Source organism: Flavobacterium flabelliforme, from assembly GCF_017948675.1.
GTDB classification, from domain to species: domain Bacteria; phylum Bacteroidota; class Bacteroidia; order Flavobacteriales; family Flavobacteriaceae; genus Flavobacterium; species Flavobacterium pygoscelis.
In genome coordinates this window covers 115,344-173,014 of the sequence record NZ_JAGFBU010000005.1, presented here as the reverse complement: position 1 = coordinate 173,014, position 57,671 = coordinate 115,344, and the positions used below count along the sequence as shown (strand labels likewise).

Genomic DNA, 57,671 nt, shown 5'->3' with positions numbered 1-57,671 from the left:
GAATAGAGTTTTACAAAGTTTATCCCAAATCGAGAAAGGGCATGCCCAAAATATGCTTGATAAAGTTTTGACCATTGATTCTAAGTATCAAATGCCAATGCCCTCTTCAAGAGCAAAACTACAATTGAAGCTAGGTAAAATTTTTGGCTATAGTTCGATAATTAGTAGTCTGTCTAGTGTTGAAAAGCAATTTGCAGTAAACGCAGTCAAAAATAAAATTGAAAATGGTGAAAAGCCAACGGGTTTTGAACACAATCACCTCAAAATCATAGAAGCTGTAAATAATAATGCCGCACTGAATGTTTCAGGAGGTTTTTTATCAAAATTTGAAAGTCGTCATAAATCAGTTGGAGGAAATGCACTTCGAGCAGCAGTTTTAGGTTCTAATGATGGTTTGGTTTCTAATATGAGTTTGGTAATGGGAGTTGCTGGTGCTGCAGTTTCTAATAATACCATTTTGTTAACGGGTATTGCTGGACTTTTGGCAGGAGCGATTTCGATGGCTTTGGGTGAATGGCTTTCTGTGCAAAGCTCAAGAGAATTAAACCAACGACAAATTGACTTAGAAACTGAAGAACTATTAGCGTCTCCAGAAGAAGAGAAAAAGGAATTGGTTTTACTGTACCAAGCCAAAGGAATGAATGTTATTGAGGCACAAAAATTAGCTGACAAAGCTTTTGAAAGTCATGAAACAGCTATTGATGCTATTATAACAGAAGAGTTAGGTATTGATAAAGAAGAATTAGGCGGTTCAGCATGGGAAGCTGCCATTGCTTCTTTTGTACTTTTTTCTATTGGCGCTATTATTCCTTTATATCCATTTATGATTTTAGAAGGTAAGAATGCTATTTTATTGAGTATTGGTAGTAGTGTTATTGGACTTTTTGGAATTGGAGCAGCCATCACTTTACTAACCGGAAAAAGCGTTATGTTCTCTGGATTGAGACAAGTAGGTTTTGGCTTAGCAGCTGCAGCAATAACTTACGGAATCGGTTCTTTGATAGGTGTTTCGTTGGCAGGATAAAAACGTTTATACAATAGAGTTTTCTAAAATAAAAATTAATTATAAACCTTAAATTACAATAATATGAATGATGCACATTGGCACTTAGTAGTAAATCATTTTCCAATCATTGGGACGATTTTAGCACTTGGAATTTTAATAGCTGGGCTATTTTTAAAAAATAATTCTGTAAAAAACACAGCTTATGCCTTATTTATTGTAGCTGCTATTTTTGCCGCATTTAGTATGGCGACAGGCGAAGGAGCCGAAGAAATGGTCGAAGATATGCCAACTATTGGAAAGCGTATTATTCACGAACATGAGGAAATAGCAGAAAAGTTAGCGATAGTATTGTATTTATTGGGAGGAATTTCAGTTTTAGGAATTATTTTAAATTTAAAAAATCATGCAAAAGCAAAGTTTATCTCTATAGTAGCCGTAATAGTTGGTATTGGAGCTGTTTATGTAGCACAATTAGTGGGCACTTCTGGTGGTGAAATTCGTCATACTGAAATCAGAGCTACAAATGAAAATAATGCTATAGTTCCTGAAAAATCAACACCTTTAAAGGATGAATAAAATAAATGAAATTATTTTATCAAATTTATTTGCTTTATAAATTTATTATCTTTTATATTTGCAAATCAATTCTAATTAAAGAATAAAAAAATGTTTACCAATCAATTGCATCATCATCATTTTCATTATTGCTCTCAAGCGATGTGTTAATGGTATGCATGTAAATCATCATATTTCAGAACCCGTTTGAGTACATCAAACGGGTTTTTTATTACTCTCTACTGTACTCAAACTATTAATTTAAAAATAATTAAAAAATGAGTACTTTAAAAATTGCAATTCAAAAATCAGGACGTTTAAACGAAGACAGCATTCAAATCCTTAAAGATGCTGGTATATCTATCGATAACGGAATAGACCAACTTAAGGCCGAAGCTTCTAACTTTCCTTTAGAAGTTTTATATTTAAGAAATTCAGATATTCCACAATACCTTATCGACGGCGTAGTAGATATAGCAATTGTTGGCGACAATTTATTAGTCGAAAAAGGCGGAGAAATAGAAGTGATTCAAAAATTAGGATTCTCAAAATGCAAAGTGTCAGTAGCAGTTCCTAAAACGTTTGATTATAATTCGGTTCAAGACTTAAACGGAATGCGTATTGCAACCTCATATCCTAAAACAGTTCTTGATTTTTTCAATTCGAAAGGCGTAACAGTAGATATTCACCAAATATCAGGTTCAGTAGAAATAGCGCCAAATATTGGTCTTGCTGATGCAATCGTTGATATTGTTTCTAGCGGAAGTACTTTATTTAAAAACAACCTCAAAGAGGTAGAAGTTATCTTTAAAAGTGAGGCAGTATTAGCGGTTTCTCCAAAAGTAACTCCAGAATCTCAAAAAATTATCGATACTTTAAAATTCAGAATAGAAGCTGTTTTGAGAGCTAGAAAATCAAAATATATTTTAATGAACGTTCCTAATGATAAAATCGAAGATATTGGTAAAATACTTCCTGTTTTAAGAAGTTTAACTGTTTTACCGTTAGCACAAGAAGGTTGGAGTAGTGTGCACTCTGTAATTGATAAAGATACTTTTTGGGATGTTATTGATCAATTAAAAGAAGCTGGAGCCGAAGGGATTTTAGTTTGTCCAATTGAGAAAATGGTTCTTTAGCATTATAAAATAGAAATTATGAGTTTCAATAACTCAGTTAATAAATACTTTAGCAAACTTTGCGAAAACCTATGCAAACTTTGCGGTTAAACCACAAAAAGATGAACAAAATATACAATCCAGAACCAGCATCTTGGTCTACTATTTTAGAAAGACCAACAAAAACGATAGATGATATTGAAGCTACTGTCAAAGAAATTTTTAGGGAAGTTCAGAAAAAAGGGGATACTGCCGTTGCAAAATACACTTCTCTTTTTGATGGTGTTGCAGTGGCAAATATTGAAGTTTATAAAGCAGAGATTGAAGAAGCAATCGCAACTATTTCCCCTGAATTAAAAGACGCAATTCAACTAGCAAAATCAAATATTGAAAAATTTCATGCTGCTCAAAAAACAAATATCGTAAGTGTAGAAACGGTAGAAGGAGTTAACTGTTGGCAAGAAAAACGACCTATTCAAAAAATAGGTTTGTATATTCCTGGCGGAACAGCACCCTTATTCTCAACGGTATTAATGCTTGCTGTTCCTGCTAAAATTGCCGGTTGTAATGAAGTAGTTTTATGTTCGCCACCAGATAAAAACGGAAAAATAAATCCTGCTATTTTGTATGCTGCTTGTTTATGCGGGGTAACTAAAATTCTAAAAGTGGGCGGAATACAAGCAATTGCTGGACTAACTTTTGGCACGGAAATCATTCCTAAAGTGTATAAAATCTTTGGCCCTGGAAATCAATTTGTAACGGTAGCCAAACAATTAGCAACACAATTTGGCGTAGCAATCGATATGCCGGCAGGTCCATCAGAATTATTAGTTGTTGCTGATGATACTGCTGTTCCTGCTTTTGTTGCCTCCGATTTATTATCCCAAGCAGAACACGGAACTGATAGTCAGGTGATTTTAGTTTCTACATCAAAAAAACTAATTGATGCGGTTGAAAAGCAAATCCAATTACAACTCGAGATACTTCCAAGAAAAAATATTGCCGAAAAAGCCATTGCAAATTCTAAATTGATATTTGTAGAAAATGATACAATTGCATTAGAATTAATTAATGAATATGGTCCGGAGCACTTTATCATCTGTTCTGAATTTGATGATTTTTATAGCAATGGTGTCCAGAATGCTGGTTCGGTATTTATTGGCAATTATACTCCAGAAAGTGCAGGAGATTATGCTTCTGGAACAAATCATACTTTACCAACAAATGGTTATGCTAAGAATTATAGCGGTGTAAATTTAGATAGTTTTACAAAAGCGATGACTTTCCAGAAAATATCAAAACAAGGAATTTTGAATATTGGAAAAGCAATAGAAATAATGGCAGAAGCCGAAGGATTGCAAGCGCATAAAAACGCAGTTACTTTACGATTAAAAGCGATTGAAAATGAAAAATAATTTTGACATAAATACTATTGTAAGAGCAAATGTAAAGGTATTAAAACCCTATTCTTCTGCTCGCGATGAATTTGAAGATTTTAACACTGCTGATATGACTTTCTTGGATGCCAATGAAAATCCATTTGAAAATGGAGTAAATCGATATCCTGATCCACAACAAAAGAGTGTGAAAGCAATTTTAGCAAAACAGAAAAATGTAAAATTGAACCAAATTTTATTGGGAAATGGAAGTGACGAAGTATTGGACTTGTTATTCCGAGCTTTCTGCGAACCTAATAAGGATAATGTAATCACATTACCGCCAACTTACGGCATGTATGGAGTTTTAGCCAACATTAATGCGGTAGAAAATAAGGAAGTGTTACTTTCAGAGGATTTTCAGCCTCAAATTGAAAAAATAATGGCTGCGGTTAACGAAAATACTAAAATTATCTTTTTGTGTTCGCCTAATAATCCAACAGGAAACTCTTTTTCTGATGAAAGTATTGCCTATCTTTTACAAAATTTTAAAGGATTAATCGTAATTGATGAAGCCTATATTGATTTTTCTCAAAAAGAAAGTTGGATCAATGAGTTGGATGAATATCCCAATTTAATAATTACGCAAACGCTATCAAAAGCGTATGGTTTAGCAGGAATCCGATTGGGTATTTGTTATGGTTCAACTGAAGTTATTTCAGTTTTGAACAAAATAAAACCTCCTTACAATGTTAATGAATTAAGCCAAAAAAGAGCTTTAGAAAGATTGGATTATTCTGAAAAAATAAAAAATGAAATTACTTCTATTGTAGAGCAAAGAGAAAATTTACTTAAAGTATTACTTAATATAAATTTTGTCGATAAAATCTATCCAACAGAGGCTAATTTTATTTTAATAAAAGTGGATGATGCCAATAAAAGATACAATGATTTAATTAATAAAGGGATCGTAATCCGGAACCGAACTACACAGCCTTTATGCGACAATTGTTTGCGTCTAACTGTTGGAACTGAAGTAGAAAACAACAAATTGATAGAGGCTTTAAAAGAAATTTAAATAGAGATTTGATGGATTCCTAGAATTATTAGGAATTCTTGGTTTTGAAATAATTTAAAATTCAAATTATTTTAAACTTTAGAATCTGACTTAAAAAATAAAATAATGAAAAAAATACTTTTTATAGATCGTGATGGAACAATGGTTTTAGAACCAAATGATTATCAGTTAGACAGTTTTGAAAAACTAGAGTTTTATCCGTATGCTTTTCAATATTTGGGAAAAATTGCCAAAGAATTGGATTTCGAATTGGTGATGGTTACCAATCAAGATGGTTTGGGAACTGATTCTCATCCTGAAGCCAACTTTTGGCCAGTTCATAATTTAGTAATGAAAGCTTTTGAAAATGAAGGAGTTGTTTTTAGTGAAGTGTTGATCGATAAAACATTTCCTCACGAAAATATTCCAACACGCAAACCAGGCATTGGAATGTTGACAAAATACATCAATAATCCAGATTATGATTTAGTTAATTCGTTCGTAATTGGTGATCGAATTACGGATGTGGAATTAGCAAAAAACTTAGGTTCAAAAGCCATTTTTATTAATACTGATGAAGCATTAGGAAGTGCTGAAATCGCTTCGAAAAGAGAAGAATTAGATTCGGTTATCGCTTTGCAAACTACGCAATGGAAAGCTATTTATGAATTTTTAAAATTAGAGGAACGTTCTGCTTTTATTGAAAGAAAAACCAATGAAACAGATATTTTTATCAAATTGAACTTAGACGGAACAGGAAAAAGCAAAATCGAAACTGGAATAGCTTTTTTTGATCATATGCTAGATCAAATTGCGCGACATGGTCAAATGGACTTAGAAATTCTTGTAAAAGGCGATTTAGAAGTCGATGAGCACCACACGATCGAAGACACTGCAATTGCGCTGGGAGAAGTTTTTGCAAAAGCTTTAGGAAATAAATTAGGCATTGAGCGTTACGGTTTTTGTTTGCCAATGGACGATTGTTTAGCGCAAGTAGCCATTGATTTTGGAGGTAGAAATTGGTTAGTTTGGGAAACAGAATTCAAACGAGAAATGGTGGGTAAAATGCCAACAGAAATGTTTTTACACTTTTTTAAATCCTTCTCAGATGGTGCTAAAGCAAACATCAACATCAAAGCGGAAGGAATTAATGAGCATCATAAAATTGAAGCCATTTTTAAAGCTTTCGCTAAAGCGATAAAAGTAGCTGTAAAACGTGATACCGAAAAAATGATTTTGCCAAGTACAAAAGGCATGTTGTAAATACTAGTCCTGCAAGGTTTTTTTAACCTTGTAGGTATTCATGAATAGATGTATAAGTTCTTGAAAAACTTTTTAGTATTCATAAATAGTCCTGCAAGGTTTTTTTAAACCTTGTAGGTATTCATAACTAAACCTACAAGGTTTTAAAAACCTTGTAGGAATAAAAGAAGAAGAAGAATGAAAATAGTTATCATAAATTACGGAGCAGGAAATATACAAAGCATTATGTTTGCTATCGAAAGATTAGGATATAAAGCTGTTTTGAGCAGTAATTCAGAAGAAATAAAAGCGGCAGATAAAGTAATTTTCCCGGGTGTTGGTGAAGCAAGTTCAGCCATGAAAAAGCTAATTGAAAGCGGATTGGATACTTTGATTCCAACCTTAAAACAACCTGTTTTAGGAATTTGTTTGGGAATGCAATTAATGTGCAAATCATCCGAAGAAGGAAATACAAAAGGTTTAAGCATTTTTGATGTTGATGTGGTGAAATTCACTAATAAAGTAAAAGTGCCACAGATGGGTTGGAACCAAATTTATCATTTGAAATCCCCATTATTTGACGGAATCAGCGAAAAGGAATACATGTACTTAGTTCATAGTTTTTATGCACCGCTTTGCAATGAAGCCATAGCGACTACTAATTATGAATTAGAATACGCTTCCGCTTTACAAAAAAATAATTTTTACGGAACACAATTTCACCCTGAGAAAAGCAGTGCAATAGGAGAACAAATTTTAGCTAATTTTTTGAAGTTGTAACTTTAAGAATTTAGACTTTCAAACTTTAAGACTAATTATAAATGAGAATAATACCCGCAATAGACATAATAGATGGTAAATGTGTTCGACTGTCCAAAGGAGATTACAATACTAAGATTATATACAATGAAAATCCACTTGAAGTAGCCAAAGAATTTGAGGCGCACGGCATAGAATATTTGCATTTAGTAGATCTTGATGGAGCAAAATCAAGCCAAATTGTAAACTATAAAATCTTAGAGCAAATTGCCACAAAAACAAAACTAAAAATTGATTTTGGTGGTGGATTAAAATCGGATTCCGACTTAAAAATCGCTTTTGAAAGTGGCGCAAACCAAATTACTGGTGGAAGTATCGCCGTAAAAAACAGAGCAATTTTCGAAAAATGGATTGCAGAATACGGAGTTGATAAAATCATTTTGGGAGCCGATGCAAATAACGAGAAAGTAGCTGTTTCTGGCTGGTTAGAAGATTCTAACGAAGATTTGATTCCGTTTATACAAGAGTATCAAAACAAAGGAATTCAGTATGTGATTTGTACTGACATTGCCAAAGACGGAATGCTCGAAGGTCCTAGTTTTGATTTATACGCTAAAATTTTGGATCAATGTAATGTCAAATCGAGCGGAGTCGAGATTAAATTAATCGCTTCTGGTGGAATTTCTACTTTTGACGAATTACCTAAGCTAGCCGAATTAGGTTGTGAAGGAACGATCATAGGAAAAGCGATTTACGAAGGTCGAATTTCTATGAAACAATTGGAGCAATACATACTAAGTAGATAAGCAAATTAGAAATGCAATAATGAGTTTATTATCGCACTTACTAATTTTCTAATTAACACATAAACAAATATGTTAACAAAAAGAATAATTCCTTGTCTAGATATTAAAAATGGACGAACGGTAAAAGGAGTAAATTTTGTAGATTTACGAGATGCAGGTGATCCTGTAGAATTAGCTAAAATCTATTCCGATGAAGGAGCAGATGAATTGGTTTTTTTAGATATTTCAGCAACGGAAGAAAGAAGAAAAACTTTAGTTGATTTGGTTCGGAAAGTTGCTTCCACAATCAATATCCCTTTTACTGTAGGTGGTGGAATTTCCTCTGTTGAAGATGTTGAAATTTTGCTTCAAAATGGAGCAGATAAAGTTTCTATCAATTCATCTGCGGTAAAAAACCCTCAATTGATTAACGATTTAGCACAAAAATTTGGGAGTCAATGTGTTGTTGTCGCCATTGATGCTAAACAAATTGATAGAGAATGGGTTGTGCATTTAGTTGGTGGAAAAGTACCTACAGAACGAAGTTTATTTGATTGGGCTAAAGAGGTCGAACAAAGAGGAGCGGGAGAAATTCTATTTACTTCAATGGATAATGATGGCACCAAGAATGGATTTGCTAATGAAGCTTTGGCCAAATTATCTAAATTAGTCAATATTCCTATAATTGCTTCTGGAGGTGCAGGAAATATACAACACTTCGTAGATGCTTTTCAAGAAGGAAAGGCAGATGCCGCTTTGGCAGCAAGCGTATTTCATTTCAAAGAAATTGAAATAAAAACGTTAAAAAAAGAACTTAAAAATAACAATATCGAGGTTAGAATATAGTCTTAAACAATAAGATTTTCTGCTTTACAACTTTATACATAAAACATGAATATAGATTTTTCAAAAAATACAGATGGTTTAATTCCAGCAATCATTCAAGATAGTGAAACAAAAACCGTTTTGATGCTGGGTTATATGAACGCTGAAGCCTATCAAAAAACAGTTGATACTAAAAAAGTAACTTTTTATAGTCGTAGCAAGCAAAGACTATGGACAAAAGGAGAGGAAAGTGGAAACTTTTTGAATCTTATTGATATCAAAAATGACTGTGATAATGATACGCTGTTAATTCAAGTAAAACCAGAAGGACCAACTTGTCACAAAGGAACTGATACCTGTTGGGATCAAAAAAATGAAATCGTTTATGGATTTATTTCTGATTTAGAAAATACCATTAATACGCGTAGACAAAATGCAGACTCTGAAAAAAGCTATGTAGCTTCGTTGTTTCAACTTGGAATCAATAAAATAGCTCAAAAAGTAGGAGAGGAAGCGATTGAAGTAGTTATTGAAGCCAAAGACGAAAACGATGATTTATTCCTTAGTGAAAGTGCCGATTTGCTTTTTCATTATCTTATTTTATTACAAGCCAAAGGATTTCAATTAAATGACGTGGTTGATGTTTTAAAAAGTCGTCAAAAGTAAAAAATTAGATTTTAAAGTATTTAATGTTGAATCAACCCCTTAAAAATCTTTTTTAAATAAGATCAAATCGGTTTCTTAATTCGATAAGAGTTTTAACGCTTTTAGAAAATTAATTGTAGGAGTTATTGTTCTTAAATTATAAAGTTTATTTTTGTTGAAAACCATTAAACATGAAAAAATACTTAAACATTCTTTTTTTTACATTACTCGTTTTTAATGTAAGTAAGGCACAAGGCCTTTTACAGAAGAAAGAAATTACATTTACAAGACAAGATTCATTAAGAGGAAGTATAACAAAAGAAAGAGTATGGTGGGATGTTTTAAACTACCATTTAGACATAAAAGTAAATCCTGTAGATAGCACAATTACAGGTTCTAATACTATTGGATATAAAGTTTTACAGGAATACAATGTAATGCAAATAGATTTGCAAAATCCAATGGAAATTTACAAAGTAATTCAGGATGGAAAAGAATTAAAATACAAAAGAGAAGGCAATGCTTTCTTTATAAATCTTTTGGCTAATCAAACAGTAGGAGCCAAAAAAGAACTGACCGTTTTTTATGGTGGTAGACCTAGAATAGCAGTCAATGCGCCTTGGGATGGAGGAATATCATGGAAAAAAGACAGAAATGGCAAGTGGTTTATTGGCTCTTCTTGTCAGGGATTAGGTGCTAGTGTTTGGTGGCCAAACAAGGATCATATGTATGATGAAGTCGAGAATATGTTAATTAGTATAAATGCTCCAAAAAACTTGATGGCTGTCTCAAATGGTCGTTTGCAGAATGTAAAAGAGTTAAAAGATGGAACCAAAACATTTAATTGGTATGTATCTAATCCGATTAATAATTATGGTGTAAACATAAATATTGGTGATTACGTTTCATTTTCAGAAAAATTTAAAGGCGAAAAAGGAGATTTAGATTGCACTTATTATGTATTAAAAGATAATTTGGCCAAAGCCAAAAAACAATTTAAAGATGCACCAAGAATGTTAAAAGCATTCGAACATTGGTTTGGACCTTATCCTTTTTATGAAGATAGTTATAAATTAGTAGAAGCTCCTTATTTAGGAATGGAACATCAAAGTTCTGTTACCTACGGAAACGGATTTGAAAATGGTTATTTAGGCAGAGATTTAAGTGGTACTGGTTGGGGACTTAAATTTGATTTTATAATTATTCATGAATCAGGACACGAATGGTTTGCTAATAATATTACCTACAAAGATATTGCTGACATGTGGATTCATGAAAGTTTTACCAATTACTCAGAAAGTTTATTTGTTGAATATTATTATGGAAAAGAAGCGGGTTATGAATATGTAAAAGGATTAAGAAAAAGTATTCAAAATGATAAACCCATAATAGGAAACTATGATGTAAATAATGAAGGTTCTGGCGATATGTATTATAAAGGAGCCAATATGCTTCATACGTTGCGCCAAAACGTGAATGATGACCAAAAATGGAGAACTATTTTAAGAGGTTTAAACAAAACATTTTATCATCAAACAGTAACTACTAAGCAAATTGAAGATTATTTAAGTACTGCAACCGGAATTAACTTAAATACCTTTTTCAATCAATATTTAAGAGATACTAGAATTCCAACATTAGAGTATTTTTTCAAAGACAATAAAGTAAGCTTTAGATGGGCCAATTGCGTTGCAGGATTTGATATGCCTATAAGAATAACATTAAACGGTGTAGAACAAGTCATAAAGCCTAAAACACAGTGGCAGAATACAAACACTAAAACGGATAAAACGGTATTAGAAATAAATTCTAACTATTATGTAGCTAGTTTCAATATTACGGATTAGTGCCTGAAAATTGAACTAAACGGATTGAAATTTTAAAAAAAAACTAATTTTTAGAATAAAGAAAACTGATGACTTGTAAAAATTGTAATACAGAAGTAAATTTAAAATTTTGTCCAGAATGCGGACAACCAGCAAATCTAAAAAGAATTGACGGTCATTATATTTTACATGAAATTGAACATGTTTTGCATTTTGAAAGAGGTATCTTTTACACTATTAGAGAGCTTCTAACAAAACCTGGACAAAACATTAGAAACTATCTTTCAGAGAACAGAAGTAGACTTATAAAACCAATCATTTTTATAATTTTAACCTCTCTAATTTATACATTAGTAAGTCATTTTTTCCATATAGAAGAGGAGTATGTAAAGCATAATGCTTTAGGAAATTCCTCTATTGGCACGATTTTAAATTGGATGCAGAATAATTATGGATACGCAAGTATTTTAATGGGAATATTTATTGCAATTTGGCTAAAAGTATTTTTCAAAAAATATGGATATAACTTTTATGAATTGCTCATAATGTTATGTTTTGTGCAAGGTATTTCGATGCTGATTTATGCTTTTTTTGGGAATTTTAGAAGTGATTTTTACCACAAAGTTATTAAATGTAACGATTATTCTAGGATTAGTTTATATGACTTGGGCGTGCGGTAATTTTTTTGAAAAAAGAAAAATAGGAAATTACTTGAAATCACTACTTTCTATACTTTTAGGGTTAATAATATTTAACTTGATTATAATTATAGTAGGTTTACTATTTGATAGGCTAACAAAATAGTAGAAATAAAAATAAAGATTTTTAAAATAAAGCTTTAGAATTCATTCAAAATTTTAAACACAAAAAAAGACCAATATCTCATTGGTCTTTTTTTGTGTTTTATTATAAAAAAAATTAAAAATCGAAGGCTTAAAATTACTTTTCAAAAAGCTGTATTTGACTTTTCAAGCGCTCAGTAAGCATAGTCATCATTCTTTTGTTTACATCAGAAGTATTTTTGGCATAAAAGTCATATTCAGCAGTGGTAAATAAACCAACTACAATTCCTCTCATTGTATTTCTAAATTTTACATCTTTTTGAATTCCGTTATCAATTACTGCTAATTTTGCTTCCAATGTTTTTGACGAAAAATTGACTTTGTTATTTTCAATATAATTGATGAAAGAAGCTACAAATAAATCATTTTGTAATTTTAAAATAGGCCGAAGCACTTCATTTTGAAAAGATTCTTCGGTTGTAGATTGAGCAGTTACAGAACCAATAGTTTGTCCTCTAAATTGACTTAAAAAAGTATCGCGTGTATTCATCTTTTTTTCTTTAAAATTAAAAAAAAATAAACCTAGAACAGTTTATTTTAACTCTTTATAAGGAAAAATAATCTAAAATATTTTAAAAAAAAACAAATTCCAGACAAATAAGTAACTTCTATAGCTTTCAAAATCAATTCATAAGCCTTTTATTTTAAGGTAAATGAGAGTCTTTTTCACTCGATAATTCAAAAATTTCTAAATCGAAATAACCAACTGAAGCAATAATGTGATCAAATATATCGGACATCAGGTATTCATAATTGGCAAAACTCTTGTCCTCAGAAAATGCATACACCTCTAGCGGAACTCCGTGTGAGGTAGATTGCAATTGCCTGCAAAGCATTAACATATTCTTATTTAATCCCGGATAATTATATAAATATTCGGTAATATATTTTCTGAATAAACCCAAATTTGTCAAATTTCTTCCATTAATCGGTAATGATTTATCAATTCTATTGGAAATATTATAAGTATCAATTTCTGTTTTTCTAGAATCTATATAATCTGAAATTAGGTGAATTTGCTTTAAATTATTCAATTCTTTTTCTTCTAAAAAGCGAATACTACTGGCTTTAATAAGAATGTGTCTCTTTATTCTCCTTCCGTCCGAGTTTAGCATTCCGCGCCAATTCTGGAACGAATCGGAACTCAAACTATACGTTGGAATTGTGGTCGTAGTATTGTCAAAATTTCGAACTTTTACCGTTGCTAGATTGATTTCGATCACATCTCCATCTGCTCCAAAACGATCCATTGTAATCCAGTCGCCAATACGCACCATGTCATTAATAGAGACTTGTACGCTAGATACAAACCCTAATATTGTATCTCTAAAAATCAAGATTATAACTGCCGAAACAGCTCCTAAAATAGTTAAAAGTTCTTTTTGATTAATATCAAATAATTTAGAAAAAATAACTGCGATACCTACAGCCCACAGGATAATCATAATTACCTGAATAAAACTATCAATTGGCTTGTCGCTGTAACGCGGTTTTAATTTTAAATAATCACGTAAAGCATTAAATACCGTTCTAATAATCCACAAAATTAAAAGTACGATGTAGATTCCGACGAATTTGCCAAAAACACCTTCCCAATATTCATAACGTTCTAATATAATGGGAACCGATTTGTAGATAAATAAAAATGGGATTAAATGCGCAATGTACTTGGCTGTTTTATTAGTAACCAATAAATCATCAAACTTGGTTTTTGTTTTTTGGGCAATTAGAACCATTACCGTAACAAGAATAAGTCTAAATATTACATAGATTGCATAAGCTAATACGCACAATAAAGCAATATTAAGGAACAAACTGAGATAGGAAGCAAAACCACTTCCTAACCCAATTTTCCTAAATATGGGATATAAAAAATTAAATAATTTCTCTAAAATGTTATGCATTTTTCAAATATTTTCTTTCGATATAAAAAGTTCCAAAAGGAGGTATCGACGCAATACAAATTATAAAGTATTTTTTTAAGTCCCATTTTTCACTAAACTTTAAAATTGTAGCTAAAACGATGTAAATAGTAAATAATACGCCGTGTGCCATACCGATATGTTTTACATAATAGGGATCATTAAAAAAATATTTCATTGGCATAGCATAAAAAAATAATAGTAAAGCGGATATTCCTTCTACAAGTGCTGTAACCTTAAAAATCTTAAGCATTTTATGTTTTTTATTGATGATCGACAAAAATAAGTATTAACATTGATTTTTAGGGTATTGATTGCTAAAGTAATTTACTTTTGTACTCTTAAACTTTGATAATGAGCAAGCGCGATTTAAAAAAATATCTATCAGAATTAAATAAAGAACAATTAGAGGAACAAATCATCGAATTGTATGAGAAATTCAGTCCTGTAAAAGTCTATTACAACTTTGTTTTCAATCCAAAAGAAGAAACACTTTTGCAAGAATGTAAACTTAAAATTGCCAATGAATATTTTCCTGTGAAAAAAGCGGGCAGAAGAAGCAAACCCAAAATGAGACGCTCTGTTGCTCAGAAATACATTAAGCATTTTATTGTTTTAGGAGTAGATCCGTTTGTCATTGCAGATGTAATGTTATACAATATTGAAATCGCACAAACTTTTTCCTCAGAAAACGCAATCAAACAAGAGCTTTTTTATAAAAGTATCTTCAATTCCTTTGAGCAAGCGGTTGTGTTTTTGATCGCAAACGGAATACTTACTGATTTTAAAAATAGAATAATTGCCATACACAATCAAACTATTAGTCAAAAATGGCACAACGAACCAGAATTCAATGCCATCATTGAACGTTTTGAATACTAAGAATTTTAGATCTTTATTACTTTTGTAATTAAATAATTAGCGCTAGTCTAAAATACTCTAAAAAAAAAATATTTCTATAATTTACAAGATCTACGGCTTTACTAAAATTAAAAATTTTGCACAAAAAGGTAATTAGTTTTCAGGCTCTAAATTCAAATTTATTTAAGCCTTACACTTTTTTTTTAATTAAAAATTACAATTAAACTGTTTTTTAGGCGTATTTTTGCAAAAATCCAATAAGAAGCAATGTCGGAAAATACTGTAGAAATTGAAATCGAAGACAAAAAAGAACTATATGCCTACCAGAAAGGAGATATAGATTCTATTTTTGAGCGTATCGATAATGGACCTCGTCAACATCATTTGTTATATCAGCTGCCTACAGGTGGAGGGAAAACAGTAGTTTTCTCCGAAATCGTACGCCGTTATTTATCCAAACACGATAAAAAAGTAGTTGTTTTAACACACAGAATCGAACTATGTAAACAAACTTCAAAAATGTTGAAGGGTTTTGATGTAAAAAACAAAATCATCAACAGTAAAGTTAAGGAACTTCCAGATCAGAACGATTATTCTTGTTTTGTGGCGATGGTCGAGACTTTAAAAAACCGAATTAATGATGAAAAATTACATTTAGACAACATTGGTCTAGTAATTATCGATGAGGCGCATTACAACTCTTTTAGAAAATTATTAAGCTCTTTCAAAAATGCCTTTATATTAGGAGTTACGGCAACACCGCTAAGTTCTAACGTAAAGTTGCCAATGCACGAAAGTTACGATGAATTAATTGTAGGTGATACCATTAGTTCGTTAATAGACAAAGGATTTTTGGCCAAAGCCGTTACCTATAGTTATGATGTGGGTTTGACTTCATTAAAAGTAGGGATCAACGGAGATTACACCGTAAAATCTTCAGATGATTTATACACCAATATGGCCATGCAAGAAAAATTATTGCATGCCTACACTGAGAAATCTATTGGCAAAAAAACCTTGATTTTCAATAACGGAATCAATACTTCGTTGTATGTTTATGAAACCTTTAGAGAAGCCGGTTATGAAATCCGTCATTTAGATAACACTAGCAGTACCGAGGAACGTAAAGAAATTTTACATTGGTTCAAGCATACTCCAGATGCCATTTTAACGTCAGTAGGAATTCTTACTACTGGTTTTGATGAGCCAACTGTTGAAACAATTATCCTAAATAGAGCCACAAAATCATTGACGTTGTATTACCAAATGATTGGTCGTGGTTCCCGTAAATTACCTAATAAAGACAGTTTTAGTGTGATCGATTTAGGAAACAACGCAGCACGATTCGGATTGTGGAGTGAGCCGGTAAACTGGCAACACATCTTTAAATCTCCTGAGTTTTACCTAGAAAATTTACGTGATGACACGGAAATCGAATTGTATTTTAAATACAGTATGCCTCCCGATTTACGTGCAAAATTTAGCAAAACTGAAGTCGTAACTTTTGATGTCGATGAAGAACACAAACTCATCATCAAACAAAATTTACGTTCAAAGGAAGTTTTAGATAAATCACTAGAGCAACATGCCGCCATGTGTGTCGATAATTCGGATACTTTACAGGAAGCCAAAGCTTTAGGTAAATTATTAGAAGACGATATCGATTGCCGTATCAAGCGCTATTCAAAATGTTTAAGTCAATGCAGTAAAAATTACCGCGAATGGCTTGTTGACGATTACAAATTAAAACTAGTATTGTTAACCGGAAAAAAATACCGTGAAAAAATTATGAACGAACCTGATGAAGATTAATTCTTTTCAGGAGCTGTTTCCCGCTTTCCATTGCAATCTTTTATTTCTCTAAAGAACGAGAAATAAAAGGATTTTCATTACAATCGGGGCTAGCGTTTACGATTACATACAACTATTTTTTATAAATTATAAAATCCAAAAAAATGTCAAAACAATTCGCTGATTTAGGAATTTCTAAACCAATATTGAATGCACTTTCTGATTTGAATATTGTTACTCCGACAGAAATTCAGCAAAAAACAATTCCATTACTTTTAGAAAACAAGACCGATTTAGTAGGACTTGCCAAAACAGGTACTGGAAAAACAGCTGCTTTTGGATTACCTATTTTACAATTAATAGATACTGATTCTCCACTCGTTCAAGCGGTAATATTAGCGCCAACAAGAGAATTAGGTCAACAAATATTCAAAAATCTAGAGTCGTTTGCGGCTTTCTTACCTCAGGTTTCTATCACAGCAACTTGCGGTGGAATTCCTATCAAACCTCAAATCGAACGTTTAGCATCGCCAACGCATATTGTGGTAGCAACGCCAGGACGTTTGATTGATTTAATTCAGCGTAAAGCGATAAATCTTAAAGAAACTAAATTTCTAGTGCTTGATGAAGCAGATGAAATGGTTTCTATCTTAAAAGAAAGCTTAGACGAAATCGTAGCCGAATTACCTAAAGAGCACAAAACCTTTTTGTTTTCAGCAACGATGCCGGGAACCATCAAACAATTGGTTCAGAACTACCTAAATAAAAACGTAGTTCAAGTAAGTGCCAACATGGAAACAGTAGGAAATCAAGGAATCGATCACGAATATATAGTGGTAGATCCCATTGAAAAACTAGATGTTTTGATGCATTTCTTGAATTCAAAAGAAGGCGAGCGCGGAATTATCTTTTGTAAAACAAAAGCTGCGGTGAATAAACTAGCTAAGAATTTAGCAATCAATCGTTTTTCATCAGGTGCTTTACACGGAAGTTTATCACAAGGAATTAGAGATCGTATCATGGAGCAATTCCGTGAAGGGCATATCAATATATTAGTGGCTACAGATCTTGCAGCAAGAGGAATTGACGTAAAGGAAATTTCGTATGTAGTTAATTACCATTTACCAGACGCTTACGAAGCTTACGTTCACCGTAGCGGAAGAACGGCAAGAGCAGGAGCAAAGGGACTTTCGTTAACGGTATTGCAACCGGAAGAAGTGGGCGAAATTGCCGACTTCGAAAAAGAATTGGGAATTAAATTCACCGAATTCAAAAAACCAAGTTCACTAAGCATAGAAGAAAACAACACCCTTTTATGGGCGAAACAAATATTCAAAACCAAACCCAACCATGAAGTGGATGCGGAATTGAAAACAAAAATAAAAACCGTTTTTCATCATTTAACTAAAGATGAACTAATCGAAAAATTATTGGCTAATTATTTGTTGCAAAATAAAAATGAACCAACCGAAAAACCGGTTAAAAGGCAAAAAATGAAATAGATTTTTTTCTATTTTAATAAATTAAGAAACCATTGTAAAGCTTGAAGAAAGTTTTGCAATGGTTTTTTTTTGTTGTTTTTAGTAATAATTGAAGGAAAAAGGTTAGTTATTTATGTTATTACAATGGAAATAAGTATAAATTTGGTGAAATATAAAATTTGGTATTAATTTTTCCAAAAAACAGAAAAGATGAGTGATATAACAGAAGAAGATTGCATTACACTCAGTAAAAAAATTAGAGAAAACATTTATCGGCCAGCAAATACATTTAAGACTACGATTTTTTTGTGTGGAGCGGACATATTACAAAAAAATAAAATAAGATATAAAATTGCAGAAGAATTAAAGGATAATTGGCCATCTTCTTTTTTCTATGACATAATTTATCCTGAAGATATATTTGATGAATTATTATTTAGCTCAAAAAAAAGTGATTTATTATCGTTAGAAGGTTTATTAGCAAATAGCGTTGATGCAATTGTTCTCATTCCAGAAAGTCCAGGTTCTTTTGCCGAATTAGGAGCATTTGCTAACGACGAAAAATTGAGGAAAAAATTAATTTGTTTAGTTGATGTAAAATATAAAAAAGATAAAAGTTTCATAAATCAAGGTCCTTTAAAATTAGTTAAAAAAGAAAATCCGCACGGACTTATTTTTATTGATCCAGATAATATAAAAGAAGAAATCAGCAAACTTAATTCCTCTTTGAGAAAGATGAAAAGTAAGAGTTCAAAAGAAAGTGATGTTATTTCTTTACTTCAAATAGATAATTTTTTGTTACCATCAATATATTTACTAGAACCAATTTCAAAAGATACTTTAATTAATCTAGTAAGAGTTGCGACAAAAGACGAAGAAAACTCATTTCAATTAACCACTACTGCATTAACAAGCTTAACAAAAAAAAGAAACATAGAACTTACAACAAACGGATATAAATTAACTACTTTAGGTGTTGAAAGTTTTTTAAGATTTACAGTTACTAGTAAAAGAAATAAAAGACAAATAGAGACAATAAAAATTGACGAATTAAGATTAGAAATATTAAATTTGAAGTATAGAAAAAAGAAATTAAAGGTATAGGGAAAAAATTTTAGACGTGTTTTCATTAATACGCGTGGTTGTTGTTCCGACAATCGAGTTTTAAACTCATTTTTATCATCACAAATTTTAAACAGAAAATCAAAATGATTTCCTATTTAAATTTCGCTCAAGAATTTTGATGTAAAATATTTTCCTATATCCTTTAATAACTGTAATAATTACGATGAGCAACAATGGAATTATAAAACTTAATATGCTGGGATTACCAGTGATCCAAACTTTAGATGATTTTTCATTGATCACACATGTTTCTAAGTATACAATTTATCAATTATCTGAGAAATCCGACTTCTACTATTCTATCTACAGCATTCCTAAAAAATCTGGAAAGCCTAGAATAATTTGCCAACCAAGTAAAAAACTTAAAGGCTTTCAGTCTTGGATTTTAGTTAACGTTTTAGATAAAATAAAAGTTTCAAGCTCATGTAAAGGGTTTGAAAAAAAAAGTTCTACTTTAGATAATGCCATACCCCATAAAGGAGCAAACACAATATTAACATTAGACCTCAAAGACTTTTTTCCTAATATTACGAGTAAACAAGTTTTTAATATTTTTAAAACTTTGGGTTACAATGATTTAATTTCAACTATTTTTACAAATGTTTGTACCTATAAAGAATTCTTACCTCAAGGTAGTCCTTGTTCACCAAAACTTGCAAATTTAACTGCTTGGAAATTAGATCTAAGAATACAAGGATATGTTGGTAAGCGTGGGATAAATTATACACGGTATGCTGATGATTTATCATTTTCAGGATTAAATCCAGCAAATGTTGTCCGTATACTTCCAATGATTTCAAACATCATTGAAAGTGAAAATTTCATTATTAATCACTCCAAAACTAGAATTGCAAGTTCAGCAAGAGCAAAAATTGTAACAGGACTGGTAATTTCTGATGACAATATTGGAATTGGGCAAAAAAAGTATAAAAACGTTAGAGCTAAAATTCATCATTTAACAAAGCCAATTGAGAAAGGAAATGTAAAGTTGTTAAATGAAGTTGCTGGTTGGCTTTCATATTTAAATAGTGTTGATAAAAATAGGTTAGCGAAAGCAAATAAATATATAAATGAATTATATAAAAAGCATACAAAATCAATGATCCAATACCTAATTAAACTAGATTAATTATTAATAATTAGATAATATTTTGTAAAAATACCTAACTACAAAAAATGCAAAGACATACTCAATATTTAATATAATTTGTAATTTTAATAATAATAGTTACTTTATGGACTTACAAACTAGAAAGAAAGAATTTATACAAGCTTTTCTTAAACTACAAAGTGAAGAAGTAATTTTTAATTTTAAAAAACTATTGTTGAAAGAGTCTAAAATTGATTCTGATGTAAGACCTATGACAATGAAAGAGCTTAATGATCAAATTCAAAAATCTACAACAGATTCTAGAAATATTAATTTAACTGAAAGCAGTAAACTAATCTCAGAAATTAAAAAATGGAGTTAGAAAGTTAAATAGATTTTTTTTATAAACCAGATCACTCGCATATACCTCCATAATTATAGCGCGGAATTGCATTACGATAGCGCATTCTATGATAACAAACAAGTTAAATTATAAAAATGTCAACAAAATATAAAGCGAAAACAACAGATGAAGCTTTCTTTATAACGATAAAAACTGTGGGTTGGGTAGATGTTTTTACTAGGTTAAATCAAAAATATGTTATCATAAATGCATTATAACATTGTCAAGCAAACAAAGGATTAGAAATTTATGGATATTGTATTATGAGTAGTCATATTCATTTGCTTTGTAAAGCAACAAATAGTTTTTTATTATCGGATATAATGCGTGATTTTAAAAAATTCACATCAAAAAAGATTATTCAGACAATTATTGATGAGCCAGAGAGTAGAAAAGAATGGATGCTTGATTATTTTGAAAAAGTATGTTCGCATCTCAAAAGGGAACAAAGTTATAAGGTTTGGCAAGATGGTTATCACGCATAAATAGTTCAAACAAATTGGTTTATAAAACAAAAGTTAAATTATATACATAACAACCCTGTAAAGGATAAAATTGTTTTGTTGCCTGAGGATTATTTTTTCAGTTCTGCAAGAAATTATGCAAGATTAGACAATGATTTAGATGTTGTTTTATTAGAAATATTTTAGTTTAAAATGTGAATTTGGATTGTTAATAAAGGGTATTGTAGAATATCGTTGCGGACACGGATTGCAAATCCGCGCGGTCGGGTCCAAATGAAAAACCTAAATATGCAAATGATTCGGGTTTTAGATCTTGGTTTTATCTACAACATAGTAGAAAACATCAATTAAGACCATTTATAACTATTATAAAGTTTAAGAAACAAATATCAGGAAGTTATAAAAAATAAATTTATGAAAAATAATAAAATAATAAAATCAATAATTTGTATGCTCATTATATTTTTTTTTTGTTCCTGCGAGGATAAGAAAACAGAAATTTTTAAAATGAATACAAATCCTAGACTCAGGGTTGGATTTGTTACAAATTTTTATATAGTGAGTAATCCTCCTGAAGATCTTTGCGATATTTTACTTTTTTACCAAAACGAAGTGAAAATGTTTTCAGATAGTAAAGGAGATAGATTTCTTTTAAATCAAAAATATTATTATCAATCCTATTATAAAGAAAGATATTTTTTTGATAGAAATTTTAAAGAGCCGATTCCAGATTATGGCAGGGTATTTAATGTTTTGGATGTTTTTAGAGATAAGTATACAGTTGAAACTTCTCATAGAGATGATTTATTTATTACAATTAATTTTAAAGATGATAACAATCGAGAAGATGCTCCAATATCACCTTATTTATATATTTCTGAAATGAACTTGTATTATTTCCCTAAAGGATTGAAAAACAACCCAAATATTCATTGGGAGAAAAGCAAGGAGTAAATAATAAAGGATTGTTTTCTATTTATCCCCACTCCCGCACGAATCCTTTCGTGTGGTATTCGTAAGGACAAGATTGTTGATAATAATAATTTTTTAGATAACAAGTAAAATTTAGGAATTAAAAAAGAAATTATCTAAGAATAATTTAAAAATAAAAGAAAACAAGTTCTTTGAAATATTGAAATAAATTCAGAGTAAAACTTTTAGGGTGGGCGATTTCCCAGTTACCGTTTTATAATTGGAAGGTAACAGTCTCCCAGCTCGCGCGAGCATCTTGCTCGTGCCTATAAATAAAGAAGGTAATTAGTGTTATATAAAAAGCAGGATATATGTTCTATGATGAAATAATAAAACAATGAGTAGGAAATATAAATTTGGAGAAAAATCAGGGGCTTATTTTATAAGTTTTGCTACTGTTAGCTGGATAGACGTTTTTACTAGAGATCCCGATAGGCGGAATTTCATTCCTTGTCTATTACCAAAAGGAAGTAAATCATTGACGTTGTCAAGTAGATTGAAAGCTACAAGCACAGAATAATCTTATTTATATTACTATAAATCATTAAAAACATGAAAAGAATTAAATTTGACAATTTACAATACAATTGGTTTTTTATATCATTAGTATTACTATCCTTGATATGTATAATTTTTGGTTTTGTTGAAATCATTCAATTTCAAAACCCCAAAATAAATAAAGGAATTAGTGCAATTGGATACTTATCGCAAACAGTATTTTTCTCAAGAATGTTTTAGTTCAAGAATTATGTACAGTATAACAAAAAAGGAATTTTTATTCGCATTAAAACATTTTTTGGAAAATCAATATCATTTGATAATGTGGAGAGAACAGAATTAGAGAATCAGGTTCTAACAATTTATAAAAATGATGGAACTACATATGATTTTAACATGAAAAATATTGATGAAAATGATACCAAAAAACTTAATGAAATATTTAATCAATACTTTTAATAAAACAGATACTTTGATGTAGAAGTTAGTATTTTAAGGTGGTGTTTAAGTAATACCAATTAGTTTAAATTTACTATTTTGTTTTTTGTCAAATCGAGCGTAGTCGAGATTATATATAAGTTAAAAAAAGGTTTCGACTGCGCTCAACCGGATAAAACAACAACAACCTTTTATAGTATATTAAAAGATGATTTGATATAATTACTATATATTTGAGACTAGAAATGGGTAATTATACATCACGAAACTAAACCAAATGACAACTTTCCCGGTAAGCGCTTCTATACTATCAGAAAAAGATTTAGGCCGATTCATAATAGAAAAATACAACTTAAATGAAAGTTTTGAATGTAAATTATACAGAACTGGCGTAAATCACACTTATTTTATTTCGAACGCAACCGAAAAATATGTTGTTAGAGTTTATTGTCATAATTGGCGAAGTAAAACTGAAATAATAGAAGAATTAGCACTTTTAAAAGTATTAAAAGACAATAATCTTCCAATTTCATATCCAATTCCCGATAAAAATGAGGAATTAATTCAGGAAATTAAAGCGCCAGAAGGAATTCGTTATGTAGTCCTTTTTTCATTTGCAAAAGGCGAAAAAGTTCGGTTTATTACTAATGAAAATTGTTTTACCGTTGGCTCTATTATGGCTAATATTCATAATGTAACAGCAAACAAAAAGATTAATAGAGTCAATTATACATCTGATATTCTTTTAGAACAATCCTATAATTATTTAAAATCCTTTTTCTCTGAAGAGTTGAATGAAATGAAATTTTTAAAAGAAACTGGCCATAAAATATCAAAAGTATTTGCTGAAAATAGTTTATCAGAAAACCAAAAAGGAATCGTTCACCTGGACATTTGGTATGATAATTTTAGTATCAATAAGGAAAATGAAATAACTATATTTGACTTTGATAATTGTGGAAATGGAAGCCTTATTTTAGACATTGGTTATTTCTGTAAACAATTATTTTTTATTGAACAAGATAAAAATCAATACGAATCTAAAGTAAAAAGTTTTATTGATGGTTACAAACAATTTAGACCTTTATCAGAACAAGAGATTAAATTAATCCCTGAAGCGGGAGCCTCAATTTTTATTTTTTATTTGGGTGTGCAAGCCCAAAGATTTGATTGGTCTAATATTTTTTTAACGGAGAACTATTTCAAAATGTTTGTTGGAAGAATAAAAACTTGGCTAGACTATTATAAAAATAAGAAGATTAACTGTGATTAATATTCTTCTGCAATCCTTTATAAATCAAACCAAACAACAAATAACATGCAAGACATTATCAAAAAATTCAAATTTAAGGACAACGCAATAGCAATTAACGCGCCAGATAATTTAGAAATTCAATTTGTTGAACTTGGTTTTAAAACTGCATTTGATAATGATAAAAAGAGCGGAAATACGTTAGTTTTCATAACCAACAACAAAGAATATCTAGATTTTTTAAACAACAAATTACATAACATTAAGCCAGATAGCGTTTTGTGGTTTGCCTATCCAAAAGGAACTTCAAAAGTAAAAACTGATATTAATAGAGATACGATTCGGGTTACGGGTGAGGAATTTAATATTACAACTGTTTCGGCAATTTCTATCGACGATACATGGAGTGGCTTGCGGTTTAGACCGATTGATAGAGTAGGGAAGAAATAGCAGTTGGTCCTAATCTACATGAAATGTTAAAATTAAACCTATTAAAAATATAACTTCTTACCTTTGGCACATGACTAAAAAGTTACACCTATATCTCATAATTTTCACTCTTGGCTTATTCCTTTTGCCAAGTTTGACTTATGCGTGTGGAACTCAGTCAGAAAAAGAATGTTGTAAAAAAGAAACAACTTCAAAACAAGAGCATAAAGGATGTTCTGAAGAAAGTCATACTGCTGATAAAAATAGCGGTTGTGACGGTCAATGCGGACATTCAACCTGTACTACAACTTCGGTACAAGTAAACTTAGCTTTGTTTAGCGAAAATGAATTTGTGTACACTTTCTTTAACTTTCCTAATGAGAAACAAAAGTTTTACAGTTCAAAAACTTTTATTTCATCTGGTTATACTTCATTATGGCTTATTCCTAAAATAGGCTAATTTTATTTCTTGACAGCCATACTTATGGCTATTTTACTGCTTTTGCAGTATATTATTTCCAAATTATAGGTTAATAAGGTCGAATTTGATACGCTTATTTTTTTATAATTATTCACAATTCAAAATTTTAAATAAATCATTTTCAAAAGAATTTACTCTTTTGAAACAAATCTCTATACTATGAAATATTCAATTTCAAATATATTGGTAGCAGCAACTATGTTGTTAACCTTTACAATTTCAAGCGCGCAAATAAAAAATTCAGTAACTGAAAACGTAAAAATTTACGGTAACTGTGGTATGTGCGAAAAGACTATAGAAAAAGCAGGAAATCTAAAAAACGTAGCTGCAGTAGATTTGAATAAAGACACCAAAATGGCTTCTATAACCTATGATGATAAAAAAACGAATCAGGACGAAATTTTAAAACGCATTGCTTTAGCAGGATACGATAGCGATACTTTTCTTGCTCCAGACAAAGCTTACAGTGAATTACCCGATTGTTGTCAATATGATAGAGAAAGTAAAATTGCCGTTAAAGCAACTACAGAAAATCACGAGAATCATACAAATCACATGGATATGAAAAATACAATAATGCAACAAGAGAACCAACTTACAGCAGTTTTTGACAACTACTTCGCCGTAAAAGATGCTTTAGTAAGTAGTGATGGAGCAACAGCTTCTGAAAAGTCTAAAATGTTAGTTTCTAATCTAGAAGCCGTGAAAATGGATCAATTGGAAATGGATGTTCACATGGTGTGGATGAAAGTTTTTACCAATTTAAAAGAAGACGCTAAACATATTGCTGACACTAAAGATATTGTACATCAAAGAGAGCGTTTTATCAATTTGTCAAAAAATATGTATGAATTAATCAAAGTTTCAAAAACAGAAAATCCAATTTACTACCAATTTTGTCCAATGGCAAATAAAGGAAAAGGTGCAAACTGGTTGAGTAAAGAAAATGCAGTTAAAAATCCATACTACGGTTCGATGATGATGACTTGTGGTAAAACAATAGAGACAATAAAATAAATGGAGCAAAGTCCATTTGTAAAATATGGACTTTGTTTTTTATTAAAAAAAATAATTATAATGGATGTCAGGACAAAACTAATCGTCTTTTTATTAGTAGCTTTTAGTGTTACTTCATTTGCACAAATAAAAATTGGAGACGCAATTCCATCTATTGAATTGCAAAGCAGCAAAGATGTAAAAATTAATATAAATGAATTCAAAGGTAAGTTCGTATTAATAGATTTTTGGGCTTCCTGGTGTGGACCATGCAGAGTGGGGAATAAAAAGCTAGTGCAAATGCATAAAGATTTAGATTCAAGTAAAATAGAAATTATTGGAATTTCAATTGATACAGACGCTACTAAATGGAAAAAAGCGATTGAAAAAGACAAGATAAATTTTTTGCAATTAATTGATCCAAAAGAATTTGATGCTATCGCAGTAGTAACTTTTGGAGTAGAAGAGTTGCCTTCAAAATTCCTATTTGATAGCGAAGGAAAATTAATAATGAAAAACCCAACAGATCAAGAAATAATAAATTTAATAAATAAATAAAATGAAAATAGTAAATATAAAATACAGCGCTTTAATAGTTTTAATGGTAATGTTTTCGGCGGTAAGTAATGCACAGATTTCAAAAGCAGAGATTGTAGCAACGGGATTAACGTGCTCTATGTGCTCTAATGCAATAAACAAGCAATTAAAATCAATGCCAGAAGTGAAGGATGTTGAAATCGACTTGAATTCAAACACTTTCATTGTTTCTTTAGCAGAAAATAATTCATTATCACCTTCGATATTTAAAGAAAAAGTTGAAAAAGCAGGTTTCTTCATTGGTTCTCTAATTGTCACAGTTGATGCTGAAACTTTAAAGAAAAACTCTTTCGTTGTTGTAGACGGTAAAGAAAGCAAGAATAAAGAAGTTCAAATACAAGTTTTAGATAAAGGTTACGTAACCGATAAAGAATTTAAAAAACTATCTAAATCCTACAAGAACAGCACAACTTATGCGATGAACAATGAAAAAGATTTTCATATCAAAATTGTAAAATAATGAGGAAATTTCTAGTATTGGTTATCATTTTCATTTTCCAAAAAGGGACGAGTCAGGAATTATTTCTGATGACAGATCCAGCCAGCAACGTTCCTGCAAACTCCTTAGGCGTAAACGTGTTGCAATCCTTTCTGAAAAAAGAAAAAATATCAGCATACAATTATTATCTAATGCCTGAAGTAAGCTACGGAATTAATAAGAATTTAATGGTAAGAGCGTCAGCTTTTGCAAGTAATGCTGACAATAATTTTGTAGCCGAAGGAGGGAGTGTTTATGCCAAATATCGCTTCTATTCTGAGGATGATATAAATAGTCATTTTAGAATGGCTGCTTTTGGTCGCTATAGCTTTAATAATTCTATTGTAAATCAAGAGCAAATTGAAATTATGGGTAACAATACCGGTTTTGAAACTGGTATTGTTGCTACAAAATTGATTAAAAAGCTCGCGATCAGTTCATCGTTAAGTTTTGAGAAGGCATTCGACAATACTTCAAACCATAGGTTTCCAACTAATTTTGGAAGTACTGCGACGAACTATACCTTGTCTTTTGGTAAATTAATGTATCCAAAAAAATATACCAGTTTGAAGCAAACTAATATTAATCTAATGTTAGAATTTGTTGGCCAAACGATCAATGAAAATGGTAAATCTTATTTAGATGCAGTACCAGTTATTCAATTTATTTTTAATAGTCAAGCACGATTGGATTTAGGCTACAGAAAAGAATTAATTAGTTCGATGACGCGTTCTTCTTCCGAGGGTTTTTACTTTAATTTATATTATACTTTTTTCAATTTGAAAAAGTAAATTTGATTACGATATAATTCTTAAAACCGATTTTATTATTAAAAATCAATAAGTTAAAAAATTAGCAGCTGACATAATCACTGCTCAAAAAAAGAAATTGAACAAATGAAACTAATGATTAAAATATTAGAAAATGAAAAATAATACTATAATCGCTGTTGTTTTTGTACTCTTTATTTCAAATATGCTTTTGGCTCAAAAAGTCGTCCATTATGATCTTTATGTAAAAGATACTTTGGTCAATTTCTCGGGAAAAGAAAAAAGAGCAATTGCAGTAAACGGACAGATTCCGATGCCAACGCTAACTTTTACAGAAGGCGATATTGCTGAAATTGTAGTCCATAATCAACTGAAAGAAAGCACTTCCTTACATTGGCACGGTTTATATTTACCAAACAAAGAAGATGGTGTTCCGTACTTGACACAAATGCCTATTGAACCTGGTGAAACCTTTACGTATCGTTTTCCAATTGTGCAAAATGGTACACACTGGTACCACAGTCATAGTGGAATGCAAGAGCAAATAGGGATGTACGGTTCGTTAATTCTGAAGAAAAAAACTGATGACAAAACATTCAGAAAAGAAATTGATGACTTACCACAAGTTCCTGTAATTTTAAGCGAATGGACGGATTTAAACCCTAAAAACGTACATCGATTATTACACAACGCTTCCGACTATTTTGCCATTAAAAAAGGAACTACTCAGAGTTACGCAGAAGCAATAAAAGCAGGACATTTTAAAACCAAACTAACTAACGAGTGGAAACGCATGTTGGCCATGGATGTGAGTGATGTTTATTATGACAAATTCTTAATAAATGGTCAGAACGAAAGTCAGCTAACGCAATTTAAAGGCGGAGACAAAGTACGATTACGAATTTCCAATGGCGGTGCATCATCTTATTTTTGGTTGAATTACGCTGGCGGAAAAATGACTGTAGTGGCTAACGATGGTAATGATGTAGAGCCTGTTGAAGTAGATCGATTGATTATCGGAGTTTCAGAAACATACGATGTTGTGGTTTCTATTCCTGCCGACAATACCTCTTATGAGTTATTAGTAACTCCAGAAGATAGGACTAAATCAACTTCTCTTTATATTGGTCAAGGAATCAAACAATTGGTTAGTCCGATGCCAAAATTGAAATATTTTGAAGGAATGAAGATGATGAACGACATGATGAATAGCAATGGAACCATGAATGATATGGGAATGGATATGTCGTTTCAAAAAATGGATATGAATACGGTTATGTATCCAGAATCCTCACCTGAATTCTCGAACGCAGGAAAGCAAGAAAGTGGAATGAAGATGGACCATTCAAAACACAGTATGAATTCTGATATGGTGACGCTGAATTATTCAATGTTAAAATCACCAACTAAAACTACACTAGACAAGAACGCTACTGTACGTGAAATTAGATTTGAACTAACAGGAAACATGAACCGTTATGTTTGGAGTATGGATAATAAAGTTTTATCTGAAGTGGATAAGATTCTAATTAAAAAAGGAGAAATAGTTCGCATCACACTATACAATAATTCAATGATGCGTCATCCAATGCATTTGCACGGACATGACTTTAGAATTTTAAACGGTCAAGGAGAATACTCTCCTTTAAAAAATGTATTGGATATAATGCCAATGGAAACAGACGTAATCGAATTTGCTGCCAATGCAGATGGTGATTGGTTCTTTCATTGTCACATTTTATATCACATGATGTCTGGGATGAATCGCGTTTTTACTTATGAAAATTCTGAACCGAATCCTTATTTGCCGAATAAAGCTGCAGCATATAAAAAACTACAAGCCGAAAGTAATGAGTCGCATTTTATGGCTCAAAACGATTTTGCTACCAATGGTAATGATGGAATGGCAATGGTACAAAATGCGCGTTGGAGTTTTGGAACAGAATGGCGTTTAGGATATAATAAAATGCATGGTTATGAAGTAGAAACTCATGTGGGACGATACATTGGAAAAAACCAATGGTTTATGCCATTTGTTGGATTTGATTATCGCTATAGAAAAATGGGAATGGACCAGCAAGAAACTAATTTATTTAATCAATCCAATACTAAAGATAATCGCAGTTTGGTTAGTTTAGGGTTTGATTATACATTGCCAATGTTGGTAATTTTTCAAGCAGAAGTGTATCACAATGGCGATGTTCGCTTGCAGTTAATGCGTGAAGATATTCCAATTTCAAAAAGGATACGAGCTGGATTTATGGTTAATACAGACAAAGAATATATGGCTGATTTACGTTATATCATAAACAAAAATATGGGTATTAGAACTCATTATGACAGTGATATGGGATTTGGATTGGGATTATCAGTAAATTATTAAACGGTTACGGAAAAAGGATTAAAAATTCAATTCATAAAAATTCAATTTTATCTCATACAATAATTATATCAACCATTACAAACACTTGAAAAAGTGATGTAATGGTTTTTTTATTCTTATTAAATTAAAAAGTAAACTTTTACGAATAAAAGAACTGAATTTTTATATATTTAATAAAAACTGAAAAGCAAAAAACTATTAGATTACAATAATTTTAATTTAATTAAACGACTTAAAAACAAGCAAATGAAGAATGATTTTACTTTCATAAAAACAGATAGAAAATTACTTAAGATAAATTTTAATGAAATAATATTAATAAAGGGATTAGGTAATTATGTTGAAATTTTAATGCTTGAAAATAAAAAATATATTTATTATAATTCTCTTAAAGATTTGATTGAGAAATTGCCAAGTGAATTTATGAGAGTTCATAATTCCTACATCGTTAATCTAACAAATATTGATTTTTTCGAGGATAATCATTTAATGTTAAAAGGAAATAAGATTTCAGTAGCAAAAGGTTATCGAGAATGTTTAAATAACACTCTAAATAAATTGATATTATAAGTAGTAAATAAGAATGTAATGCCATTACATAAGAAAATAGTACACTTAAATAAATATTTTTTTATTCATCAATAAACTCTGTTGTTTTGTTTTGAAGATAATTAAAATATAAATTTAAAACATACTATATGGAAACACAAAATAAAAATTCAAAGAATCCTGCTGTTAAAAAAAACAATCCGTTTATTGAGGATGTATCTTCAATAAATGGTTTAATTAAAGCATTTTATGAGGTTGTTTCAGGTGAAGCTGGAGAAAAAAGACAATGGGAAAGAGATGAATTCATTCACAATCCCAAAGCAATTTATACTTATTTATCAAATGAATCTGGTGATTTGAAACAAGTTACTTTATCCTTGAAAGATTTTCATAAAGAAACAGATAACATGGTTTTAGAGACTGCATTTTATGAAAATGAAATCAATAGAGAAGTAAAAATATTTGGCAATATTGCTCATGTATGGAGTACGTACGAAACAAGATTAGAAAAAAATGGAAAAGTTGAGAGACGTGGTGTAAATAGCATTCAACTTTTTTATTCTAACGAGAAATGGGAAATAATTTCTCTAACTTTTGATAGAGAAACCCAAAATAATAAGATCCCGCAAACTTTTAACCCAAAATAAAAAATTAAAATTGTATGGTCAAAATACTATAATCATTACTCCTAAAATTCAATAAAGCCACATTAAAATATAGGTATTAATTCTTATATTGTTGAATATTAAAAGGATTAAAAACAATTATGAAAAATTTAAAATATATTTTATTTGCTTGAAAATATTGAAGAATGATTTTTCCTTTAGAATAAAAACAGTAATTATTTTAAAACATTATGACAATTATGTAACATTCTCATAAAATTTTAAAACGCAAAAAAATACTTTTAATTTATCTTTAATTCATTAAATTTTAATGAATTATGAAAGTTAAAGAAACCACCAAAGAGATCAAACATGTTGGCGATGAAGCCATGTCAATTCACAAGCGAAAAAGAGGAAAAGGATATCAATATTTTGATGAAGAAGGAAATAAAATCACAGATACAATTTTATTAAGTAGGTTTCGTAGGTTGATTATTCCGCCAATGTGGAGTGATGTTTACATCTGCAAATGGGATGATGGACACATTCAAGCCATTGGCAGAGATGCCAAAGGAAGAAAGCAGTACATTTATCATACTACTTTTGAAAAAGCAAAACAAGAAGAGAAGTTTGCTAAAATGAAAAGTTTTGGTAAAGCACTGACAAAATTTCGAAAAAAGGTTTTAGAAGATATTGCCATAAAAGAATGGACTAAAGATAAAATATTAGCTTTAATAATCTTGTTACTTGACGAAACCGGTATTCGAATTGGAAACAAACAATATGCCAATCAAAATGGAACTTTCGGATTAACAACCTTGCGAAGAAAACACATTACATTTGATAAAAACCATGTTGTATTTGAGTATAAAGGTAAAAGTAATCAAATGAGACACGTTGAAGTTGATGATGCCCAATTAGCTAAATTGATAAAAAAATCATCTGAATTACCAGGTTATGAAATTTTTAGATACAAAGATGAAGAGGGTAATTTTCATGCAGTGGATAGCGAAGATGTAAATGAATACATTCGGACTCACATGGGAAAAGGATTTAGCAGTAAAGATTTTAGAACTTGGGTAGCAAGCCGTTTAGCAGTTGAGCTCTATCCTTATGCACTAGAAGCCATTGGTGATACGAAAAAGAAAAAATTCAGTAATACACTAATTCGAATGGTAGCAGATGAATTAGGTAATACTCCTACAGTTTGTAGATCGTATTATGTACATCCTAACATCATGCAAAAAATTGAAGAAAAAACACTTCCTAATAAAATGCATGATGATTTCGGAATGAATCAATTTGAACTTACTTCTTCAGAGAAAGAAGTAATGAAACACATTTAATTTAAGGAACGATTACAATTTCTTCATCAGCAGAAGTCGTAATCGTTTTTTTTATTTTTCTTTTACCAATAATCAAAATCACTAATGCTAGAAGTGTAGTTACAGTCATAATGGCAACCATTGGCACTACTGAATTATGTACAAAAACTCCAACTAAAAACGACACAAATGCTCCTAAACCCAATTGTATAGCGCCCATTAATGCAGAAGCACTTCCGGCATTTCTCGCAAAAGGAGCAAGAGTTAATCCCGCTGTATTTGGATTAGAAATTCCTAAACAAGCCAGAAATAAAAACAGCATGGCAATCGTTCCATATAATCCTAAAACATTATTAATTACCAAAATAAGGAATAATATCGCAATAATTGATTGAGAAATTAATGCCCCAAAAATCATTTGTTCACTATTAAATTTTCGCAAAAGCAAAGAATTGAGTTGGCTGGCACTAATAAAACTGAGAGACATAAAAGCAAAAATCCAACCATAGGTTTTAGCATCAACTTCAAAAATATCCATAAATAGGATAGGAGAGGCCGCTACATAAGTAAACAAACCAGAAAATGCAATTGCACCCGCAAAAGCATACGTATAAAATTGAGGTTCTTTTAGTATAGTTATGAAATTTGTAATTATTGCTTTTGGTTTTAAAGAGATTGAAGTATCTGGTAAATAAGTGTTTGGCAAAACTAATTGTGCTGCGATCAAAATTACAATTCCCATACACATCAATATAAAAAATACGGTGTGCCAACCATAATCAGCAGTAACATAACCTCCAATTGTTGGTGCTAACATGGGCGAAAGACCTACAACCAGCATTAATAACGAAAACACTTTGGGAATATCTTTTACAGGAAACAAATCACGAACCATAGATACAGAAGCTACGGTTGCGGCACAACTACCAACAGCTTGAATGAATCGCAAACCAATAAATGTATCGATATTCGTAACGAAAACACAACCTAATGAAGCGGCTATATAAACCAAAAGCCCTATAAATAATGGTTTTTTTCTTCCAAAACGATCCAGTAATGGACCATAAAGGAGTTGCCCTGCAGATATACCAATAAAGTAACTGGATAAGGTCATCGAAACATTGGCTACCGTTGTATTCAAATCTTTTGCTATTCCAGAAAAACCTGGTAAATACATATCAATAGAGAAAGGCCCTAAAGCGGTTAAGGATCCTAATATCAAAATTAATTGAAAGTATTTTTTCTTTGTCATTACAGTATCAGTCTTCAAAATAGCTAATTTAATTTTTTGCAAAGGTAAATGAAATAAATGCTTTACTGAAAATTAACGAGCAGTAAGATGAAATGTAGGACAGATGCTAATTTTTGAAAAGTAATACTAATCCAGAAACTAGAAGTAATGTCAGAATTAATTTTTTCAAAAATTCCTCGTCCAATTTTAAAAAAACTATTTTACCTAAAACCAATGCAAGTATAAAAAATGGTAAAACATATAAAGAATTATAAAGCTCAATAGTTGTAAAAACTCCCTCGAAAACTAAAACAGATATTCGCATCATAGATACCAATCCCAAGATTCCGAACATGGTTGCCCTAAAAACCCTGACATCACTAGTTTCGTTTTTAATAATTACTGCATATAAAGGTCCTCCCGTAGAAAAAACACCCGAAAAGAAACCTCCAAAAAGACCTAAAATGAATTCTAATTTACTACCAAATTTCCAATTATTTTTATTTAAAATACTATTCAAAACAAACAGAATGATAAAAACGCCAAGTGCTTTTTTTAATAGAGTTGGCTGACCATATATTAAAACTATTGAACCGATTAGAATTCCAATTAATGAAGTTATTGCTAATTTTCTAAGCAAGATTTTATCCATATTTTTCCATTCCTTGTAAAAATAAATAGGAGAAGCAATGGAGTAAAAAATAGATATGTAACAAACAGCCTCAGTCAACGGCATTACCAAAAGTAAAATAGGAAGTGCTACTAAAGCCCCAGCAAAACCAGTAATTGTTTGTATAAGAAATCCTAAAAAAATTCCAATTGATAGTAATAATAATAGTGTATCCATGATGCAAAAGTAAATCAACAACTAATTTTACTGAAATTTTATCAATGGATTTTATAGTATTTTACCATAAAAAAAAGGTAATTTTACTAACTTAAAAGATTTTTTTATGGTAGATGCAATCGATTTAAAAATAATAGAAAAACTAAAAGTTAATGCTAGAGTTTCATTTGTTGACATTGGAAAACAAATTGGTCTTTCGCCATCAAGTGTTCGAGAACGCATTCAAAAGCTCGAAGATATGGAAGTTATCAAAGGTTATAGTGTAGAACTGAATACTAAAAAGCTTGGTTTTGGTCTTGAAGTTTTTATTATGTTCAAATTGTTTAGTGGTAATTTGATTCTTTTTAGCGAACAACTAAAAGAGTTTCCAGAAATAACAGAAATACATCGGATTACTGGAACTCATAATATATTTATGAAAGTAATTTTAACAGATCAATTGCATTTACAACAATTTATAGACAGGCTTTTAATTTATGGAGAACCTACAACACATTTGATATTATCCAACTTAAAGAGTACATAGTTAAATTCTTATCAATCAATGTAAAATATCCTTAAAAGGATAAAAGATTATCATTTAAAAATGAACTATAATTTATATTATGTAAAATAGAATTTATTACAAAATAGAAACTCAAAAAGCTTTTAAATAAAAAAAGCATCACTTTTCAGTAATGCTTTCATGTTTTTGTAACAATTATTATTTTATACTCATTGGTATATTCCAATTTTCCCAACTCAATACCACTTTATTATTAGCAACAGTGTAAACTAATTTTTCTGTTGATGATTTTGAAGCTTGTTGTTTAACAGTTACTCTTAATTGATCTTCTTTTTCATTGTATTTTGAAGATCCCCATTGTTTTGCTTCTTTATTAAAAATTACAATACATTCTTTTTCTTTAGGTATTACAAAGAAAGAATATTTTCCAGCTGGTAATTTTGATCCTCCAACAGTTATATCTTTTGAAGTTTCAAAAGTAGTTGCTTCATTTGCTCCAGCACGCCATACTTCGTTAAATGGAACTAATTCACCCCAAATTTTTCTTTCTTTTACCGATGGACTACTATAATTAATAGTAATTGTTGCTCCATTAATTTTTCCTGTAGCCATTTCTTTACTACTAGCCGGTTTTTCTTGTGCATTTGTAAAGTTGACTACTAATAATGTAATAAACGGGAAAAGTATTTTTCTTACTAACTTCATGATTTAAAATGTTTTAGATTAATGAATAAATGTATGACAAGTAGATTAAAAAATATAAAAATCATATTTATTTTATGAAAAAATTATGCATTGTATAATTAAAAAGTTTTGGTAGTGTTAAGGTTGTGATATGATTTTTAATTTCAGTAATTTTACATTCAAATACGTTTTTATCTTTATAATTATGAATACAATTGCTGAACATATTGCTGATTTTTTAAAGGAATACGCACCTTTCAATCATTTGACTTTTGAGGAATTATCTATAATTGCTACTAGCATACGTGTCGTAAATTTAGAAAAAAACAAAGTATTATTTCAAGTTAATGATTTACTACATGACAGTTTTTATGTTGTAGCTTCAGGTGTCGTAACATTATCTGTTATTGCTGATGCTGAGGAAACATTACTAAACAAATGTGTTGAAGGAGATATTTTTGGTATTCGTCCCTTTTTTGCAAAAAATAATTATATGATGACCGCTAAAGCCAGAGAAGAAAGTCTGGTATATGCGATTCCTATCTCTACTTTTCGTCCTTTTGTGGCTAATAATGCTGAAGTTCTTAACTATCTTTTAGAAAGCTTTGCCGTAAACACTAGAAATTATAAAGACAAAGAGAATTTAATAGGAAAGTTAATTTCTGATAACGTTTTTTACGCAGGAGAAAAGTCTGAAATGCAATATTTTCAGTCTTTGTCTTACAATACTTCACCTATAAAAGTAAATCCTAATGCAATTGTGCAAGATGTAGCTCAATTAATGAATGAAAGTTTAAAGAATAATGCTCTTGTATGCAATAATAACATGCCTTTAGGTATTGTAACGGACACGGATATGCGCTCTAAAATTGCTACGGGTCGATTTCCCATAACCATAGCAGTTGAAAGAATAATGTCTTCTCCAGTTATAACGGTAATGGAAAATGTTTCTTTAGCAGAGGCACAATTACTAATGCTAAAATACAATGTTACTCATTTATGTGTAACTCAAGATGGGACAGATAAATCTACCATAAAAGGAATTATTAGCGAAAATGACTTGATTATTGCGCAAGCGAGTAATCCTGGAGTTTTGATAAAAGAAATAAAACGCTCTCAGTCTGCAAAAGAACTAAAACAAATTCGCGATCGTTTGTCCGATTTAATTCAGACCTCTATAACAAAAAATATTCCTGTTTCTCATATATTTAATATCGCTAGTGAAATTAATTTAGCGATTATAAAGCGCTCTGTAGAATTATCAATTTTAGATTTGGGCTCTCCTCCTGCTCGTTTTGCTTGGTTAAGTATTGGTAGCCAAGGCAGAAAAGAACAATTATTATTGACGGATCAAGATAGTATTTTAATTTTTGAAGATGTAGCACCAGATAAATATCGAGATGTTAAAGATTATTTTTTAAAGTTAGCCAAAAGAACAACTGGAACACTTGAAAAAATTGGTTATGAATTATGTCCCAACGGGCATATGGCAAGCAATATGCTTTGGTGTAAATCACTGACAGACTGGATCAAGCAATATGACAATTGGATGAAAGATCCAGGTGAAAATAGTGCTAATATTAGTAGTATTTTCTTTGATTATGAAATTGCATTTGGAGAACAAAAAATAGAAGATGCTATTAGTGACGTAGTTTTCAAAAATGTAAAAAACAACAGTTTGTTTTTTGATTTTCTTGGAAATGATGCCTTACGAAAAAATTCACCTTTAAGTTTTTTCAAAAATTTTAATGTTGAAGACGAAGGACCAAACAAGAATAAATTTGATATTAAAACTCGAGCTTTAATGCCTTTGATTGATGGTGCCCGTTTATTAGCTTTAAATTTTGAAATAAGAGGAATTAATAATACACACCAAAGGTTCAAACAGTTTGCTATTACCGATCCAAAACATGCCGAAATTTATCTAAACTGTGCCGAAGCTTTTCTAACTCTTTCTAAATTTAGAACATTAGAAGGTTTAAAAAATGATAATTCAGGTGAATTTATAAATCTTGATGAACTAACTAAAATAGATCGTGATAAATTAAAAAATGCTTTGTTACCAATGCGTGAATTAGAAGAACTAATAAAAAGTAAATTTCAACTTACTCAATTTTCATAATTATGTTAGAATGGTTAAAAAACATTAATAAAGAACATCCCGAATTTTGGAAAAATTATGTTTCAAAATTCGAAGAAAAATCTTCGCGTTATGTTATTTTATCAACAGAAAGTTCTGGCTCCAATCCGGAGAAAGATGTTCTATTATCGATCGCTGCTTTTTCTGTTATAGAGGATAGTATTTATATAGGCGACAGTTTTGAAGCTGTTTTACTGCAATATCAATTTTATCATGATAATCATTTAGCAGATGAATTTCTATTAGAAAATAAAATTTTAAAATTATCTGAACCTGAAGCTATTCAGTCATTTATCAATTTTGTTGGCAATTCCGTTTTGGTTGGTCACCATATTAATTCTCATGTAGAAATGATAAACCATGCTTTAGATCGTCTAGATTGTGGTAGATTGCGAAACGAGGCTTTGGATATTGATGTAATGCATTGCAAATTAAACGATATTAATGATAAAGAATTTTCACTTGATGAACTTTCAACATTTTATCATATACCCATAAATGAAAAAAATTCTGCTGCAGAAAATGCTTATAGAACAGCTTTGCTTTTCTTAAAACTAAAATCAAGATTGGGAATAAAATAATACTAAAACATACTACTTTACAATACGATTCCTTCCCAGAAACGCCCATGATTTGTTATTGAAACTGGTTTTACTAATTTGGATGAAGTATTGGATATAAATGGGATACCATCCTTTTTAAGGATATTAGTTTCAAAATTTATTTTATTAATTTGGTCAAAATGGAGTTTATTAGTAACCGCAATGGTATAAATAAACTCCTCTGAAATTTGCGTTTGTGTATAATAAGTAAATCCATTACAACCTACTGTTCCCTGATTTTCAGTTTCAAAAAAACACTCGAGCTGTAAAGGTATATAAGCTCGAATTCCAGTTTCTCTATTGTAAATTTTATAAGCCGCTTCTTTTCTGGTCCATAAATTCCAGACCATTAGCTCGGAATTTATAGCATTCTTTATTAAAGATTGCTCTTTTTGGGTAAAAATCTTATCTAAAAAACCTTTTCGTTGCCAATTGCTTTCTTTTTGGGCTAAAGCCAAATCTACAATGTCATTTCCAATCATTTTTTTTAAAATTTTCTAAATTTTATCAGCTAATTTAGTAGAAATAATTTCGATTGCTGCTTTTACATTTAGCATTCGCTCCATTGATTCGTTATCAATAACAATATCATACTTTTCTTCAATATCTAAAATTACATCAACTAAATTAGCTGAATTTATTTTTAAATCGTTGATGAAATCGGTATGCTCTGTTAAGGCTTCAAATGCTTCTTTTTCTTGAACGTATGGTTTAATTATTTCTTTTAATTGTTCAATTATAATTTCTTTCTCCATGTTTATTTACTATTTAATACTACTATATTATTTTTTAACCAATCTCTAAGATAGTTGTTTACTGTTTCAATTTAGTTTTTAAATTTTTTAAAAATCAAACATCCATTCACATCTCCAAAACCAAAACTAGCTTTAGCTACTATATCTATATCTTGATTTATAACTTTTTGAGGTATTTTATTCTCGTCTACAACTGCCTTAATTTCTGGGTGTAAATCTTCACAATTGATGTTTGGAAAAATAAAACCGTGATACAATTGCAATACAGATGCAACACTTTCTATACTTCCGGCTGCAGAAAGACAATGTCCCACCATAGACTTTAAGGAATTTATGTAAGGAAAATCTAAACCATTTCTTTGCAAAGCTTCACTCCAATTCTGGATTTCCAAACTATCTTTTGATGTGGCAGTCAAGTGACCATTTATAACATCAATAGCTTCTGGTTTTATTCCCGCATCAGCAATAGCATTTACAATACATTTTTGCACTGCAATTGGATTTGGAGCTGTCATAGTTCCTAAACCGCGTTGTCCTCCTGAATTTACATTTCCTCCTAGAATTTCAGCATAAATTTTGGCCCCACGAGCGAGAGCAGTTTCGAGGTCTTCTATTAATAAAGCCCCTGCTCCACTTCCTGGAACAAAGCCAGAAGCGCTAGCACTCATTGGTCTTGAACCTTCTTCAGGTGTGGTATTGTGTTTAAAAGTACAAACCCTCATGGCATCAAAACCGCCCCATATATAAGGTCCAGAATCACTTGTACTTCCAGCCAAAATACGCTTTGCTTTTCCTTGTTTGATGCGCTCGTAAGCCATTAAAATACTTTCGGTACCTGTAGTGCAAGCTGAGGAATTGGTAGTTACCTGATTTCCCAGACCTAATTTACCTCCTAAATAGGCGCTTACGCCACTATTCATGGTTTGAGCCACAGCAGTGCTACCCAAACGTCTGGTTTGAAAGTCATCAATTTTATAAATACTTTCTCTAAATTTATCAATTCCAGAAGTTCCTGTACCAAAAATAGTTCCGCTATCCCAGTCAGGATCTTGGTTGTTTTCTACTGGTAATCCTGCATCTTTCCAAGCATCAATTCCTGCTATAACGCCATACAGTATGCCAGAGGAATTAAAGTTACGAAGTTCTAACTCTGAAAAATAACGCAGTGATAATTCGTTTGAAATCTCTGGTTTACCAGAAATCTGACATGAAAATTGCAATCTTTCTAATTCTGGATCGTGTTTTATTCCTGAAATTCCATTTTTTATGGCATGAGTAAATGCTTCAAGCCCTACTCCGTTTGGTGCCACTATTCCAAGTCCTGTTATTACTACCCTTTTATTCATTTATAAAGTCAATTTTAGTAAGAATACAAATTTCAGTGACAATTGTAAACTAATTATACGATCATTCCAGCGATTGTTCCAGAACAAACTACTTCTCCTTTTGTATTTTTCATCCAAACCTTGCATTTTAATTTTCCAAATCTAAAATAAATTTTCTCTGAAAAAACAGTTACTTTTTCGTTAGGATAAACTCCTTTTAAAAAATCAATTTCTGTTGATGTTAAGGCAATTGATGTATTTTTACTAAATGTATCATTTAACAAAAACAGACCCAAACATACAAGGCCGATTTGAGCCATAGTTTCAGTCAAAATTACTCCTGGTGTTATTGGAAAATCTCTAAAATGACCTTTATAAAATTCTAGATTTTCATCAAAAGTAAAAGTACCTTCTACTCCTTTTTCATCAATATGAATGATTTCATCTACAAATAAAAAGGGTTTGGAATACGGTAATCTTGATATAATTTCTTGAAACTTCATTAACGAAATATTTTTTATATTATAAATTCACTGATTATTTCATAATCGACATTAGCTTATAATCTCTGTATAGATGATAAATTTTAAAACTGTAATAATACTCTTTGAGCCGAAAATCCAGGGCCAAAACTCAACATTAAGCCTTTTGTGCCTTTTTTAGGATTATCATCCATAATTCGCTCTAAAACATATAAAACAGTTGCGCTAGACATGTTTCCGTATAATCGCAAAACTTCTTTAGTATCATTAATATTTTTTCCCATATCCGAAAATAAAGCTTCTACGGTTTGCACAATTTTTTTTCCTCCAGGATGAAAAATTAAATGATCAATTTGAGCGATATTAAGATTATTTTTTTCTAAAAAAGGATTAATAATATTTGGAAAATGGGACGATATAGTTTCGGGAACCTCAATATCCAAGACCATTTGCAAGCCCGAATTAGTAAGTTTAAAACCCATCATATCGATATTATCATAAAAATGGTACATTTCTTCGGCCACCACTTCGGGACCTTCATCATCTTCATGAGAAGAAAGTAATACGCAAGCTGCGCCATCACCAAAAATAGCAGCGCTTACAATATTTGCCATCGAAAAATCATCCAATTGAAAAGTTGCAGTAGGACTTTCGACCGCAATAACAGCCGCTCTTTTGCCTGGATTCGCTTTTAAGAAATTCTTGGCATAAATAATTCCAGAGACTCCAGCAGCACAACCCATTTCAGTAACAGGAAGTCTGACAATATCTTGTCTCAGTTTTAGTTTATTTATCAAATAAGCATCTAAGGACGGAATCATAATCCCGGTACAACTTACTGTAATAATATAGTCTAAATCTTCTGGTTTCCATTGAGCTTTGACTAGAGCTTTTTCTAAAACTTTTTCTCCTAGATCAATCACCTCTCGAACATAGATGTCATTTCTTTCCTCAAAAGAAGTTTTGGAAAAAACTTCGATAGGATCCATGATTGAATATCGTTTATCTACAGCGGCTCCTTCAAAAATTTTTTTTACTTTTCTGATAAATCGATCTTCTTGACCTACTAACCAAGCATCTAGAAAAGGGATTATTTCAGTTGTATTTCTGAAATATTTAGGTAACTGCTTTGTTACTGTTTTTATTTTTACACTCATATTTTTGAAATTATCCATTGGTATCTAAAAGCCCATCTCCAATGAATTTTATATTTACTAAAGTTTAATTTTTTAGAAAAAGCAACTAGCTCTTCTTTTTTAAATCCTCTTAATATTGAAACTAATCCATCTTCTCGAGACATCGCATTCAATTGAAAAACAAAGCACAACCCTTGAAACAAACGATAAGCAATTGCGCTTCGTTGTAAATCATTAATTACAATACCAATCGTTGCTTTTGTGTAAAAAGTGTTTAACAAATAAACAATTTCATCGTCTTTAAAATGATGTAATGTCAACGTACATAATATAATATCATACTTTACATCAACAAATTCTTTACTGAATATATCTTGGCATAAATAACTAATATTGGGATATTTTTCTGAAAGTTGTTTTGCGTGTGAGACCGTAAAATTATTAGCATCTATTCCAATTAATTTGAATTTTAAATTATTTTTTAACCCAAATTCAGCTAAAGTACGCAGCATATCACCATTACCACAACCAACATCTACAATCACTATTTCGTTAGGAGTAGCCGGAAGCAAATCTTGGACTCCTTGTAAAGTTAACTTGTTTCCTCCTAAAAGCTGATTAATTTTAGCAATTTTGTCTAAAGCGTCACGCAGGATTTCTCCTTCCATAGCAAAATCGTCCATAATTTCAGGTTCGTCTGTCCTATATTTTGTATTTAATGCCATTTTATAAGTTGAAAGTAATTGGTTTTCCGTGTGTTTTTTTAATTATTACAGGCAATATAAACGGAAATACAGTTAATATACGCATTGCCAACGAAGATAGTTTTGGCTTCTGTAATAGATTAGATAATAATCGTCCCGTTTTAAGACGTCCTTTAAAATTTAAATCCCATTCTTTCTTGTATCTTTTCTCTAAATCTTCTCTAGATTTAATTTCTGTGCTGTAAAATTTACCTACCAACTCAGATACAATTTTAGCACTATTTATAGCCATAGCCATTCCGTTTCCGCATAAAGGATGAATTAAACCAGCAGTATCACCAATCATTAAAATGTGATTTTCAACACTTTCCTTTTTATCAAATGAGATTTGACTTATTGTTAAAGGATTTTCAAAAATTATTTTACTGTGATTAAATACTTTTTTCAAATGAGGGTTTTTATTCACTACTTGCTCTTGATAATCACTAATGTTTTTATATTTTTTAAAAGTTTCATAATTGGCTAAATAGCAAATGTTTATACTATTATTTTCTACTTTAGAAACGCCACAATATCCACCACTAAAATTATGCAAACCAACCAAATCATCAGGGAAATTTCCAGAATAATGTGCTTTTACGGCCAACCAAGCTGATTTTTTCTGAATGAAATTACGATTTAATTTTTGATCTATGTTAGAGCGTTTACCAAAAGCACCTATTACAATTTCTGATTTAAAAACTGTATTATTTGCTGTGGTTATCGTAAACTCATCCTCTTTATAAACAATAGATTCTACTGTATCTTGTATTACTTCACAGCCTACAGCGATTGCTATTTTGAACAAATATTCATCTAAAACGTAACGACTAATTCCAAAACCTCCAAGAGGTAATTTACTTTTAATTATTTTGCCAGAAACAGTAGAAAACTCTAAACGAGTAATATTAGTGGGATTTAGGCTTGAGATATTTAAATCAAGAAATTTAAGATAAGACACTACTTCATTAGAAATATATTCTCCACAAACCTTATGTTTTGGGTATTCATTTTTTTCGAATAAAACAACTTTCATTCCGATTTTAGATAAATGTATAGCAGCTGTTAAACCCGCTAATCCTCCACCAACAATCACTATTTTTTTTTGTTCCATATCAGGTAAATTTAGCATTTTAGTGGAATAATAACATCTAAACCGTATTAAATTTTGATTAGTTTATGTAATAAAAAATTAAAATACTAGATTTGTTTGGTAATGAACACTCAAAATATAAAAAATGTACTGTTAATCATCCCAATATTTTTTTTGGGAATATATTTTTGTGCCGGAATATTTTTTGACCCAAATTTGATTATTTATATTAAACCGCTTATAATCCCGTCATTTTTACTGTACGCTTTAGTTAATAATTACAATAAATTTAATCCTAATTATTATTTATTTGTCGTTTTATTTTATTTGAATGAATTGTTGCTTTTATTTTGGGAAGATTCGGCACAATTATTCAGAATGGCTTTAATAGCTTCTTTTTTTTGCTATCTATCTTTAATAAATTTAGGTTATAAATCAATAAAAAAAATAAAAATAGATACTGCACCAAGCGCTTTTACTTTATTTATTTTAACTCTCAACGTAGTTTTTTTATGCGCTATTCTATATATTTTAATATCTGCAATTGGTGACGAATATCTCAATATTATTTTAGTTTTTAATGCAATAGCGACCGTATTTCTTGGTGTTACAGCAGTTTTGTATTTAGGGAAGTTTGCGGATAAAAAAGCATTTTATTATTTTTTTGGCTCTATAGCGTTAATATTTAATGATATATTTGCTGCGATAGGAACTTACTTTGTTGAGAATGTAATTTTAAACACTTTTGACAGACTCTTACATTTTACTTCGTTTTATCTCATTTATAAATTCATGATAACGGATAAAAAAAAGGCTAAAAATCTTATCACAGATTCTTAACCTTACTTTTCATTATATAAATTTTATTTAGATTTTACCTTCTTTTATTTCTTCAACAATTTCAGGATTTAGCAAAGTAGAAATATCACCAAAATTCGAATAATCGCCTTCTGCTATTTTTCGCAATATTCTACGCATAATTTTACCAGATCTAGTTTTTGGCAAGCCAGTAACAAACTGAATTTTATCTATTTTAGCAATTGGGCCAATATGATCTGAAATCAATTGATTAATTTCTTTTACTAAGTTTTCTCGAACTCTATATTCTCCAACTTCTTTCAAAATTACAAAAGCATATAATGCATTTCCTTTTACATCATGTGGAAAACCTACAATGGCAGATTCTGCAACAGCAGGATGTTCATTTATAGCATCTTCAATTGGTGCTGTTCCTAAATTGTGTCCAGAAACAATAACAACATCATCTTCTCGACCAGTAATTCTATAATAACCTACTTCATCTCTAAGCGCGCCGTCTCCAGTAAAATATTTACCTGGAAAAGCAGAAAAATAAGTGTCTTTATACCGCTGATGATCTCCCCAAATTGTTCGTGCAATACCTGGCCATGGAAATTTAATACAAAGACTACCATTTACTTGATTTCCTTCTATTTCATTTCGTTTATCATCCATTAATACGGGCTGAATTCCTGGTAATGGTAAGGAAGCATAAGTTGGCTTTGTTGGAGTGACAAAGGCAATAGGAGAAATAAGTATACCTCCAGTTTCAGTTTGCCACCAAGTATCGACTAAAGGACATCTTTTACTTCCTACATGGTCGTTGTACCAATGCCATGCCTCTTCATTTATAGGTTCTCCCACGGAGCCAATTACTTTTAAAGAAGTTAGAGGATGTTTTTGAACATATTCTAAGTTTTCTTTTGCCAAAGCGCGAATGGCCGTTGGGGCGGTATAAAATTGTGTTATTTTATGTTTTTCGATAATTTCCCAAAAACGACTAAAATCTGGATAAGAAGGAACACCTTCAAAAATAACAGTTGTAGCTCCATTTAATAATGGTCCATATAAAATATACGAATGTCCGGTGATCCAACCAATATCTGCGGTACACCAAAATACATCATTTTCTTCGTAGTTAAATACGTTTTTGAAAGTATATGCGGTATAAACCATATAACCCGCAGTAGTATGAACCATTCCTTTTGGTTTTCCTGAAGATCCAGAAGTGTAGAGTATAAATAAAGGATCTTCTGCATCCATTATTTCTGCTACATTATTATCACTAGCTTCATCTAAAAGAGGTTGCAACCATTGGTCACGGCCTTCTTTCATATTTATCTCAGAATTAATTCTTTTGACTACTAAAACACTTTCAACACAGCTGCATTTGTCTAAAGCTTCGTCTATAATTCCTTTTAAATCTATTGTTTTATTTCCTCTGTATCCTCCATCAGAAGTGATAACTATTTTACATTCACTATCATTAATTCTGTTGGCAACGGCTGAGGCGGAAAATCCCGCAAAAACAACCGAATGTATGGCTCCAATTCTTGCACAAGCTAAAGTAGCAATGGCTAATTCAGGAATCATAGGCAAGTAAATACACACACGATCTCCTTTTTTTACGCCTTGTTCACGCAATACATTTGCCATTTTACAAACTCTTTCGTGCAACTCATTATATGTGATATGTAATGCTGTTTCTGAAGGATCATTGGGTTCGAAAATAATTGCAGTTTTGTCTCCTCTTTTAGCTAAATGTCTATCGATACAGTTTTTTACAATATTTACTTTTGCTTCTGTAAACCACTTAATATCTGCTTCTGCCATATCAAACTCAACAACTTTATCCCATTGTTGGTACCAAGTAAAATTTTCTTGTGCTATTTTACCCCAAAATTTTCTAGGTTCACGAACTGATTTATTGTAATGTTTAAAATATTGTTCTAGATTATCAATTTTGTAGTAGCTCATATTCAAATTTTTTATAAAAGTATTAAATCTCGCGCTATTCTTAAAATTATCAGCATTATATATAATGATTCAAATCTAAATACAAGCAAAATAAACAGGGTTTTTTAATAGCTATTTAGATGATTTTTAGTCGCTAACAAATAAGAAAGCATAAAAAAACGAGAAAGTTTAATTCTTTCTCGTTTTGTATCTGTATGCTTATATTGTAAAGACAAAAGTTGCTTTAACAAGATTTAAATCAGCTAATTATTTTTAATAACTAAAGATAATATTCTTTAGACTTATCCTAAATAATTTCAAGAATAGGGATTAATCCACTTAACTATAACCTCATTTAAAGTTAAGTGGATGTACAAGCCTTCCATTTGTTTTTAGATTTAATAACTTAACTAATTCAACATAGTACTAAACCATAGAATGCTAATCCCCGATTTTTTTTATTGTGAAATATAATTTTTGAAAAGTTATCCTATTTTCTTCATTGCGGTCATAGATTCTCTCAACCATTCTCCAACCTCTTCTATTGGATGTTGACGAATACTTTTGTTTACGGCGATAAGAACTGCGTTTTCTACTGCATTAGAGTCAGAAAAAGGTTTCCCAATCACATTTGTATCAATGGATTTCATAAAGTCCGCTAATAAAGGTTTGCAGGCATGATCAAATAAATAGCAACCATATTCTGCTGTATCCGAAATAATTCTATTCATTTCATATAATTTTTTTCTTGCCACAGTATTGGCAATCAATGGCAATTCATGTAAGGACTCATAATAAGCAGATTCCTCTATAATTCCAGTTTCAGTCATGGTCTCAAAAGCTAACTCTACTCCTGCCTTAACCATTGCAATCATCAAAACGCCATTATCAAAATATTCTTGTTCAGAAATAGGCGTTGTTGTTGGAGCGGTTTTTTCAAATTTAGTTTCTGCAGTTGCAGCTCTCCATTTTAATAAATTGACATCATCATTAGACCAATCGATCATCATATTTTTCGAAAATTCACCAGATATGATGTCATCCATGTGTTTTTGAAATAACGGACGCAATATATCTTTTAATTCATCTGCTAATCGGTAAGCTTCAATTTTTGAAGGGTTATTCAAACGATCCATCATATTGGTAATTCCGCCATGCTTTAAGGCTTCCGTAATGGTTTCCCAACCATATTGAATTAATTTTGAAGCGTAAGCAGGCTCGATTCCTTTTTCAACCATTTTATCAAAACATAATATTGAGCCTGTTTGCAACATTCCGCAAAGGATGGTTTGTTCTCCCATTAAATCTGATTTTACTTCAGCAACAAAAGAAGAATTTAAAACTCCTGCTTTATGTCCGCCAGTCGCTACTGCATAAGCTTTGGCTTGTTCAAAACCAAAACCATTTGGATCATTTTCTGGGTGAACTGCGATTAATGTTGGCACTCCAAAACCTCTTTTGTATTCCTCTCTCACTTCTGATCCTGGACATTTTGGCGCGCACATTATTACGGTGATATCCTTACGAATTTGCATTCCTTCTTCTACAATATTAAAACCGTGTGAATAGGCTAATGTCGCACCATTTTTCATCAATGGCATAATGGCATTCACAACAGAAGTGTGTTGTTTGTCTGGAGTAAGATTGCAAACTAAGTCAGCTGTTGGTATTAATTCTTGATAAGTTGCCACTTTAAATCCATTATCAGAAGCATTTTTAAAAGAAGCTCTTTTCTCAGTAATTGCATCAGCACGCAAAGCATACGAAATATCTAAACCTGAATCTCTCATGTTTAATCCTTGGTTTAAACCTTGAGCTCCACAACCCACTATTACAATTTTTTTTCCTTGTAATGCTTTAGTTCCATTTGAAAATTCAGATTGATCCATGAATTCACAAACTCCTAATTGTTCTAATTGTAATCTAAGTGGTAATGAATTGAAATAATTTGCCATTGTTTCTATTTTAATGTTTTTGTGTTTTATTTTTGAAATACCTTCTTATTTTTAATTCCAATAAAAAGGTTCTATTGATTACTTAATGTTTCTAATAAAGAGGATATTTCCATTTTTTCTTTAGAAACTGATATTCTTCCAGAACGAACAAATTGCATAATTCCAAAAGGCTTTAATTTATCGTATAACGCTTCTATTTCGTTGCGTTGTCCTGATTTTGAAATCACAAAAAAGTCTCTTGCAACGGTAACAATTTCTGAATGACTTTCTTTAATGATATTTTGAATTTCTCTTTCGTCAAACAAAAGGTTGGATTGAATTTTAAACAAAGCATTTTCTAAGAAAATTGTTTCTTCATCAATATGATAAAATGCTTTGATGACTTCTATTTGTTTTTCAATTTGACCCACAATGTTCTGAACCCATTTTTCAGTTGTATCAACCACAATAATAAATCTCGAAACATTTTCTATTTCAGATTCAGATACATTTAAACTCAAAATATTAATATGGCGTTTCAAGAATATTCCAGATATTCTGTTTAATAAGCCAACGTTGTTTTCTGAATAAACAGAAATGGTGAATATTTTATTTTCCATACTATTAGCTTAAGCGGATATCAGAAACTGATGCTCCAGTTGGGATCATTGGGAATACGTTATTTTCTTTTTCTACCATAACCTCTAAGAAATAGGATTCTTTTGAAGCCATCATTTCGGCGACAGCTGTATCAAGATCTTCTCGTTTGGTCACTTTTTTTGCTTTAATGTAATAGCCTTCAGCAATGGCTATAAAATTGGGATTTATCATCTCTGTAGAGGCATATCGCTTGTCAAAAAATAATTGTTGCCATTGACGAACCATTCCTAAAAACTCATTGTTTAGCACTACAATTTTAACCGGAACTTTAGTTTGAAAAATGGTTCCTAGTTCCTGAATGGTCATTTGAAAACCACCATCGCCAATTATAGCAACCACTTCGCGATTGGGCATTCCCATTTTAGCACCAATTGCCGCTGGCAAAGCAAATCCCATTGTTCCTAAACCACCTGATGTTACATTACTTTTAGTCGAATTGAATTTGGCGTAACGGCAAGCAAACATTTGGTGTTGCCCCACATCCGAAACCATAATGGCATCTCCATTAGAGTGCTTATTAATCATTTCGATGGTTTCTCCCATAGAAATTCCTTTACCATTTGTTGGCTTTAACTCTTCATTGATAACCTGATCTAATTCAATTTGATATTTTTCTTTAAATTCATTGTGCCAAGATTCGTGCTTATTATTATTAATTTTTGGAAGCAAAGCAGTCAAAGACTCTTTCAAATCTGCTAAAACGGCTACTTCTGTTTTAACATTTTTATCAACTTCAGCTGGATCAATTTCAAAATGAATAACCTTTGCTTGCTTGGCATAAGTGGCCAAATTACCAGTAACTCGATCATCGAAACGCATTCCCAAAGCAATAAGAACATCACATTCATTTGTGAGAACATTAGGACCATAATTTCCATGCATTCCAACCATTCCTACGTTTAAGGGATGATCTGTTGGCAATGCTGAAAGCCCTAAAATTGTCCAAGCAGTTGGTATTCCTGATTTTTCAACTAATTCTTTTAGCTCTGCTTCGGCTTCACTAAGAATTACACCTTGCCCAAAAATTATAAAGGGTTTTTTAGCAGCATTGATCAATGCAGCCGCTTCATTCACTTTAGTGAAATCTAATGTAGGCTTTGGATTATAACTTCTAATGCTGGTACATTTTTTATAACTAAATTCAATTTCGTCAAATTGAGCATTTTTCGTAATGTCTATTAGTACAGGACCTGGACGACCTGATTTGGCAATAAAAAAAGCTTTCGCCATTATTTCTGGAATTTCAGAAGCTTCGGTTATTTGATAATTCCATTTGGTCACAGGAGTCGAAATACCAATAATATCTGTTTCCTGAAAAGCATCTGAACCCAATAAGTGTTTACCAACTTGTCCCGTAATACAAACCATTGGTGTAGAATCAATTTGTGCATCTGCAATTCCTGTTACTAAATTAGTGGCTCCTGGACCTGAAGTAGCAATTGCCACTCCTACTTTTCCAGTTGCTCTCGCAAAGCCTTGTGCTGCGTGGGTTGCGCCTTGTTCGTGTCGGACCAAAACATGATGCAATTGATCTTGAAATTTATATAATTCATCGTAAACTGGCATTATCGCTCCACCGGGATATCCATAAACCAAGTCTACACCTTCTTCTAGCAAGCAACGTATAACGGCTTCGGCACCAGATATTTTATTATTTTTCATCCTTTTATCTTATTTTCAAACCTATTGAAATTTCATTTTATTAAAATTATTTTGACTTACTTGTCGGTGACACAACCTGTCGACGCACTTGAAACAGCTCTAGCGTATTTTAGCAAAACGCCTTTAGTCGCTTTTAATTCGGGTTGAACCCAAAGAGCTTTCCGAGCAGCAAATTCATCATCAGAAATTTTGAGATTGATTGTATTATTTTTGGCATCTATAGTAATTGTATCACCATTATTGACGAGTGCAATTCCTCCACCATCAAAAGCTTCAGGAGTAATATGCCCTACAACAAAACCATGTGTACCTCCAGAGAATCTACCATCGGTAATAAGTGCAACTGAATTGCCGAGTCCAGCTCCCATAATAGCAGAAGTTGGCTTGAGCATTTCGGGCATTCCAGGACCACCTTTTGGACCACAATTTCTAATAACAACTACATTACCAGGATGAACCAAACCACTTTGAATTCCTGGAATAACTTCAAATTCACTTTCGAAAACGATAGCTTCTCCTTCAAAAAATTCTCCTTCATTACCACTAATCTTTGCTACAGAACCTTCCTCAGCTAAATTTCCATACAAAATTTGAATGTTACCTGTAGGTTTTAATGCTTTTTGTATTTCATGAATTACCTCTTGACCATCACTTAAATTGGGAACAGAAGCTAAATTTTCAGCAACTGTTTTCCCTGTAACGGTCAAACAATCTCCATGAAGCAAACCTTCTTTTAATAAATATTTCATTACTGCGGGAACACCACCAACTTGATGTAAATCTTCCATCATGTATTTCCCACTTGGCTTTAAATCAGCTAAAACAGGTGTTTTATTACTTATATCTTGAAAATCTTTTAATGTAATTTCGATGTCTACAGAATGCGCCATTGCAATAATATGCATCACGGCATTAGTTGATCCACCCAGAACGGCTACCATCATAATCGCATTCTCAAAAGCTTTTCGAGTCATGATATCGGTAGGTTTAATGTCTTTTTCTAACAAAAGTCGTATCGCTTTACCAGCAGCAACGCACTCTTGTTTTTTCTCATCACTTAATGCTGGATTTGATGAACTATAAGGTAAACTCATTCCCAAAGCTTCAATTGCAGAGGCCATAGTGTTTGCAGTATACATTCCGCCGCAAGCGCCAGCTCCTGGACAAGCATTCTGAATTACCCCTTTAAAGTCTTCGTCAGTGATTGTATTATTAAATTTTTTTCCCAAAGCTTCAAAAGCTGAAACAATATTTAAGGATTCTCCTTTCCATTTTCCGGAGTGAATTGTGCCTCCATACACCATAATTGCAGGACGATTTACTCTTCCCATTGCCATTATGGCTCCTGGCATATTTTTGTCACAACCTGGAATTGCAATTAAACTGTCATACCATTGTGCGCCCATAACAGTTTCTATAGAATCAGCAATTACATCTCTAGAAACTAGTGAGAAACGCATTCCATCTGTGCCATTTGAAATTCCGTCACTAACTCCAATGGTGTTAAAAATTAAACCCACCAAATCAGCATTCCACACTCCTTTTTTTACATCTTTTGCAAGATCATTAAGGTGCATATTACAAGTATTTCCCTCATAACCCATACTCACAATTCCTACTTGCGCTTTCTTTAAATCGTCTTCTGTTAAACCAATTCCGTAGAGCATTGCTTGTGCAGCAGGTTGTGTTACGTCTTGAGTTATTGTTTTACTGTACTTGTTTAATTCCATTATATTTGATTTTGTATTTTAATTTTTTTCCAAAAAAAAACCTCCCAAATGATGGGAGGTTTTAAATATATTTTTCAATTATACCTATACCATTTCCCTTGCATATGTGTTTACCACAATGACAATAATAATAAGAGAAATAATAATTGAGTTTTGCATTTGTTTATTTTTTACACTGCGAAAGTAGAACTACTTGTTTAATAAAAAAAACATAATCTCAATTATTAACATATTATCAATTATTAATACTCTTTTTTAACAATTTATCTTTAAACTATAGTCGATTGTCCGATATATACATTATCGCTTTTAAAATACAAGTCGTCTTTACTTAAAATGTAGTTCGAAATAAAGTCTCCTACTTCATTTGTTCCAAATTTTGAATAAGGATTCAAATCAGCAGTAACTACATTGAGTTCAATTGCTTTATGAACAGCTTCGTACACTTTTTTGGATTCCTGATGAAGACCAAAATGCTCTAAAAGCATTGCAGAAGCTAAAACAGAAGCAATTGGATTGGCAATATTCTTTCTTCTAGCTTCAGGAAATGAACCATGAATAGGTTCAAAAAGTACACTAGAATTCCCTAATGAAGCAGAAGGCAATAAGCCTAAAGCTCCTGTGATAACACTCGCTTCATCGGATAAAATATCACCAAACAAATTCTCTGTCAAAATCACATCAAATTGTTTTGGATTAATAATAATTTGCATCGCTGCATTATCAACAAGTAAAAATTCTAGTGTAACTTCTGGATATTCTTTAGCAATTTGAGTTACTGTTTTTCTCCACAACCTAGAGGTTTCCAGAATACTAGCTTTATCTACAAGAGTTACTTTATTTCTTCTTTTTTGTGCTGCTCTAAAGGCTAAATGAGCAATTCTGATAATTTCTTCTTCAGTATATTCGCATAAATCTGAAGCTACAGTTCCTTGGTCATTGATCTTTTTTTCACAAAAATAAGAACCACCAGAAATTTCTCTAAAAATCACAAAATCAGTATCCTCAATTATTTTTCTTTTTAATGGAGATAAATCAAGTAAGTCTTTGTAAGGTTTTATTGGTCGGATGTTAGCATACAAACCCAATGCTTGTCTTAATTTTAACAATCCATAAATTGGATTTAACTTGCTATTACTATTATTATCATAAATTGCATCGCCAACCGTTCCAAATAAAACAGCATCGGTGTTCAAGCAAAGATTTAAGGTTTGCTCTGGCAAAGGATTCCCTGTTTTTTCTATAGCAATTGCGCCTATAAAAGCATCTTCAAATACAAACTCATGATCATAAATGATTGCAATAGCGTTTAATGCTTTTTTGGCTTGTAAAATAACCTCTGGACCAATTCCGTCTCCTGATAATACTGCTATTTTTAAATTCATCTGATTTTATTTTTAATGGAATTTTATCTTCTATATATTAGTTTACGATCAATTACGGATTAATTCACTTTGTATGTTACAGACTTCTATAATCTGGTGAATATCATCATCTAAAACTTCTTTTTTGATATCAGCAAATCTTAAAAATTCAAAATAAACAAGATCTAACTGTACTTTTGAAAGTTCATAACCCACTTTTTTTGCTCTATACGCTAATGCAGCTCTTCCACTTCTAGCAGTTAGCACTATTGAAGATTCGTTGACTCCAACATCCAATGGATCCATAATTTCATAAGTAGACCTATTTTTTATTACGCCATCTTGATGAATACCAGAACTATGGGCAAATGCATTAGCACCAACTATTGCTTTGTTAGGTTGTACTATCATTCCCATGCTATCAGAAACTAAACGGCTCATTTCATTCAGTTGTTTTGAATCGATATCAGTATATAAATTCAAATAAGGATGTTGTTTAAAAATCATAACGACCTCTTCAAGTGCAGTATTTCCGGCTCTTTCTCCAATTCCGTTTATTGTACATTCAATTTGCCTGGCTCCATTTACAGCTCCTGCAATTGAATTTGCCGTTGCCATACCTAAATCATTATGGCAATGACAGGAAAGAATGACATTCTCTATTCCCTTTACATTTTCTCTTAAATATTTTATTTTTGCACCATATTCTTCTGGCAAACAATATCCCGTTGTATCTGGTATATTTAAAACGGTAGCGCCCGATTTTATTGCTTCTTCGCAAACTCGAGCTAAGAAATCATTGGCTGTTCTTCCGGCATCTTCAGCATAGAATTCTACATCTTCTACATAAGATTTAGCATGTGAAACGGCAAACTTTACTCTGTCAATAATATCCGCTCTTGTCGTTTGTAGTTTATGAATTATATGTGAATCAGATGTTCCAATTCCGGTATGAATTCGTGGTTTTTTGGCAAATTTCAATGCTTCTGCTGCTACATCAATATCATTTTTAACGGCTCTAGTTAGCCCACAAACCGTTGCGTTTTTTACAATTTTGCTGATTTCTTTAACAGATAAAAAATCACCGGGACTAGAGACAGGAAATCCAGCTTCAATAATGTCAACACCCATTTCGTCGAGTCGATTGGCTATAAGTAGTTTTTGATTGGTATCTAGCTTACATCCTGGGACTTGTTCTCCGTCTCTTAAAGTGGTGTCAAAAATTTGAACTTTCTCTCTATTCATATCCGTTTATTTAATGTAATTTCACATTTCATTAACAAAGTTATATTTGAATACTTTAATTATAAAACACATTTTAACCAAATATACTATTCATAAAGGAATTAATTAAGTTTTAACTTATTGATTTACAAAGTATTAATCTTCTTTATTTTACAATGGCTAACCATCAAAAAGATTTCTTATTTGTTTTAATAAAATCCCTTTCTAAATCTGAGAAAAGACAATTCAAGATTTTTGCAAGTAGATTAGAGACTAGTTCGAACACAAAATTTATTGAATTATTCAACATTTTAGACAAATCTGAAGCATATGAAGAAAAACTTATTTTAAAAAGTGGGATTATAAAAAAAGTGCAGTTATCAAATCTCAAATCCTATTTATACAAACAAATTTTAGTTAGTATTAGACTTAATATTCCTAGTCAAAACATGCGGTATCAGTTGCGAGAGCAAATTGACTTTGCTACTATTTTATATAATAAAGGATTGTACAAGCAAAGTTTAAAAATTCTTGATAAAACAAAAATTCTTGCCTTAGAAAATGACGAAAAGCTAATGGCATATGAAATTGTAGAATTTGAAAAACTGATTGAATCACAATACATCACCCGAAGTATTCAAGGACGCGCTGATGAATTGGTCATTCAAGCTAAAGAACTGAATTATCGCAATACAATTTCAAGTAAACTATCAAATTTGTCGCTGCAGTTGTACGGAATCATGCTAAAAACAGGTTATGTAAAAAGTGATGCTGAATTTAAATATATTGATGACTATTTTAATAAACATATAGCAAAACTTGATGTAAGTAAATTTAGTTTTAGAGAGAAATATTGGTTTTACAATGCTAATCTTTGGCGTAGTTTTTTAGTACAAGACTTTTTAGGAAGTTATAAATATGCCTACAAATGGGTAACTCTTTTCTATGATAATTCAAATATGATTTATCTAAATCCAGTCTTTTTCTTAAAAGGAAATCACTATTTGTTGGAGTCTTTATTCATGCTAAAATACAAATCCAAATTCAAGAAATATTTATTACAGTTAGAAGCTACCATAAAGGATACACGTTTTCCTGTGAATGATAATATTGCTTCATTATCCTTTTTATATGTATATAATAATAAATTAAATTATCATATTCTTGAAGGAACATTTGCTGCAAGTGAATACTTAATTCCTGAAATACTAAATAAATTAAAAATACATTCCGATCATCTTGATGAACATCACGAAATGCTCTTCTATTATAAATTTGCTTCCATTTATTTTGGAAATGAAAAATATACAGAATGTATTTTTTACTTAGAAAAAATCATAAACAATAAAAACTTGTCCATGCGAGAAGACTTAATGTGCTTTTCGAGATTGTTAAGTCTGATTGCTCATTACGAATTAGGGAACGATTATTACTTAGAAAATCAACTAAAAAACACTTACAAATTTTTACTAAAGATGAATGATTTGCAGGAGGTTCAGAAGGAAATCATTCGTTTTATGAAAAACCTAAATTCAATTTACCCGAGTGAAATTAAAAAAGAGTTTATAAAAATGAGGTTGCGTTTTATAGAATTAGAAAAAAACACCTATGAGAAACGGGCTTTTTTATATCTAGATATTATTTCTTGGTTGGAAAGCAAAATAGAAAATAGAAAAATAAGTGCAATTATAATTGAGAAGGCAAAATTAAGCAATCGATAATTTGCTGTAATTGAGGAAATATTTTGCTTTTTTACTTTTTTAATTCTTTGCGTCCTCTAATTATATCGTCAAAAGCTGCACATTTTACATATTCTTGTTCTCCCTCTATATTCATTGGTAAAAAAACAAATTCAAC

The 57,671-nt window shown here is 31.1% G+C and carries 56 protein-coding genes and 2 pseudogenes (2 of these 58 cut by a window edge); 37 read left to right on the top strand and 21 right to left on the bottom strand.

Annotated features, from left to right (window positions below; genetic code table 11):
- From J3S90_RS12935 to J3S90_RS12880, 12 genes are all read left to right on the top strand, one after another.
- On the top strand, positions 1-1,024 hold the 3' portion of the coding sequence (locus J3S90_RS12935) for a VIT1/CCC1 transporter family protein (RefSeq protein WP_210646554.1). 95 nt of this gene lie to the left of the window's left edge; the window shows 1,024 of its 1,119 coding nt (coding positions 96-1,119); the start codon falls outside the window, past its left edge; its stop codon occupies positions 1,022-1,024.
- 63 nt (positions 1,025-1,087) lie between these two features.
- On the top strand, positions 1,088-1,582 hold the full coding sequence (locus tag J3S90_RS12930; protein WP_210646553.1) for a hypothetical protein: 495 nt from the start codon (positions 1,088-1,090) through the stop codon (positions 1,580-1,582).
- A 257-nt stretch (positions 1,583-1,839) separates the two neighbouring features.
- Positions 1,840-2,697: an ATP phosphoribosyltransferase gene (hisG, locus tag J3S90_RS12925; protein ID WP_210646552.1), complete on the top strand. Its 858-nt coding sequence runs from the start codon at positions 1,840-1,842 to the stop codon at positions 2,695-2,697.
- Between the two features lie 101 nt (positions 2,698-2,798).
- Positions 2,799-4,091, top strand: a complete 1,293-nt coding sequence (gene hisD, locus J3S90_RS12920; RefSeq protein ID WP_210646551.1) for a histidinol dehydrogenase — start codon at positions 2,799-2,801, stop codon at positions 4,089-4,091.
- A complete protein-coding gene (gene hisC / locus J3S90_RS12915; protein ID WP_188050992.1) occupies positions 4,081-5,130 on the top strand; it encodes a histidinol-phosphate transaminase in 1,050 nt (349 codons plus the stop codon). The genes hisD and hisC overlap by 11 nt, the downstream gene beginning before the upstream one ends.
- A gap of 105 nt (positions 5,131-5,235) precedes the next feature.
- The gene (gene hisB, locus J3S90_RS12910) at positions 5,236-6,372 is read left to right on the top strand and encodes a bifunctional histidinol-phosphatase/imidazoleglycerol-phosphate dehydratase HisB (RefSeq protein WP_210646550.1); all 1,137 of its coding nucleotides are present in this window, start codon (positions 5,236-5,238) and stop codon (positions 6,370-6,372) included.
- A gap of 177 nt (positions 6,373-6,549) precedes the next feature.
- Positions 6,550-7,131: an imidazole glycerol phosphate synthase subunit HisH gene (hisH, locus tag J3S90_RS12905; protein WP_210646549.1), complete on the top strand. Its 582-nt coding sequence runs from the start codon at positions 6,550-6,552 to the stop codon at positions 7,129-7,131.
- A 41-nt stretch (positions 7,132-7,172) separates the two neighbouring features.
- A complete protein-coding gene (gene hisA, locus J3S90_RS12900) occupies positions 7,173-7,916 on the top strand; it encodes a 1-(5-phosphoribosyl)-5-[(5-phosphoribosylamino)methylideneamino]imidazole-4-carboxamide isomerase (protein WP_210646548.1) in 744 nt (247 codons plus the stop codon).
- Positions 7,917-7,985: 69 nt separating this feature from the next.
- On the top strand, positions 7,986-8,741 hold the full coding sequence (gene hisF / locus J3S90_RS12895; RefSeq protein WP_210646547.1) for an imidazole glycerol phosphate synthase subunit HisF: 756 nt from the start codon (positions 7,986-7,988) through the stop codon (positions 8,739-8,741).
- Positions 8,742-8,786: 45 nt separating this feature from the next.
- The gene (gene hisIE, locus J3S90_RS12890; RefSeq protein ID WP_210646546.1) at positions 8,787-9,386 is read left to right on the top strand and encodes a bifunctional phosphoribosyl-AMP cyclohydrolase/phosphoribosyl-ATP diphosphatase HisIE; all 600 of its coding nucleotides are present in this window, start codon (positions 8,787-8,789) and stop codon (positions 9,384-9,386) included.
- A 170-nt stretch (positions 9,387-9,556) separates the two neighbouring features.
- Positions 9,557-11,212: a M1 family metallopeptidase gene (locus tag J3S90_RS12885; protein ID WP_210646545.1), complete on the top strand. Its 1,656-nt coding sequence runs from the start codon at positions 9,557-9,559 to the stop codon at positions 11,210-11,212.
- Positions 11,213-11,280: 68 nt separating this feature from the next.
- The gene (locus J3S90_RS12880) at positions 11,281-11,871 is read left to right on the top strand and encodes a DUF3667 domain-containing protein (RefSeq protein ID WP_236023956.1); all 591 of its coding nucleotides are present in this window, start codon (positions 11,281-11,283) and stop codon (positions 11,869-11,871) included.
- A 259-nt stretch (positions 11,872-12,130) separates the two neighbouring features.
- Here J3S90_RS12880 and J3S90_RS12875 read toward each other — a convergent pair whose 3' ends face one another.
- The 3 genes from J3S90_RS12875 to J3S90_RS12865 form a co-directional block, all read right to left on the bottom strand.
- Positions 12,131-12,523 (bottom strand): glyoxalase, encoded by a 393-nt coding sequence (locus J3S90_RS12875; protein WP_210646544.1) that lies wholly within the window; start codon positions 12,521-12,523, stop codon positions 12,131-12,133.
- Between the two features lie 154 nt (positions 12,524-12,677).
- Complete coding sequence (locus tag J3S90_RS12870) at positions 12,678-13,937, bottom strand: mechanosensitive ion channel family protein (protein WP_210646543.1); 1,260 nt, start codon at positions 13,935-13,937, stop codon at positions 12,678-12,680.
- Positions 13,930-14,208 carry a DUF3817 domain-containing protein gene (locus J3S90_RS12865; RefSeq protein WP_188050982.1) on the bottom strand — a complete coding sequence of 93 codons (279 nt, stop codon included), beginning with the start codon at positions 14,206-14,208 and terminating at the stop codon, positions 13,930-13,932. The genes J3S90_RS12870 and J3S90_RS12865 overlap by 8 nt, the downstream gene beginning before the upstream one ends.
- A gap of 101 nt (positions 14,209-14,309) precedes the next feature.
- Between J3S90_RS12865 and J3S90_RS12860 the strand changes: the two genes are divergently transcribed.
- The 20 genes and pseudogenes from J3S90_RS12860 (at position 14,310) to J3S90_RS12765 (ending at position 32,964) form a co-directional block, all read left to right on the top strand.
- Complete coding sequence (locus J3S90_RS12860) at positions 14,310-14,837, top strand: DUF6155 family protein (RefSeq protein WP_210646542.1); 528 nt, start codon at positions 14,310-14,312, stop codon at positions 14,835-14,837.
- A gap of 246 nt (positions 14,838-15,083) precedes the next feature.
- Positions 15,084-16,628, top strand: a complete 1,545-nt coding sequence (locus J3S90_RS12855) for a DEAD/DEAH box helicase (protein ID WP_188050980.1) — start codon at positions 15,084-15,086, stop codon at positions 16,626-16,628.
- 143 nt (positions 16,629-16,771) lie between these two features.
- Positions 16,772-18,109, top strand: a complete 1,338-nt coding sequence (locus J3S90_RS12850) for a DEAD/DEAH box helicase (protein ID WP_210646541.1) — start codon at positions 16,772-16,774, stop codon at positions 18,107-18,109.
- Between the two features lie 189 nt (positions 18,110-18,298).
- The gene (locus J3S90_RS12845; protein ID WP_210646540.1) at positions 18,299-19,192 is read left to right on the top strand and encodes a retron St85 family effector protein; all 894 of its coding nucleotides are present in this window, start codon (positions 18,299-18,301) and stop codon (positions 19,190-19,192) included.
- Positions 19,193-19,376: 184 nt separating this feature from the next.
- Entirely contained in the window at positions 19,377-20,342 is a 966-nt protein-coding gene (locus J3S90_RS12840) for a retron St85 family RNA-directed DNA polymerase (protein ID WP_210646539.1), read from the top strand.
- A 106-nt stretch (positions 20,343-20,448) separates the two neighbouring features.
- Positions 20,449-20,685: a hypothetical protein gene (locus J3S90_RS12835; RefSeq protein WP_210646538.1), complete on the top strand. Its 237-nt coding sequence runs from the start codon at positions 20,449-20,451 to the stop codon at positions 20,683-20,685.
- A 116-nt stretch (positions 20,686-20,801) separates the two neighbouring features.
- Positions 20,802-21,356, top strand: a pseudogene (locus tag J3S90_RS12830) (REP-associated tyrosine transposase).
- Between the two features lie 228 nt (positions 21,357-21,584).
- Positions 21,585-22,124 carry a hypothetical protein gene (locus J3S90_RS12825; protein ID WP_210646537.1) on the top strand — a complete coding sequence of 180 codons (540 nt, stop codon included), beginning with the start codon at positions 21,585-21,587 and terminating at the stop codon, positions 22,122-22,124.
- Between the two features lie 355 nt (positions 22,125-22,479).
- Positions 22,480-22,569, top strand: a pseudogene (locus J3S90_RS12820) (transposase); the annotation flags it as partial.
- A gap of 786 nt (positions 22,570-23,355) precedes the next feature.
- The gene (locus tag J3S90_RS12815) at positions 23,356-24,351 is read left to right on the top strand and encodes a phosphotransferase (RefSeq protein WP_210646536.1); all 996 of its coding nucleotides are present in this window, start codon (positions 23,356-23,358) and stop codon (positions 24,349-24,351) included.
- A 45-nt stretch (positions 24,352-24,396) separates the two neighbouring features.
- A complete protein-coding gene (locus tag J3S90_RS12810) occupies positions 24,397-24,780 on the top strand; it encodes a hypothetical protein (RefSeq protein WP_210646535.1) in 384 nt (127 codons plus the stop codon).
- A 70-nt stretch (positions 24,781-24,850) separates the two neighbouring features.
- Entirely contained in the window at positions 24,851-25,219 is a 369-nt protein-coding gene (locus tag J3S90_RS12805) for a hypothetical protein (protein ID WP_210646534.1), read from the top strand.
- A gap of 180 nt (positions 25,220-25,399) precedes the next feature.
- Positions 25,400-26,257 carry a DUF3347 domain-containing protein gene (locus J3S90_RS12800; RefSeq protein WP_210646533.1) on the top strand — a complete coding sequence of 286 codons (858 nt, stop codon included), beginning with the start codon at positions 25,400-25,402 and terminating at the stop codon, positions 26,255-26,257.
- A 60-nt stretch (positions 26,258-26,317) separates the two neighbouring features.
- Complete coding sequence (locus J3S90_RS12795; RefSeq protein ID WP_210646532.1) at positions 26,318-26,794, top strand: TlpA family protein disulfide reductase; 477 nt, start codon at positions 26,318-26,320, stop codon at positions 26,792-26,794.
- A gap of 1 nt (position 26,795) precedes the next feature.
- Positions 26,796-27,293, top strand: a complete 498-nt coding sequence (locus J3S90_RS12790; protein ID WP_210646531.1) for a heavy-metal-associated domain-containing protein — start codon at positions 26,796-26,798, stop codon at positions 27,291-27,293.
- Positions 27,293-28,102: a hypothetical protein gene (locus J3S90_RS12785; protein ID WP_210646530.1), complete on the top strand. Its 810-nt coding sequence runs from the start codon at positions 27,293-27,295 to the stop codon at positions 28,100-28,102. The genes J3S90_RS12790 and J3S90_RS12785 overlap by 1 nt, the downstream gene beginning before the upstream one ends.
- 133 nt (positions 28,103-28,235) lie before the next feature.
- Positions 28,236-30,464, top strand: coding sequence for a multicopper oxidase domain-containing protein (locus J3S90_RS12780; protein WP_210646529.1), 2,229 nt, complete (start codon positions 28,236-28,238; stop codon positions 30,462-30,464).
- A 246-nt stretch (positions 30,465-30,710) separates the two neighbouring features.
- A complete protein-coding gene (locus J3S90_RS12775; protein ID WP_210646528.1) occupies positions 30,711-31,034 on the top strand; it encodes a LytR/AlgR family response regulator transcription factor in 324 nt (107 codons plus the stop codon).
- A gap of 128 nt (positions 31,035-31,162) precedes the next feature.
- A complete protein-coding gene (locus J3S90_RS12770) occupies positions 31,163-31,660 on the top strand; it encodes a hypothetical protein (RefSeq protein ID WP_188050963.1) in 498 nt (165 codons plus the stop codon).
- A gap of 296 nt (positions 31,661-31,956) precedes the next feature.
- Positions 31,957-32,964, top strand: a complete 1,008-nt coding sequence (locus J3S90_RS12765) for a DNA topoisomerase IB (RefSeq protein ID WP_236023955.1) — start codon at positions 31,957-31,959, stop codon at positions 32,962-32,964.
- A 1-nt stretch (position 32,965) separates the two neighbouring features.
- Here the strand turns inward: J3S90_RS12765 and J3S90_RS12760 are convergent, their stop codons facing one another.
- Both J3S90_RS12760 and J3S90_RS12755 read right to left on the bottom strand, forming a co-directional pair.
- Positions 32,966-34,195, bottom strand: coding sequence for a multidrug effflux MFS transporter (locus J3S90_RS12760; protein WP_210646613.1), 1,230 nt, complete (start codon positions 34,193-34,195; stop codon positions 32,966-32,968).
- A 106-nt stretch (positions 34,196-34,301) separates the two neighbouring features.
- Positions 34,302-35,021, bottom strand: a complete 720-nt coding sequence (locus J3S90_RS12755) for a sulfite exporter TauE/SafE family protein (RefSeq protein WP_188050962.1) — start codon at positions 35,019-35,021, stop codon at positions 34,302-34,304.
- A 106-nt stretch (positions 35,022-35,127) separates the two neighbouring features.
- Between J3S90_RS12755 and J3S90_RS12750 the strand changes: the two genes are divergently transcribed.
- Positions 35,128-35,547, top strand: a complete 420-nt coding sequence (locus tag J3S90_RS12750; protein WP_210646527.1) for an Lrp/AsnC family transcriptional regulator — start codon at positions 35,128-35,130, stop codon at positions 35,545-35,547.
- A 177-nt stretch (positions 35,548-35,724) separates the two neighbouring features.
- On the opposite strand, the gene J3S90_RS12745 is transcribed toward J3S90_RS12750, so the two are convergent.
- Positions 35,725-36,231, bottom strand: a complete 507-nt coding sequence (locus tag J3S90_RS12745; RefSeq protein ID WP_210646526.1) for a DUF2911 domain-containing protein — start codon at positions 36,229-36,231, stop codon at positions 35,725-35,727.
- Positions 36,232-36,415: 184 nt separating this feature from the next.
- Between J3S90_RS12745 and J3S90_RS12740 the strand changes: the two genes are divergently transcribed.
- Together J3S90_RS12740 and J3S90_RS12735 are read left to right on the top strand one after the other, a co-directional pair.
- On the top strand, positions 36,416-38,332 hold the full coding sequence (locus tag J3S90_RS12740; RefSeq protein WP_210646525.1) for a DUF294 nucleotidyltransferase-like domain-containing protein: 1,917 nt from the start codon (positions 36,416-36,418) through the stop codon (positions 38,330-38,332).
- A gap of 2 nt (positions 38,333-38,334) precedes the next feature.
- On the top strand, positions 38,335-38,931 hold the full coding sequence (locus J3S90_RS12735) for a 3'-5' exonuclease (protein ID WP_210646524.1): 597 nt from the start codon (positions 38,335-38,337) through the stop codon (positions 38,929-38,931).
- A 17-nt stretch (positions 38,932-38,948) separates the two neighbouring features.
- Here the strand turns inward: J3S90_RS12735 and J3S90_RS12730 are convergent, their stop codons facing one another.
- From J3S90_RS12730 to J3S90_RS12700, 7 genes are all read right to left on the bottom strand, one after another.
- Complete coding sequence (locus tag J3S90_RS12730; protein ID WP_210646523.1) at positions 38,949-39,434, bottom strand: 4'-phosphopantetheinyl transferase family protein; 486 nt, start codon at positions 39,432-39,434, stop codon at positions 38,949-38,951.
- A gap of 15 nt (positions 39,435-39,449) precedes the next feature.
- Complete coding sequence (locus J3S90_RS12725) at positions 39,450-39,707, bottom strand: acyl carrier protein (protein ID WP_210646522.1); 258 nt, start codon at positions 39,705-39,707, stop codon at positions 39,450-39,452.
- Positions 39,708-39,778: 71 nt separating this feature from the next.
- Positions 39,779-41,053, bottom strand: a complete 1,275-nt coding sequence (locus tag J3S90_RS12720) for a beta-ketoacyl-[acyl-carrier-protein] synthase family protein (RefSeq protein WP_210646521.1) — start codon at positions 41,051-41,053, stop codon at positions 39,779-39,781.
- 53 nt (positions 41,054-41,106) lie between these two features.
- Entirely contained in the window at positions 41,107-41,535 is a 429-nt protein-coding gene (locus J3S90_RS12715; protein ID WP_210646520.1) for a 3-hydroxyacyl-ACP dehydratase FabZ family protein, read from the bottom strand.
- A gap of 83 nt (positions 41,536-41,618) precedes the next feature.
- Positions 41,619-42,671, bottom strand: coding sequence for a type III polyketide synthase (locus J3S90_RS12710; protein WP_210646519.1), 1,053 nt, complete (start codon positions 42,669-42,671; stop codon positions 41,619-41,621).
- On the bottom strand, positions 42,668-43,375 hold the full coding sequence (locus tag J3S90_RS12705) for a methyltransferase domain-containing protein (protein WP_210646518.1): 708 nt from the start codon (positions 43,373-43,375) through the stop codon (positions 42,668-42,670). Before J3S90_RS12705 ends, J3S90_RS12710 begins: the two co-directional genes overlap by 4 nt.
- A gap of 1 nt (position 43,376) precedes the next feature.
- Entirely contained in the window at positions 43,377-44,555 is a 1,179-nt protein-coding gene (locus J3S90_RS12700) for an NAD(P)/FAD-dependent oxidoreductase (protein ID WP_317192547.1), read from the bottom strand.
- Between the two features lie 147 nt (positions 44,556-44,702).
- Between J3S90_RS12700 and J3S90_RS12695 the strand changes: the two genes are divergently transcribed.
- Positions 44,703-45,326: a hypothetical protein gene (locus tag J3S90_RS12695; RefSeq protein WP_210646516.1), complete on the top strand. Its 624-nt coding sequence runs from the start codon at positions 44,703-44,705 to the stop codon at positions 45,324-45,326.
- A 27-nt stretch (positions 45,327-45,353) separates the two neighbouring features.
- Here J3S90_RS12695 and acs read toward each other — a convergent pair whose 3' ends face one another.
- From acs to J3S90_RS12660, 7 genes are all read right to left on the bottom strand, one after another.
- Entirely contained in the window at positions 45,354-47,261 is a 1,908-nt protein-coding gene (acs, locus tag J3S90_RS12690; protein WP_210646515.1) for an acetate--CoA ligase, read from the bottom strand.
- Positions 47,262-47,725: 464 nt separating this feature from the next.
- Complete coding sequence (gene ilvC, locus J3S90_RS12685) at positions 47,726-49,195, bottom strand: ketol-acid reductoisomerase (RefSeq protein ID WP_210646514.1); 1,470 nt, start codon at positions 49,193-49,195, stop codon at positions 47,726-47,728.
- Positions 49,196-49,266: 71 nt separating this feature from the next.
- Entirely contained in the window at positions 49,267-49,794 is a 528-nt protein-coding gene (gene ilvN / locus J3S90_RS12680; RefSeq protein WP_210646513.1) for an acetolactate synthase small subunit, read from the bottom strand.
- Positions 49,795-49,798: 4 nt separating this feature from the next.
- Positions 49,799-51,496, bottom strand: coding sequence for a biosynthetic-type acetolactate synthase large subunit (gene ilvB / locus J3S90_RS12675; protein WP_210646512.1), 1,698 nt, complete (start codon positions 51,494-51,496; stop codon positions 49,799-49,801).
- 56 nt (positions 51,497-51,552) lie between these two features.
- Positions 51,553-53,226, bottom strand: coding sequence for a dihydroxy-acid dehydratase (gene ilvD / locus J3S90_RS12670; protein WP_210646511.1), 1,674 nt, complete (start codon positions 53,224-53,226; stop codon positions 51,553-51,555).
- 269 nt (positions 53,227-53,495) lie between these two features.
- A complete protein-coding gene (gene leuB, locus J3S90_RS12665) occupies positions 53,496-54,611 on the bottom strand; it encodes a 3-isopropylmalate dehydrogenase (protein WP_210646510.1) in 1,116 nt (371 codons plus the stop codon).
- Positions 54,612-54,659: 48 nt separating this feature from the next.
- Entirely contained in the window at positions 54,660-55,835 is a 1,176-nt protein-coding gene (locus tag J3S90_RS12660) for a 2-isopropylmalate synthase (protein ID WP_210646509.1), read from the bottom strand.
- 155 nt (positions 55,836-55,990) lie between these two features.
- On the opposite strand from J3S90_RS12660, the gene J3S90_RS12655 reads away from it, so the two are divergent.
- Complete coding sequence (locus J3S90_RS12655; protein ID WP_188050942.1) at positions 55,991-57,535, top strand: hypothetical protein; 1,545 nt, start codon at positions 55,991-55,993, stop codon at positions 57,533-57,535.
- 31 nt (positions 57,536-57,566) lie between these two features.
- On the opposite strand, the gene J3S90_RS12650 is transcribed toward J3S90_RS12655, so the two are convergent.
- A protein-coding gene (locus tag J3S90_RS12650) for a hypothetical protein (protein ID WP_188050941.1) crosses the window boundary here: on the bottom strand, positions 57,567-57,671 show its 3' end. It continues 123 nt past the right edge of the window; 105 of the gene's 228 nt are visible here — the last part of the coding sequence; its start codon lies off the right edge, out of view — the gene reads right to left on this strand; it ends in the stop codon at positions 57,567-57,569.

Coding starts and splice junctions, on each gene's coding strand:
- J3S90_RS12930 (WP_210646553.1), top strand. CDS start 1,088: ATGAATGATGCACATTGGCACTTAGTAGTAAATCATTTTCCAATCATT.
- hisG (WP_210646552.1), top strand. CDS start 1,840: ATGAGTACTTTAAAAATTGCAATTCAAAAATCAGGACGTTTAAACGAA.
- hisD (WP_210646551.1), top strand. CDS start 2,799: ATGAACAAAATATACAATCCAGAACCAGCATCTTGGTCTACTATTTTA.
- hisC (WP_188050992.1), top strand. CDS start 4,081: ATGAAAAATAATTTTGACATAAATACTATTGTAAGAGCAAATGTAAAG.
- hisB (WP_210646550.1), top strand. CDS start 5,236: ATGAAAAAAATACTTTTTATAGATCGTGATGGAACAATGGTTTTAGAA.
- hisH (WP_210646549.1), top strand. CDS start 6,550: ATGAAAATAGTTATCATAAATTACGGAGCAGGAAATATACAAAGCATT.
- hisA (WP_210646548.1), top strand. CDS start 7,173: ATGAGAATAATACCCGCAATAGACATAATAGATGGTAAATGTGTTCGA.
- hisF (WP_210646547.1), top strand. CDS start 7,986: ATGTTAACAAAAAGAATAATTCCTTGTCTAGATATTAAAAATGGACGA.
- hisIE (WP_210646546.1), top strand. CDS start 8,787: ATGAATATAGATTTTTCAAAAAATACAGATGGTTTAATTCCAGCAATC.
- J3S90_RS12885 (WP_210646545.1), top strand. CDS start 9,557: ATGAAAAAATACTTAAACATTCTTTTTTTTACATTACTCGTTTTTAAT.
- J3S90_RS12880 (WP_236023956.1), top strand. CDS start 11,281: ATGACTTGTAAAAATTGTAATACAGAAGTAAATTTAAAATTTTGTCCA.
- J3S90_RS12875 (WP_210646544.1), bottom strand. CDS start 12,523: ATGAATACACGCGATACTTTTTTAAGTCAATTTAGAGGACAAACTATT.
- J3S90_RS12870 (WP_210646543.1), bottom strand. CDS start 13,937: ATGCATAACATTTTAGAGAAATTATTTAATTTTTTATATCCCATATTT.
- J3S90_RS12865 (WP_188050982.1), bottom strand. CDS start 14,208: ATGCTTAAGATTTTTAAGGTTACAGCACTTGTAGAAGGAATATCCGCT.
- J3S90_RS12860 (WP_210646542.1), top strand. CDS start 14,310: ATGAGCAAGCGCGATTTAAAAAAATATCTATCAGAATTAAATAAAGAA.
- J3S90_RS12855 (WP_188050980.1), top strand. CDS start 15,084: ATGTCGGAAAATACTGTAGAAATTGAAATCGAAGACAAAAAAGAACTA.
- J3S90_RS12850 (WP_210646541.1), top strand. CDS start 16,772: ATGTCAAAACAATTCGCTGATTTAGGAATTTCTAAACCAATATTGAAT.
- J3S90_RS12845 (WP_210646540.1), top strand. CDS start 18,299: ATGAGTGATATAACAGAAGAAGATTGCATTACACTCAGTAAAAAAATT.
- J3S90_RS12840 (WP_210646539.1), top strand. CDS start 19,377: ATGAGCAACAATGGAATTATAAAACTTAATATGCTGGGATTACCAGTG.
- J3S90_RS12835 (WP_210646538.1), top strand. CDS start 20,449: ATGGACTTACAAACTAGAAAGAAAGAATTTATACAAGCTTTTCTTAAA.
- J3S90_RS12825 (WP_210646537.1), top strand. CDS start 21,585: ATGAAAAATAATAAAATAATAAAATCAATAATTTGTATGCTCATTATA.
- J3S90_RS12815 (WP_210646536.1), top strand. CDS start 23,356: ATGACAACTTTCCCGGTAAGCGCTTCTATACTATCAGAAAAAGATTTA.
- J3S90_RS12810 (WP_210646535.1), top strand. CDS start 24,397: ATGCAAGACATTATCAAAAAATTCAAATTTAAGGACAACGCAATAGCA.
- J3S90_RS12805 (WP_210646534.1), top strand. CDS start 24,851: ATGACTAAAAAGTTACACCTATATCTCATAATTTTCACTCTTGGCTTA.
- J3S90_RS12800 (WP_210646533.1), top strand. CDS start 25,400: ATGAAATATTCAATTTCAAATATATTGGTAGCAGCAACTATGTTGTTA.
- J3S90_RS12795 (WP_210646532.1), top strand. CDS start 26,318: ATGGATGTCAGGACAAAACTAATCGTCTTTTTATTAGTAGCTTTTAGT.
- J3S90_RS12790 (WP_210646531.1), top strand. CDS start 26,796: ATGAAAATAGTAAATATAAAATACAGCGCTTTAATAGTTTTAATGGTA.
- J3S90_RS12785 (WP_210646530.1), top strand. CDS start 27,293: ATGAGGAAATTTCTAGTATTGGTTATCATTTTCATTTTCCAAAAAGGG.
- J3S90_RS12780 (WP_210646529.1), top strand. CDS start 28,236: ATGAAAAATAATACTATAATCGCTGTTGTTTTTGTACTCTTTATTTCA.
- J3S90_RS12775 (WP_210646528.1), top strand. CDS start 30,711: ATGAAGAATGATTTTACTTTCATAAAAACAGATAGAAAATTACTTAAG.
- J3S90_RS12770 (WP_188050963.1), top strand. CDS start 31,163: ATGGAAACACAAAATAAAAATTCAAAGAATCCTGCTGTTAAAAAAAAC.
- J3S90_RS12765 (WP_236023955.1), top strand. CDS start 31,957: ATGAAAGTTAAAGAAACCACCAAAGAGATCAAACATGTTGGCGATGAA.
- J3S90_RS12760 (WP_210646613.1), bottom strand. CDS start 34,195: ATGACAAAGAAAAAATACTTTCAATTAATTTTGATATTAGGATCCTTA.
- J3S90_RS12755 (WP_188050962.1), bottom strand. CDS start 35,021: ATGGATACACTATTATTATTACTATCAATTGGAATTTTTTTAGGATTT.
- J3S90_RS12750 (WP_210646527.1), top strand. CDS start 35,128: ATGGTAGATGCAATCGATTTAAAAATAATAGAAAAACTAAAAGTTAAT.
- J3S90_RS12745 (WP_210646526.1), bottom strand. CDS start 36,231: ATGAAGTTAGTAAGAAAAATACTTTTCCCGTTTATTACATTATTAGTA.
- J3S90_RS12740 (WP_210646525.1), top strand. CDS start 36,416: ATGAATACAATTGCTGAACATATTGCTGATTTTTTAAAGGAATACGCA.
- J3S90_RS12735 (WP_210646524.1), top strand. CDS start 38,335: ATGTTAGAATGGTTAAAAAACATTAATAAAGAACATCCCGAATTTTGG.
- J3S90_RS12730 (WP_210646523.1), bottom strand. CDS start 39,434: ATGATTGGAAATGACATTGTAGATTTGGCTTTAGCCCAAAAAGAAAGC.
- J3S90_RS12725 (WP_210646522.1), bottom strand. CDS start 39,707: ATGGAGAAAGAAATTATAATTGAACAATTAAAAGAAATAATTAAACCA.
- J3S90_RS12720 (WP_210646521.1), bottom strand. CDS start 41,053: ATGAATAAAAGGGTAGTAATAACAGGACTTGGAATAGTGGCACCAAAC.
- J3S90_RS12715 (WP_210646520.1), bottom strand. CDS start 41,535: ATGAAGTTTCAAGAAATTATATCAAGATTACCGTATTCCAAACCCTTT.
- J3S90_RS12710 (WP_210646519.1), bottom strand. CDS start 42,671: ATGAGTGTAAAAATAAAAACAGTAACAAAGCAGTTACCTAAATATTTC.
- J3S90_RS12705 (WP_210646518.1), bottom strand. CDS start 43,375: ATGGCATTAAATACAAAATATAGGACAGACGAACCTGAAATTATGGAC.
- acs (WP_210646515.1), bottom strand. CDS start 47,261: ATGAGCTACTACAAAATTGATAATCTAGAACAATATTTTAAACATTAC.
- ilvC (WP_210646514.1), bottom strand. CDS start 49,195: ATGGCAAATTATTTCAATTCATTACCACTTAGATTACAATTAGAACAA.
- ilvN (WP_210646513.1), bottom strand. CDS start 49,794: ATGGAAAATAAAATATTCACCATTTCTGTTTATTCAGAAAACAACGTT.
- ilvB (WP_210646512.1), bottom strand. CDS start 51,496: ATGAAAAATAATAAAATATCTGGTGCCGAAGCCGTTATACGTTGCTTG.
- ilvD (WP_210646511.1), bottom strand. CDS start 53,226: ATGGAATTAAACAAGTACAGTAAAACAATAACTCAAGACGTAACACAA.
- leuB (WP_210646510.1), bottom strand. CDS start 54,611: ATGAATTTAAAAATAGCAGTATTATCAGGAGACGGAATTGGTCCAGAG.
- J3S90_RS12660 (WP_210646509.1), bottom strand. CDS start 55,835: ATGAATAGAGAGAAAGTTCAAATTTTTGACACCACTTTAAGAGACGGA.
- J3S90_RS12655 (WP_188050942.1), top strand. CDS start 55,991: ATGGCTAACCATCAAAAAGATTTCTTATTTGTTTTAATAAAATCCCTT.